Consider the following 56079-nt stretch of genomic DNA (forward strand, 5'->3'; position numbering starts at 1 on the left):
GGACAACACGCTCACGCAGTTTGTTGACGAACAGCTCGCCGTAAGCGAGCGGCCCGAGCTGGGCGGTGCCAGCGTCATCGTGTCCGGCGGGCGCGGTATGGGCAACGGCGAGAATTTCCGGCTGCTGGGCGGCATTGCCGACAAGCTTGACGCCGCCATCGGCGCCTCGCGCGCGGCGGTAGACGCAGGCTTTGTGCCCAACGATATGCAGGTCGGCCAGACGGGCAAAATCGTCGCCCCGGATCTGTATATCGCCGTGGGCATTTCCGGCGCGATACAGCACCTGGCCGGTATGAAAGACTCGCGGGTGATCGTTGCCATTAACAAAGACGAGGAAGCGCCGATTTTCCAAGTGGCTGACTATGGCCTGGTGGGCGATCTCTTTGATGTGCTGCCTGAGCTGGAAAGCAAGCTGTAGCGATACCGGTCCGCCGACGACGGCGGTTGAAATCCTGCGATCAAGGCCGCACCTTATAGGGCGTTGACAAGAGCAACGGTAAAACCATAACGCAAGGAGAGGATGACAAATGGTACATACACTGCCCGAACTACCCTACGCCTACGATGCGCTGGAACCGCACATTGACGCGACCACCATGGAAATCCACCATTCGCGTCACCATCAGACTTACGTCAACAACCTGAACGCCGCGCTTGAAGGCACCGGCCTTGAAGACGTGCCCGGCGAAGAGCTGCTGGCCAACCTGGACCGGGTGCCGGAAGAAAAGCGCCAGGCCGTGATCAACAACGGCGGCGGCGTGGTCAACCACACCATGTTCTGGCAAATGATGTCGCCCAACGGCGGCGGCCAGCCTCACGGCGACGTGGCCAAGGCCATTGATGCCGAGCTTGGCGGCTATGAAGCCTTTCAGGATGCGCTGAAAAAAGCCGCGCTGGGCCGTTTCGGCAGCGGCTGGGCCTGGCTTTGCGTAACGCCGGAGAAAAAGCTGGTGGTAGAAAACACGCTCAACCAGGACAGCCCGATTTCCCACGGCAACACGCCGATTCTGGGGCTTGACGTCTGGGAGCACGCTTACTATCTCAAATACCAGAACAAGCGCCCGGACTACATCGCGGCGTTTTTCAACGTCATCAACTGGGAAGAGGTCGAGCGTCGCTACCAGGCAGCCGTAGCCTGAAGCACAGGCTGACCTGACGCTGCCCCGACGGTAGCGTGACCGACCGCTCGCTGTGGATCAGCGGGCGGTTTTTTTATGCCCGTACGCCCGTATTGTTCTTTGCCCGTTCGTGATTTTTGGCAACGTTTTCTGCCCGTTTTCCCGCCTTCGGCTTGCCCCTAGCATAAAATCCGCCGCCTCGACAGCTTGACATTGCGCCGTTATATCTTTCGCAGAAAATAACTATATATAGTGCAAAATATGCCTTGAAGTGCGCGATATATACTATATATTGTGCCCGTCGGGCAGGGCGCACCTGCGCGCCCGGGCGCGTTTATCCCTGTTAATGATCCAACGTATTTACAGTGAGGAGCTCAACAATGGCGATTACGGTGTATAGCGCGGCGTCGTGCGTGCAGTGCACGGCAACCTACCGGGAAATGGAAAAGCTGGGCCTTTCTTATACCGTTATCAATGTAGACGAAACGCCCAAAGCCCGCGACAAGCTGGTGCAGCTGGGTCATCGTCAGCTGCCGGTCGTTATCGCCGGCGAGGCGCACTGGTCAGGCTTTCGTCCGGATCGCATCCGCGAACTCACCGCCGCCACGGCATGAGCACCGCACCGCAGCTGGTGTATTTTTCCACCAAGTCGGGAAATACACGTCGCTTTATCGAAAAGCTCGACCTGCCCGCCGAGCGCATTCCCTTTGAAAAAGATGTGCCGCCGCTAAAGGTCGAGTCGCCCTATATTCTGGTTGTGCCCAGCTACGGCGGCGGCAGCGTCGCCGGGGCCGTGCCCAAACCCGTGATTCATTTTTTAAACGATGCGCACAACCGGCGCTTCATTCGCGGCGTGATCGCGGCGGGCAATACCAATTTCGGCGCCGCCTACGGCATTGCCGGGCGCATCGTCGCAAAAAAGTGCGGCGTGCCGCTTTTATATCGCTTTGAGCTGTTTGGCACGCCGCAAGACGTCGCCAACGTTCGTCAGGGAGTTACCTCGTTTTGGCCACCACATCAGTAGCACCGGCGCCTTCCCAGCAGGCCGCAAAAACGCTGGATTACCACGCGCTTAACGCCATGCTCAACCTGTACGGCGCCGACGGCCGCCTGCAGCTGGACAAGGACCGCGAAGCGGCGCGCCAATATTTTTTGCAGCACGTCAACCAAAACACGGTGTTTTTCCACTCGCTGGAAGAAAAGCTCGACTACCTCGTCGAGCAGGGCTACTACGAAGCCGAGATGCTCGCACAGTACGATGCGGCCTTTATCAAGGCGCTGTTTGAGCAGGCCTACGCCTACAAGTTTCGCTTTTCCAGCTTTCTCGGCGCGTTCAAGTACTACACCAGCTATACGCTGAAAACCTTTGACGGCAAGCGCTACCTGGAACGCTTTGAAGATCGCGTCTGCACGGTCGCGCTGACCCTGGCCCGCGGCGACGAGGCCCTGGCAAAAGCGCTGGTGGACGAGATGATCAACGGCCGCTTTCAGCCGGCCACGCCGACGTTTCTCAACTGCGGCAAGCGCCAGCGCGGCGAGCTGGTGTCGTGTTTTCTGCTGCGCATTGAAGACAACATGGAATCCATCGGCCGGGCGATCAACTCCGCGCTGCAGCTGTCCAAGCGCGGCGGCGGGGTGGCGTTTTTGCTCAGCAACATCCGCGAGCAGGGCGCGCCGATCAAACGCATTGAGAACCAGTCGTCGGGGATTATCCCGATTATGAAGCTTTTGGAAGACGCGTTTTCCTACGCCAACCAGCTGGGCGCACGCCAGGGCGCCGGGGCGGTGTATCTCAACGCCCACCATCCGGATATTCTTCACTTTCTGGATACCAAGCGCGAAAACGCCGACGAAAAAATCCGCATCAAGACGCTGTCGCTGGGCGTGACCATTCCCGACATCACCTTCGAGCTTGCCAAGCACAACGAAGATATGTATCTGTTCTCGCCCTACGACGTAGAGCGGGTCTACGGCGTGGCGTTCGGCGACATCAGCGTGACCGAAAAATACCGTGAGATGGTCGCCGACAAGCGTATTCACAAAAGCAAGATCAACGCTCGGACATTTTTTCAGACCCTGGCCGAGCTGCAGTTTGAGTCCGGTTACCCCTACGTCTTGTTTGAAGACAGCGCCAACCGCGACAACCCCGTCACCGGGCGCATCAACATGAGCAACCTGTGCTCGGAGATTCTGCAGGTCAATACGCCCAGCCGCTACGATGAAGATCTGGGCTATGCGCAGGTGGGCGAGGATATTTCCTGCAATCTGGGCTCGCTCAACATCGCCCGGGTGATGGACAGCGGGGATATCGGTTCCAGCGTGGAAACCGCCGTGCGCGGGCTTACCGCTGTATCCGAGATCAGCAACCTGTCGTCGGTGCCGTCGGTGGCCAACGGCAACGCCCGGTCCCGGGCGATTGGCCTGGGGCAGATGAACCTGCACGGTTTTCTTGCCCGGGAACATATCCACTACGGCTCGGACGAGGGGCTGGATTTCACCAACCTGTACTTCTATACCGTGGCCTACCACGCCCTGCGCGCTTCCAATCGCCTGGCCATCGAAAACGGCGATACCTTCAAGGGCTTTGCCGAATCGCGCTACGCCGACGGCCGCTTTTTCGATAAATATACCGATCAGGTCTGGGCGCCGCGCACCGACAAGGTCAAGGATCTGTTTGCGCGTTCGGGCATTCACCTGCCAAACCAAAACGACTGGCGCGAGCTGAAAGCCTCCGTTATGGCCCACGGGCTTTACAACCGTAATCTCCAGGCGATTCCGCCTACCGGCTCCATTTCGTATATCAACCACGCCACCTCAAGTATTCATCCGGTGGCCGCCAAGATCGAAATTCGCAAGGAAGGCAAGCTCGGCCGCGCCTACTATCCGGCGCCGTATCTCAACGATGAGAACATGGCGTACTTTCAGGACGCCTACGAGATCGGCGCGGAAAAGATCATCGACACCTACGCCGAGGCCACCCAGCACGTGGATCAGGGGCTGTCGCTTACGCTGTTTTTCCCCGATACCGCGACCACGCGGGATATCAACCGCACCCAGATCTACGCCTGGCGCAAGGGCATCAAGACGCTTTATTACATTCGCCTGCGCCAGGCTGCGCTTGCCGGCACCGAAGTGGAAGGCTGCGTGTCCTGCACGCTGTAAAGGAGAAGAACATGACTGCGATGCAAACGCCCGCCGCGCCGCGGGTTTCCCGAGTGGATGCAATCAACTGGAACCGCCTTCAGGACGACAAGGACCTGGAGGTGTGGAACCGTTTGACCAGCAACTTCTGGCTGCCCGAAAAAGTCCCGCTGTCCAACGATATCCCGTCGTGGAAGACGCTGACCGCCGAAGAGCAGCGGCTGACCATCCGCGTGTTTACCGGGCTGACGCTTTTGGACACCATCCAGAGCAGCGTCGGGGCGCCTGCGCTGATGCCCGATGCGCGCACGCCCCACGAAGAGGCGGTCTACGCCAACATCGCCTTCATGGAGGCGGTGCACGCGCGCTCCTACAGCTCGATTTTCTCCACGCTGTGCGCGACAAGCGACGTTGACGACGCCTTTCGCTGGAGCGAGGAAAACCCCACGCTGCAGGCGAAATCCACGCTGATTCTGGAGCGCTACTATTCGGAAGACCCGCTGATGCGCAAGGTGGCCAGCGTGTTTCTCGAATCGTTTCTGTTCTACTCGGGCTTTTTTCTGCCCATGTACTGGTCAAGCCACGCCAAGCTGACCAACACCGCGGATTTGATTCGGCTGATCATTCGCGACGAAGCCGTACACGGCTACTACATCGGCTACAAGTTTCAGCTGGCCTATGAAGAAGCCACGCCTGAGCGTCAGGCCGAGGTGAAAAACTACGCCTATGAGCTGCTGATGGCGCTGTATGACAACGAAATCAAATACACCGAGTCGCTGTACGACGGCGTGGGCCTTACCGAGGACGTCAAGAAATTCCTCCACTACAACGCCAACAAGGCGCTGATGAATCTGGGGTTTGAAGCGCTGTTTCCGGAAAGCGTGACCGACGTGGACCCCACCATCATGGCGGCATTGGCGCCCAACGCCGACGAAAACCACGACTTTTTCTCGGGTTCCGGCTCGTCCTACGTGATCGGCCGCGCTGAGGCCACCGAAGACGACGACTGGGCGTTTTAACCGGCGCCGCTCGGTGCGCCCGGCACATCACAAACGCTTCCGGCACGCCCGGAAGCGTTTTTTTATAGCCGGAATCGCCGGAGAGGCCGCGCGCGGCGCTAAATTAAATGATAAGTATTGCCATTCAATAAAGAAGTGCTAGGCTGTGCGTACAAACGCAAACCGTTCTTATCCCTTGGCCATTCTCAACGATCGAGCCGCCGGCGGATAAGCACGCTGACCCATGTGGCGGAGATGCTCTTGACTAACACCATTCGCGCAGCGGCGTATTGTCTGGCAGCGGCCGGTGCGCTGGCCGCGCTGCTGCCTGCAGGCTCGTCATGGGCCGCTGACGAGGCGGCCGCGTCTCGTGCGGCGGTGGACGGGGTAGATGCCCAGCATACCCAGGCGAAGCTGCAAGCACAGATTGATCAGGCCAGTGAAAAAACCCGTACGGCCATTGCAGAGCTTCGCAAGCTTGAACGTGAAACCCGCGCGCTGCGCCATCAAAACCGCAAGCAGCAGCGGCGGCTGGCAGACGAGGCCGAGCGCCAGCAGGCGCTTGGCCGGGCGCTTGATACCCTTGAGCACACCCGCAAGGCGCTGCCGCGCATCGAACAGGACATGGCGCGCCAGCTAAGCGGCTTTATCAAAAACGACATGCCGTTTCTCAAGCAGGAACGCCTGGCGCGGGTGGAAAACGACGAAGCGCTGGCACCCGCTGCGCGTATTCGCCGGCTGCTGGAAGCCTGGCGCGCCGAGCTTGCCTACGGGCGCGACGTGGATCGCTGGCGCGGCCGCGTACAGCTCAGCGACGAAGAAACCAGAGAGGTGGACTTTCTTCGTCTGGGGCGCATCGGCTGGTACTACCTGACGCCGGACGGCCGCAAGGGTGGCGTCTGGCACGCCGAGCGCCGCCAGTGGCAGCCGCTGGACGAGGCCGGCCGGCGCGAAGTGCGCCACGGCCTGCTGGTGGCCGAGGCGCAGCGTGCCCCTGAGCTGTTGACCATGCCGCTGTCGGTCACAGTCGCCGCACCGCCGAGCGATGATACAAAAGATGCCCAAGGGGATGACGCATGAGCCGATTTCGATGGAGGGTCCTGCTGGTCGCTGCCGGTGCGCTGCTGCTGGCTGGCGCCGGCCAGGCGCAGACAGAGCCCGATGTAGCGTCTCTGCGCGAGGCGCGCCAGGCCGCAGAAATGCGCGATCGCCAGCGGCTGCTGGAGCTGGTCGACGATCAGCAGGCGCGGCAAAGCGCGCTAGCGGCGGCCCGTAAAGCCCATGCTCAGGCACGCCGCAAAGCCGCTGCGCTGTCGATTCGGCAAACCGCCCAAACGTTCAGCGCAGCCCGGTTGGAAACCCGTCAAAGCGAGCAGGGCGAACGCCTTGCCGGGCTGCTGTCAGCGCTTGCCCGCCACAGCTCCGAGGTGCGCAACGCCCTGGGCGACGACAGCTGGCTCACCCTGGGTGATACGCCGCTGCCGCCGCGCCTGGACGATGCCGAAGTGCTTGAACAGCGCCATCTGGAAGACGTGGTCGACAGCCTCGCCGGGCTTACCCGGGCGACCGGCCGCGCCGAGCGTATCACGCTGCCCGTGGCAGATGCCGGCGGTAACGTCAGCGAGCGCAGCGTGGTGCGCGTGGGGGACTTTGCCGCCTTTACCCCGAACGCGCTGCTCACGCGTCGGGGTGGCGATGAAAGCCCGGCGCTGGAGCCCGACACGCCCAGGGAGGTCAGCCGCTGGCTGGCCGGCTACGCCAGCGGCGAGCGCCGCACCCTGGCGGTGGACCCGACGCGCGGCAGCGTGCTGGAAGCGCTGACGCAGCGCCCGACTCTGTGGCAGCGGTTTCATCAGGGCGGCTACGTCGGCTATGTAGTCGTCGCCCTGGGGGCGGTCGGCCTGCTGGTGGCCGCCGTGCAGTATGCCTACCTGCTGGCGGTAAGTGCCCGAGTGCGCCGCCAGCGCCGAACGCCTGCCACGCTGCGGCCCAACAATCCGCTGGGACGGGTGCTGCTGCGGTTTCAGCGTCTGGACAAGCAGCAAGCCCCCGAAGCGCTGGAAGCCCGGCTGGACGAAGCCGTGCTCGCCGAGCTGCCAAGGCTTGAGCGCGGCCAGCCGCTGGTCAAGCTGCTCGCAGCCGTGGCGCCGCTGCTGGGGCTTTTGGGTACCGTGACCGGCATGATCGTGACGTTTCAGGCGATTACCGTGTTTGGCACCGGCGATCCCCAGCTGATGGCCGGCGGCATCAGCCAGGCGCTGGTGACCACGGTGCTGGGGCTGATCACGGCGGTGCCGCTGCTGTTTGCCCAGACCGCGCTTTCCAGCCGCAGCCGGGCGCTGGCGCAGATCGTAGAAGGCCAGGCCAGCGCAGCGCTGGCCACGCATCTGGAACACCACCCCGCAACAGCACACACGGAGCCGACGCATGAGCGTGCCTCAACCGTGGCTTGAGCCCGTTGCCCGGCTGATGGACGCCGGCGGCGGCGTGCTGGTGATACTGGCCGGCGTGGCGGTGCTGGTGTTTACCCTGGGTGTGGAGCGCTTCTGGTTTTATCAGCTCAGCTGGCGGCCGGCGCGCCAGGATCTGGTGCGCCGCTGGGCCGCCCGCCGGGAGCATCACAGCTGGAGCGCACGCACGCTGCGCCACGTTCGCGCGCAGACGCTGATGGCCCGGCTTGCCAAGCCGCTGCCCTGGCTCAAGCTGCTGGTGGCGCTGTGTCCGCTGCTGGGGCTTTTGGGTACCGTGACCGGCATGATCAGCGTGTTTGACAGCCTCGCGCTCAACGATACCGGTCAGGCGCGCGCCATGGCCGACGGCGTGGCCCGGGCCACGCTGCCCACGCTCACCGGCATGGCCATTGCCGTGGTGGGGCTTTTGTTTATCAGCCGCCTTGAGCACGTCATCCGCCGGGAAGACCAGCGATTGCACGACCGTCTGACCCGGGCACTGGAACATCGCTCACGGGAGAACAACGATGCGTAGACGCCATTCGCTGGCCGCGGACGCCGACAGCAGTGAAGTCAACCTGACGCCGATGCTGGACGTGGTGTTTATCATGCTGATCTTTTTTATCGTCACCACCAGCTTTGTCAAGGAAAGCGGGGTCGACATCGAACGGCCGGAGTCCAGCGCCGCTACCTCCCGGGCCGACGCCCAGGTGCTGGTAGCGCTCACCGCCGAAGGGGCCGTGTGGGTTGACGGCAGCCCCGTGGATACCCACCGCGTGGGCAAGCAGGTAGCCGGAATGATCAGCGATGACGGCAGCGTGGTGATTCAGGCCGACCGCCGCGCGGAAACCGGGCTGCTCATTGAAGTCATGGATCGGCTCAAGCAGGCAGGCGTCGAAAAGATGGCCGTGGCCGCTAGCCGCAGCGGCTCATGAGGTGGGCCATGCTGCGTAACGGCCTTTCCTGGCTTTGCGGCGGCGGGCTTGCGCTGACGCTTTTCTGGCTGCTGGCGCTTTTGGTGATGCCGCCAAGCGCCGATCATCAAAAGCCCGAGCAGATGACGCTGGCGATTACCCAAGCAGCGCCTCCGCCGCCGGCGCCGGCCCAGACAAAGCCCCAGACGGTGGCGCAAACGCCGCCGCCCGCGCCGGCCCCGGCACCGGTGGCAAGCAGTGCTATCGCACTGCCTGACGCTACGCTGCCGGACGTGCCGGCCGAAACCGTAGCGCTGGACAGCCGGCTGCCGGAGCTGACCGAGGCCAAGCCGGAACCCAGGCCACAGCCCGAGCCTCAGCCGCAGCCTGAGCCCGAACCCGGCCCGAGCCCCGCGCCGGCAGCCCAGGCGGCGGCCGCGACGCCGTCCACCGACCGCCAGGCACGCCCCAGCCCCGAGCCGAGCCCGGCATCCAACGAGCCGGTGGATGTAGGGCAGGTCGCGCCGACTCGCCGGGTTAGCCCCCAGTATCCGTCCCGGGCGCAGCGCCGCGGTATGGAAGGATTTGTCGAGATGCGCTTTGTCATTCGCCGCGACGGCCGGGTAGAGAAAGACTCGATTCGCGTGATTCAGGCCAAGCCCCGCCGAGTTTTCGAGCCGGCCGCGCGCAAGGCCATTGCCCAGTGGCAGTTTGAGCCGGGCAGCCAGCGCCGCCGGGCCACGCAGCGTATTCGGTTCCAGCTGAGGTAGTTTATATGCCCCGTTATTTTGCCCGCCTGCTGTGCGCTGCGCTGCTAGGGCTATCAAGCGTCGCGGCGTGGGGTGCGCCCTCGCTTGCCGGCGATGTGATTCGTGATTTGCAAGCGCTCGAGGCGTCTTTTGAGCAGGGCAAACTGGAGCGCGCGGTGCGTCACGGCAAGCGCCAGGCCGAGCGCTTTGCCTCGGGCAACGCCGCCGACCGCTACGCAAGCGCGCTGTATCGTCAGCTGGTGGCAAGCGCTTTGGCCGAGCAAAAACGTTACGGCGCTGCCGCCGGCCAGCTTGCCCGGGCGCGTCAGGCGCTGGGGCCGAAAAGCGAGCTGAGCCGGCGCTGGCTGCGCGAGCAGGCCGAACTTTACCGGGCCGGCGGAGACAACGACCGGGCCGTTGCCCGGCTGAGCGAGTGGCTGGATAGCGCCCCGGCCGGCGCCGAGCGCCGCGACGCGCGCTGGCGCCTGATCGGCTGGCTGGCCCAGGAAAAGCGCTGGGAAGACGCCGCCAGGGCGCTGGAGGCGGCCGGTGAAGTGGCAACCGAGCGCCGGCGTCGGCTGGCGCTGGCCGTCAACCTCAACGCCGGGCGCATGGACAAGGCGCTGGACGAACTCACCGCCGAGCTTGGGCCAGACAGCAGTGCCGATGCGTGGCGTCAGGCCGCCGGGGTCGCCCAGCGCGCCGGCCGGCCGGGGGTGGCCGCCGGGCTTTGGGACACCGCCTGGCGGTTGGGCCGGCTTGAGCGCCCGGCAGACTACTGGCAGCTGATTGACCTGCATATAAGCGGCGGTACGCCGGCGCGAGCGGCTGAACTGCTGGACGCCGGGCTTGCCGCGGGGCGGGTGGTGCGCAGCGCGCTGACGCTGAGCCTGCGCGCCACGGCCTGGCAGCAGGCCCGGGACGTGTCGCACGCGCTCAAGGCCCGGCGGGCGCTGGCGCTGCATACCCAAAGCGCCGAGCAGTGGCGCATGCTGGGCCGGCTGGCCTATGCCCGGGGGCAGGATGCCCAAGCCAGAGCGGCCTTTGAGCGCGCCGTGGCCCTGGGTGACGAGCAGGCAAAGCCGTGGCTGGCAGCGCTGAAAGCCGGGTCAGGCCAGTGACAGATCAAACTCGGTCCATACCGGCGCGTGGTCCGAGGGCTTTTCCATGCCGCGCAGCGCATAGTCGATGCCCGATTCCCGGACGCGCCGGGCAAGGGGCGAGCTGACCAGAATATAGTCGATGCGCAGCCCGCGCCGCGGGTCGCGGTCAAAACCTTTGGAGCGGTAGTCAAACCAGCTGAAAAGATCGTCACGCGCCGGGTGGCAGATCCGATAGCTGTCGGCAAGCCCCCAGGCCTTGATGCCGCCGAGCCACTCACGCTCCACGGGCTGAAAGCTTGTTTTGCCCTCGCGCAGCCAGCGCTTGCGGTTGGCCTCGCCGATGCCGATATCACGATCTTCGGGGGATACGTTGAAATCGCCCATCACCGCGACGTGGTCGTCGGGCGAGTGCCGGTCGTGCAGCAGCTGCAAGAGCTGGGCGTAAAACCGCGCCTTGTGGGGATACTTGGTAGGGTGATGGATGCTTTCTCCCTGGGGGAAGTAGCCGTTCCATACCGTAACCGCCTCGCCTTCGGCGCCGCGCAGGCGCACGCCGATCATGCGCCGCTGGGCGTTTTCTTCATCGTCGGGAAAGCCGTAAAACACCGCTTCGGGTGCCTGGCGGCACATCAGTGCTACGCCGTAATGGCCTTTCTGGCCGTGGTACACCACGTGATAGCCCAGCGCCTCCACGCTTTCCCGCGGGAACTCGCTGTCTTGTACCTTGGTTTCCTGCAGGCCGATGACGTCCGGCCGATGGCTCTCGACCAGTGCTTTTAGCTGATGGGGGCGTGCCCGAATGCCGTTGACGTTAAACGAGACCAGCCGCATCAGTGCTTCTCCCCGCCGTTATCGGAGGGGTGAATGGCAATGTTCGGCGCGCTTTGCTGGCGCTGCAGACGTTTTTGCGCCTGCTGCTGGCGCTGCTTTTGTTTTTTGGCGGCAAAGCGCTTTGATGGCCCCGTCTGGTCAGGGTTGGCGTGGCGCCACTGTTTGTAGTCCTTACGTCGACCGGTACGAATCGATACCTTGTCGGCAAGCGAGCGGGTCTTTTTGCGACGCGTCATGTAAGCGCTCCGGGGTAACCTATAGCCTGATGGAAGCGTTCATTCTAACAGGCACCGGCGCCTGGCATACAGCAACGCTGCGCCTCTGGGGCCAAGCCCTGTTACACTATGGCGCCGGTGTGCGCGCCTTGGCGGGTACACCGCGTCACCTGTGATGCCACTCATCCACCGTAACGGATAGATAGAAAGCCTATGAGCGAGTCGGAAAAGACCACACAGCAGGCCGCGGCGCGCAAACCCAAGCGCCGCCGTCGCAAGCCGCGCCGTCGCCAGTCGGGCTGGGATCTTCGCCAGTTCAAGGTACCGGCCGTTGCCGGCAAGTGGCGCTTTCATGATTTTGACCTGCCGCTGCCTTTGATGCGTGCCATTCAGGCACACGGCTTTGAATACTGCACGCCGATCCAGGCGGAGACGCTGCGCCACACGCTGCTGGGCGGCGATATGCTGGGCAAAGCCCCCACCAGCACGGGCAAGACGACGGCTTTTTTGATTTCGATTCTGGCCTATTTTCTGGAAGAAAAAGCCCCCGACGGGCAGCAGCATCGCGCGCCTCGGGCGCTGGTGGTCGCGCCCACCCGGGAGCTTGCCCTGCAGATCGCCAAGGATGCCCAGGGACTTGCCCGCTACACCCAGCTAAACGTGGCCAGCGCGGTGGGCGGTATCGACTACCAGCAGCAGTGCGAACAGCTGGATAAAAAGGTCGATTTGCTGGTTGCCACGCCCGGGCGCCTGCTGGATTTTCAGCAGAAAGGCGAGCTGGATCTGGCCCAGACCGAGGTGCTGGTGCTCGATGAGGTCGATCGCATGCTCTCCATGGGCTTTAGCCCCGATATCAAGCGCATCGTGGCGCAGACGCCGGCGCGCGATAAGCGCCAGACCTGGCTGTTTTCGGCGACGCTAAGCGATGACGTTACGGCGTTTGCCGAGCAGTGGGCCCGGTCGCCGGCGAAGGTAGAAATCACCGCAAACGCCGACCGCCAGGCGGATGTTGACCAGCGCGTCTATCGGGTTGCAGACGCCGACAAACCGCGTTTGCTGATCACGCTTTTACAGCAGGAAAACGGCGAGCGGGTTCTTGTCTTTGTCAACCGCCGGGATCTTGTGCGCGAGCTGGAAGGCGAACTTGCGCGTGCCGGCATCAGCGCGGCAATGCTTTCAGGGGATGTGCCCCAGGCCGAGCGGGGAGCGACGCTTGAGCAGTTTCGCGAAGGCAAGCTTCAGGTGCTGGTGGCAACCGACGTGGCCGGGCGCGGCATTCACATCGACGACGTCAGCCACGTGATCAACTACACCCTGCCGGAAGATCCCGCCGACTACGTTCACCGCATCGGGCGTGCCGGACGCGCCGGTACCCCGGGGGTATCGATCAGCTTTGTCGGCGAAGAAGACGCCTTCGCGCTGCCGGAAATCGAACGCTACACCGGCGATGCGCTGATGTGTGAGCCGCCGCCGGAAGGCCTGCGCTAGCCGCCATGCTCGACGACGCGCTCAAAGGAGACATCCAGGCCGCCTACCGGCGTATGGTGGAAGCGCTCTCGCTGACGCCGCGCTACGGCCAGCGGCTGATGATTGCCGAAATTGCCCGCACGCTTGGCGGCATTGACGTTGACGAGGCCGGCAAGCGCCAGAGTGACACCCACGTCTGCGTGCTTGAAGCCGGCACCGGCACCGGCAAGACGCTGGCGTACCTGGTGGCTGCGCTGCCGGTGGCCAAGGCCCGGGGCAAGCGGCTGGTGGTGTCGACCGCGACCGTGGCGCTGCAGGAGCAGGTGCTGCAGCACGACCTGCCGTCCCTTGCCGCGCATAGCGGCCTGGGGTTTCGCTACGCGCTGGCCAAGGGGCGCGGGCGCTATGTCTGCGTGGCCCGTCTGGACGAGGCCATGGGCGACAGTGCGCCCAACCCCACCGAGTCGCTGTTCGACCAGGATGTGATCGCCAAAAGCGACGACGTTACTCGCCTGGCCGGCGACATGGCCGAGGCCTACGGCCGCGGCGACTGGGAAGGCGATCGCGACAGCTGGCCGGAGACCGTAAGCGATGCGGCCTGGCGGCGGCTGACGGTGGATCATCGCCAGTGTACCGGCCGGCGCTGCGGGCACTTTGCTGCCTGCGCGTTTTTCCGTTCCCGCCGGGAGCTGGACAGCGCCGACGTGATCGTTGCCAACCATGACCTGGTGCTGGCCGATCTGGCGCTGGGCGGCGGGACGATTCTGCCCGACCCGGAAGAGTGCATTTTCGTCTTTGACGAAGGCCATCACCTGCCGGACAAGGCGCTGTCGCACTTTGCCCATCGCTTTGCCGTGCACGGCTGTCTGCGCTGGCTGAATACCCTGCGCACAAGCCTGACTGAACTCCACCAGGCGCTGGGTGCCGAGCCTGCCGTCGCGCGGCTTTTGGCCGGGCTTCCGCAAACCCTGCAGGCCGTGGAGCCGGCGTTAAAGGACGTCTTTACCCTGGGCCATCAGCTGGCCGAGCGGCCCCGTGGGCTGGGTGATAGTGAAACCGGCCATCAGCAGCGCTTTGCCAACGGTGCTGTGCCTGGGCCGCTGCGCGAGCAGGCCGAGCAGCTGCTGGCGATGTTTGCCGAGCTTGCGCGCACCCTGGAGCGTCTCTGCGAGATCCTGCGGGAAAGCCTTGACCCGGACAAGCAGACCGGCCTTGAGCGTGAGCAGGCCGAAACCTGGCGGCCGCTTTTGGCGCTGCTGCACGGCCGAGTGCTTGAAGCCTGCGGGCTGTGGCAGGCGTTTGCCGCCGAGGACCCGGCGGGGAAACCGCCCCAGGCGCGGTGGCTGACGCTTTCACGCGCGGGCGGCGAGGCGGAAATCGAGTTTTCCGCAAGCCCTGTGTCAGCGGCACATACGCTGGCGAAAAATCTCTGGGGGCGCTGCCACGGCGCGGTCATCACATCGGCGACGCTGACCGCGCTGGGGCGTTTTGAGCGCATCCAGGAGCGGGCGGGTCTTGCCGAGCGCTATCGCTATCAGGCACTGCCAAGCCCTTTTGACTACGCCAGCGCCGTGCTCAGCGTACCCGCCGAGGCGGCCGATCCCGGCGATCGTGAGGGCCACGAGCAGGCGATCATCGCGTTTCTTCGCCGGCTGGATGCGCACGAGGCCACGCTGGTGCTGTTTTCATCGCGCGCGCAGCTGCGCGCCGTGCGCAAGGCGCTGCCGAGCGATGTGGAAAAGCGCCTTTTGGCCCAGGACGCCATGCCCAAGGCCGAGCTGTTAAAGCGCCACCGCGCCGCGGTAGACAGCGGCGAAGGCAGCATGATTTTCGGTTTGGCAAGCTTTGCCGAAGGCATTGATCTGCCCGGCGACTATCTCACCCATGTGGTGATCACCCGGCTGCCGTTTGCCGTGCCCGATGACCCGGTAGAGGCGACGCTTGCCGAATGGATCGAAAGCCAGGGCGGCAACCCTTTTATGCGCATCAGCGTGCCGGACGCCTCGATCAAGCTGGTGCAGGCCTGCGGGCGGCTGATTCGCAAGGAAAGCGATACCGGGCGCATTACGCTGCTGGACCGCCGGGTGCTTACGCGGCGCTACGGCCGTGCGCTGCTGGATTCGCTGCCGCCGTTCACCCGAGAGATGGCCTGAGCGGGCGCTCGGAAACAAAACGCCCCGGCAGGTGCCGGGGCGTAAGCGAGGTCGCCGGGCCGATCAGGCGGCGCTGCGTTTGGCCAGGGCAGCGGCCAGCTGCTCGTTCATGCGGACAAAGGATTCGACGGTGGTGTCCCAGTCGATGCAGGCGTCGGTGATCGACACGCCGTATTCCAGCCGGCTGATATCCTCGGGCACCTTTTGATTGCCCCAGCCGATGTTGGATTCCACCATCAGCCCGATGATTGAAGTGTTGCCGTCGAGAATCTGGTTGGTGACGTTTTCCAGCACCAGCGGCTGCAGCCCCGCGTCCTTGTTGGAGTTGGCATGCGAGCAGTCGATCATGATGTTGGCCGACAAGCCCGCCCCGGCGAGTTCCTGCTCGGCCAAGGCGACGCTTACGCTGTCGTAGTTGGGCTTGCCGTTGCCGCCGCGCAGCACCACATGGCCGTAGGCGTTGCCGCGGGTGCGAATAATGGCCACCCGGCCTTCGTGGTTGATGCCCAGAAAGTTATGCGGGCTGGCGACGGACTTCAGCGCGTTGATCGCCACGTCCAGGCTGCCGTCGGTGCCGTTTTTAAAGCCTACCGGCCCGGATAGGCCCGAGGCCATTTCGCGATGGGTCTGGGACTCGGTGGTGCGCGCGCCCACGGCGGACCAGCTGATGCAGTCCTGGATGTACTGGGGCGAAATCGGGTCCAGCGCCTCGGTTGCCAGCGGCAGGCCGATTTCGGAAAGCTCCACCAGCAGCCGGCGGGCTTTGTGCAGGCCTTCTTCGATTTCAAACGAGCCGTTCAAGTGCGGGTCGTTGATCAGGCCTTTCCAGCCCACGGTGGTGCGCGGCTTTTCAAAGTAGACGCGCATGACCAGATACAGGCTGTCGCTGACCTGGTCGGCCAGCTTGCGCAGGCGTTTGGCGTAATCGATGGCGGCGTCAACGTCGTGAATGGAACACGGGCCGACCACGACCAGCAGGCGCGGATCGCGGCCGTCCAGAATGTTTTGAATGGTTTGACGACCGCTGATGACCGTGCGTTCGGCCTCGTCGGTCAGCGGAACCGCTTGCTTGAGGTCGTCCGGGTTGATGAGAACATCCTGAGCGAGGACGTTGAGGTTGTTGACCTGTTGTTCGGGCATGTTGCTACCTGTGAATGCGCTGTATAAAAACGGGGTTAACGACGTGAGGCAAAAGCGTGGTGAAAAAGCAGTGAAGACAGCCGTGAAAAAGCGGCGAACACAGCCGTGAGTAAAACGGTGAAAAACGCCGCGGCGTTTTGGGATATGCGTCTACTATCGCTTGCCGGGACAGTAAAAATCAATTGTTTCGCGGTGATCGGCGCGCGCCGGCGCTTGCCGGTACGGCAAGTGCTTGATGCGCGCGGTGTAACGCGCAACACTGGCCCGCCTTTGCCGGTGCCGGCGGCTGCAAAGGGCGTATACGTCGCCGTTGGATAGCCGGCCGCGCTGTTGTCGAGGCGTACAAGCGATACTATCAAGGCGTACAAGGGAACATTTAAGGCCTACAAGGGAACATTGAAATGACCATTGCCCAAGGGACACTATGCGTTTTGCCGTAAAGGCTACCCATATCAGGGGGCTTGAAACACTAGGTCGCCACGCCGGTTGTGCGGGCGTGAGGAGCGTGTGAATGGGCACTCGGGAAACAGATCAGCAGCTGGTAGAGCGTGCCCGTAACGGCGATACCCGCGCGTTTGACCTGCTGGTAAAAAAATATCAGCACAAGATCATTGGTTTGATCAGCCGCTACGTGCACGACCACGCTGAAGTGCACGATGTGGCCCAAGAGGCCTTTATCAAGGCCTATCGGGCGCTTGGCAGCTTTCGCGCCGAAAGCGCTTTTTATACCTGGATGTATCGCATTGCGATCAACACGGCCAAAAACCATCTGGTATCTCGGGGCCGCCGCCCGCCGGGAAGCGATGTCGATATCGTCGATGCCGAGGTGGTCGACCACAGCGGCCGTCTGGCCGACGATGAATCCCCCGAAGCGGCCACCGCCCGTGACCAGCTGGAAGCGGCAGTGTTTGCCGCTATTGAAAAACTGCCGGAAGACCTGCGCACGGCGATCACCCTGCGCGAGTTTGATGGCCTGGCCTATGAAGATATCGCCCAGATCATGCAGTGTCCGGTGGGCACCGTGCGCTCGCGCATCTTTCGCGCCCGCGAAGCCGTGGACGAACACATCCGGCCGCTGATTGCCACGGCACGCAACAGCCGCGACGGCTAGTGGCGCCAGCGGGGGAGGGCGCTGATCAACAATGCGTTACCGTTTTTCCCCGATTTCTGAACTGTTTTCGCTCGCCCGCGTCATACAGGCAGGCCAGTGCCGCCAAAAGCGCCGGTAACGCCACAGTAAAGGCCGGACTGGCGTCGGCTTTTTCCAATCAGTGTGAGGGTGTGAAGCATGAGTCAAAACACACGAGAGTCCCTTTCGGCATTAATGGACGGCGAAAGCGACGAACTGGAACTGCGTCGGGTATTGAAAACGCTGCCTGACGAAGCCGACGCGGCCGACACCTGGCATCGCTATCATCTGGCGCGCAGCATGATGCAGCGCGAACGCGGGCTTGACGTCAGCGCCGATCTCTCCGCCGGCATCATGGCCCGGCTGGCCGCTGAGCCGGCGCCGACGGCCGGTGCCGCCCCGGCCACCGGCGAGCGGGCTGGCCGCGCCTCGTCCGGACTTTCGCTGATGCGCGGGGCCGGCGTGGCCGCGGCGGTGTCGCTGATGGTGATCAGCGGCGTGCAGTACTTCAGCGCCAACAGCGGCGGCGAGCGTGTTGAGGTGCCGGAGCTTGCGCTGGATGCGCCGGCCGGCGGCGCTGCGGCCGGCCCGCAGCCGGCGAGTTTGGCAAGCTCCGCGCCGGCCAACAACGTTCCCATGTTTGAACCCACGCCGTTTCAGCTAAGACAGGAAAGCCGCCGCCAGGGCTTGATGACGGTCAACGACGGCGGCATGAACGTGCCGGCAGGGCAGGCGCTATCCCGTTCGGCCGCCCCGGTAGGCGACGCCCAGATTCAGCTGCTGCAGTCCTATCTGCAAGAGCACGCCCACGGCGCGGCCTACAGCAATAGCGACAGCTGGCTGCCGCTTTCGCGCTCTTCTGCCATGACCGACGCGCTGGGGCGCTAACCGCCGATGCGTCGCACTGCCTGCAAACGACTCGCACCGGCACTGTTCTCCGCCGCGGGGGGCGGCGCCTTGGCGCTGCTGGCCGCGTCCGTTTTTGCCGCACCCGAGGGGCCGGCCGCCTCGCCAAGCGATCGCAATGGCCCGGGTGCAACGACGCTTGCGTGCAGCACGCTCGGCGGCGAGGCGCCACAAACGCCGGTGGGCTGGCTGACGGAAAGCCTCAAGGCAAGCCACTGCTATCGCTTTCAGGCCCGAGCCGTGGCGATCGATGCGCTCAACGTGCGCACCCTGGCGCTGTCCCACCGCATTCAGGACGGCGTTCGCCAGCAGGTGATCCAGCACCTTGACGGGCCTTCCGTCAACGTTGAGCGCCACGCCCGAGCCGGGCTCTGGGGCTGGCCAAGTGCCCAGCCCGGGCAAAGCGAAAGCGCCGCGCCCATGCCCCGGCGCTGGGCCGAACACGTAGCCTCGGTGTACGACATTGCCCTGGCCAGAGACGAGCGCGTCGCCGGCCGCGAGGCGGTACGGCTGACGTTTACCCCGCAAAGCGGCAATCGCTATCGCCATCAGTGGTGGCTTGACCAGCAAACCGGACTGCTGCTCAAGCACGTGCTGCGCGACGACAGCGACGTCATTCTGGAAACCTTCCAGATCACGCGGCTGCAAACGCCCACGCGCTATGCCCGCGACGTGAGCGTCACCCCGCCTGAGCAAAAGGCCGGGCCGAACTGGCAGGTCGGCTGGCTGCCCGGCGGGATGGTCGAACAGCCCAATACCCTCCGGAATGCGCGGGCGAATCGCACCAGCCGGCTCTACAGCGACGGGCTGGCCACCGTTAGCGTGTTCGTTGAATCGCCGGCGGCTGCGACGCTTGCAACCGGCGTACACCGGCTGGGCGCGTCGGCCATCGCCGTTGAACGCCATGCCGGCGATCATCCCTGGCAGGTGATCGCCATCGGCGAAGTGCCGCCTGAGCTGCTGGGGCGCATAGCGCGCTCGGTGACGCGTAGCGATGCCCCATCGCCCGATGCGGCCGGCAACCCCTGAACCGGGTGACTGGCAGCCTCCCGGCGCTGCCAGCTCGGAACCCCGGCCGTTTTTGCCTGTCCATTACCCGTTGGCTGCGGCCGACAGCCCCGTTTTGATACGTCACCCAAGGAGCTCTTGCATGAAGCGCTTGACTCTTCCGGCCACGCTGTGGCTTTGCTTATTGTTGCTGTTAACCGCTGGCAGCGCCGCCCAGGCGCGCGAGCTGCCGGACTTCACTCGGCTGGTCAAGGACGCCGCCCCGGGCGTGGTCAACATTGCCACCAGCCGCACCGTAGCGCCGCGGGATGGCTCGCCGCTGCGCGGGTTTAGCGGTCAGGACATTCCGGATATATTCCGCCATTTTTTCGGTGATCGGCTGCCGGCCCCGCCGGGGCACGGCGGGCGCAGCCGGGAGCGCCAGTCGCTGGGCTCCGGGTTTGTGATCGATGAGGACGGCTACATCCTGACCAATGCCCACGTGGTCAAGGAGGCCGATGAAATCCTGGTGCGCTTCAACGACCGCCGTGAAATGCAGGCAGAAGTGGTGGGGAGCGACCCCAAGACCGACATCGCGCTGCTGCGCGTCGACGCCGATGACCTGCCTACCCTGGAACTGGGCGACTCTGACGAAGTGCAAGTCGGGGCCTGGGTGGCGGCTATCGGCTCGCCTTTCGGCTTTGACCATTCGGTAACGTCGGGCATCATCAGCGCGACAAACCGGACCCTGCCGCGGGACGCCTACGTGCCGTTTATCCAGACGGACGTGGCGATTAACCCGGGGAACTCGGGCGGGCCGCTGTTCAATCTGGACGGCGAGGTGATTGGCATCAACTCGCAGATTTTTACCCGCAGCGGCGGCTTTATGGGGCTTTCGTTTGCCATTCCCATCAATGTGGCCATGGACGTGGCCGAGCAGCTGCGTGACGCCGGCCGCGTTGACCGCGGCTGGCTTGGCGTGATGATTCAGCCGGTGTCCCGGGATCTGGCCGAGTCCTTCGGCATGGACAAGCCCGCCGGTGCGCTGGTGGCCGATTTGCCCCCCGACGGTCCGGCGGCCCGCGGCGGCCTTGAGGCCGGCGATATCATTTTGGAAGTGAACGGCAAAGACGTGGATCGCTCCAGTGCGCTGCCGCGGCTGATCGGCCGGCTGGCACCGGACGAGACGGTGGAGCTGTCGCTTTTGCGCGACGGTCGTACTCTGACCGAGCGTATTACGCTTGGCAGCTGGCCTGAAAACGCCCGCCGGGGCGTGCGCTCTCAGGCAGGCGAAACCGCCGGCCAGACGCGTCTGGGCGTTGAGGTCAGCGCGCTGGACGCCGAGCTGCGCGAGCGTCTCAACATCGACGGCGGCGTCAAGGTGCGCGACGTCAAGCCGGGCAGCGTCGCCGCCCGCGCGGGGATTCGTCCGGGAGACGTGCTGGTCAGCATTGATCATCAAAGCGTGTCGTCGCCTGCCGCGCTTGGCGAGCAGGTGGCCGCGCTGCCCGACGATCGCGCCATCCCCGTGCGGCTCTACCGTGAGGGGCGCTCGCTGTTTGTGGCGCTGCGCCTGGAATAAGCGCTCTTGCACTCTTGTTTGCCCGGCCGTCGCGCCGGGCTTTTTATTGCGCTTGCCGGTCCCGGCCTGCCATAGCACGGCGCACCCGGGAACGGTACAATGGCCGCTATTATTTACGCACGCTGCGCTGAAAATCGCCGAGGGCGTGTACATAAATCGGATTGTGGCACCTGATGACAGATAAAAATCGAAGCATTATCAATAATATACGCAACTTTTCCATTATTGCGCACATCGACCACGGCAAATCTACGCTGTCGGATCGGCTGATCCAGGTGTGCGGCGGGCTCACCGACCGCGAGCTGAAAGAACAGGTGCTGGACTCCATGGATATCGAGCGCGAGCGCGGTATCACCATCAAGGCGCAGTCGGTCACGCTGGACTATCACGCCGCCGACGGCGAAATCTACCAGCTCAACTTTATCGATACCCCGGGGCACGTGGATTTTTCCTACGAGGTATCGCGCTCGCTGTATGCCTGTGAAGGCGCGCTGCTGGTAGTGGATGCCGCCCAGGGGGTCGAGGCGCAGTCGGTTGCCAACTGCTACACGGCGGTAGAGCAGAACCTGGAAGTGCTGGCAGTGCTCAACAAAATTGATCTGCCCCAGGCCGATCCGGACAGCGTATCCCAGGAAATCGAAGAAATTATCGGCATTGACGCCACCGATGCCTGCCAGGTATCCGCCAAGAGCGGGCTGGGTATCGAGGCGCTGCTTGAGCGTTTGGTACGCGACGTGCCGCCGCCCCGGGGCGATCCCAACGCGCCGCTGCAGGCGCTGATCATTGATTCCTGGTTTGATAACTACCTGGGCGTGGTTTCGCTGGTACGCCTGTTTGACGGCACGCTGCGCAAGGGCGACAAGGTGCGTATTTCGTCCACCGGCGGCGACTGGGTGTCCACCGAAGTGGGCATCTTTACGCCGCTGCGCAAGCAAACCGACGTGCTGCGCGCCGGTGAAGTGGGCTTTCTGGTGGCCGGTATCAAGGATATCCAGGGCGCGCCGGTGGGGGACACCGTCACCCACAGCAAAACGCCCGATGTGCCCCGGCTGCCGGGTTTTCAGCAGGTCAAGCCGCAGGTCTATGCCGGTATGTTCCCGGTCAGCGCCGAGGACTACGAGGGGTTTCGCGACGCGCTGGAAAAACTCTCGCTCAACGATGCCTCGCTGGCCTATGAGCCGGAAAACTCGGACGCCATGGGCTTTGGCTTTCGCGTAGGCTTTCTCGGCACGCTGCACATGGAGATCGTCCAGGAGCGCCTGGAGCGCGAGTATGACCTTGATCTGCTGACCACGGCACCTACGGTGGTCTACGAGCTGATGATGGAAAACGGCGACGTGCACTATGTGTCCAATCCGTCGAAGCTGCCCGACATGGCCGACATTGCGGAAATGCGCGAGCCCATCGTGCGCGCCAGTATTCTGGTGCCTCAGGAATACGTGGGTAACGTCATCGCCGAGTGCGAGCAGCGCCGGGGCACCCAGCTGGACATGCTGTTTTTGGGCAACCAGATTCAGCTGACCTACGAGCTGCCCATGTCCGAGGTCGTCATGGACTTCTTCGACCGGCTCAAGTCGCTGTCCAAGGGGTATGCGTCGCTGGAGTACAACTTTGAGCGCTTCCAGGCAGCGAAGCTTGTGCGCCTGGATGTGCTGATCAACGGTGACAAGGTGGACGCCCTGGCAATCATTATCCACCGGGACCATGCGCATCCGCGCGGCCGTGCGCTGGTGGAAAAGATGAAAGAGCTGATCCCCCGGCAGATGTTTGACGTGGCGATTCAGGCGGCCATCGGCGGCCAGGTGGTGGCGCGCTCCACGGTCAAGGCGCTGCGCAAAAACGTCACCGCCAAGTGCTACGGCGGCGACATGTCGCGTAAAAAGAAGCTGCTGGAAAAGCAGAAAGCCGGCAAAAAGCGCATGAAACAGGTAGGGCGCGTGGAAATTCCCCAGGATGCCTTCCTCGCCGTGCTCAAGGTCAACGACGACTAGGACATCCGCCATGAACTTTTCACTTCTGCTGGTTATTGCCGTGGCGCTGTCCGGTTTGCTCTGCCTGTTGGATATGCTTGTTTGGCGGCCGCGCCGCCGTGCCCGGCTGGCCGGCGCCGAGGCGGCAAGCGGGGGCGAGCTGGGGAGCGCCGAGCGCGAAAAGCTCGTAAAAGAGCCCTGGCCGATCGACTACGCGCGGTCGTTTTTTCCCGTGCTGCTGGTGGTGCTGGTGGTGCGCAGCTTTATCATCGAGCCGTTTCAGATTCCGTCGGGCTCCATGCGTCCCACGCTCAAGGTGGGAGACTTTATCCTGGTCAACAAATACGCCTATGGCCTGCGTCTGCCGGTGATCAACACCAAGTTTCTCGACGTGGCCGACCCCGAGCGCGGCGACGTCATGGTGTTTCGCTACCCCCAGGAGCCGTCGGTCAACTTCATCAAGCGCGTGGTAGGCCTGCCCGGCGATCAGGTTCGCTATCAGGGCAAGCAGCTCTACGTCAACGGCGAAGCGGTGACCAAAACGCTGGTGGAAAAAGGCCCCGAGGCCTCGCCGCGCCAGCTTTTGCTAAGCGAAACGCTAAGGGACGACCCGCATGCCATCTATAACAATCCGCTGGATCCGGGCCCGCAGATGCGCCGCGTCACGGTGCCCGAGGGCCACTATTTCGTCATGGGTGACAACCGCGACCACTCCAACGACAGCCGCTACTGGGGCTTTGTGCCGGAGGGCAATATCGTCGGCCGCGCCTTTGCCGTGTGGATGCACTGGGACGGCGGTCTGCCAAGCTTTACCAGCGTCAGGTCTATTGAGTGACCGCGCCGAACGTGGCGTAGGCACTGCGGGTAGTGCGGTGAACAACACTGCCGATAAACATTTACGTAGAAACGTCTATGACGTGGGAGTCTTGTGAGTCAGTCCCTGAACGCTTTTAGCCAACGTATCGGCTATGATTTCAACGATACGACGCTGCTGGAGCTTGCCATGACGCATCGCAGTTACGGCGGCCGCAACAACGAGCGCCTGGAGTTTCTGGGCGACTCGATCGTCAACTTCGTGATCGCCCAGGCGCTTTTTGAGCGCTTCCCCCAGGCCCGAGAAGGCCAGCTTTCCCGGCTGCGGGCGCGACTGGTAAAGGGGCAGACCCTGGCCGAACTGGCCCGGGAGATGCGCTTTGGCGAATGTTTGCGCCTGGGTTCGGGAGAAATGAAAAGCGGCGGCCACCGGCGCGACTCGATCCTTGCCGACGCTGTGGAAGCGGTGATCGGTGCGATCTATCTGGATGCCGGCATGGCCGCGGTCAGCGAGCGTATTCGCGCCTGGTTCAGCGAGCGGCTGGAAAAGATTTCGCTGCAGGATACCCAGAAAGACCCGAAAACCCGGCTGCAGGAATTTCTGCAGTCGCGCCAGGCCGCGCTGCCGTACTACGATGTAGTGTCGGTCAACGGCGAGGCCCACGCCCAGACCTTTACCGTTGAATGTCACGTTGAGCTGCTTGAGCAGCATACCGTGGGCAAGGGCGCCAGCCGCCGGCACGCCGAGCAGCAGGCGGCGAGCCACGCCCTTGGCTATCTGGAAAAACGGCCGGGAGACAACGCATGAGCCAAACCTGTGGATTCGTGGCGATCGTTGGGCGCCCCAACGTCGGCAAATCGACGCTGATGAACCGTATTCTGGGGCAAAAGGTGTCGATTACCTCGCGCCGGCCCCAGACAACGCGCCATCAGGTCATGGGCATCAAAACCCAGGGCGAGGCGCAGTGCGTGTACGTTGACACGCCCGGCATGCACATCATGGCCAAGGATCGCAACAAGGCCATCAACCGCTTTATGAACCAGGCGGCAAGCCAGGCCCTGCGCGACGTTGACTGCGTGGTGTTCATCATTGATCGCACCCGCTGGAGCGAAGAAGACCAGACCGTGCTCAAGCGTCTGGAAAACGTCACCGCGCCGGTGATTGTAGCGGTCAACAAGGTCGACCGCCTCAAGGACAAGCGCGAGCTGTTGCCCTGGCTGGAATCCGTGGGGGCAAGGCGCGAGTTTGCCGCGGTGATACCGATTTCCGCCAAGCACGGCACCCAGGTAGACGCGCTGGAAAACGAAGTCATGTCGCACCTGCCCGAAAGCGTGCACTATTTCCCTGACGATCAGATCACCGACAAGAGCCTGCGCTTTATGGCCGCCGAGCTGGTGCGGGAAAAAATCATGCGCCAGCTCGGCGATGAGCTGCCGTACCAGATAACCGTGGAGATCGAAGAGTTCCGCGAGGCAGGCCATGTTACCCACATCAGCGCGCTGATTCTGGTGGAGCGCCAGGGGCAGAAAGTCATCCTGATCGGCGATCGCGGCGAGCGGATCAAAAGCATCGGCCGCGAAGCCCGGCTGGATATCGAGCGCGTGCTGGACGGCAAGGTAATGCTCAATCTCTGGGTCAAGGTCAAACGCGGCTGGTCCGACGACAGCCGCGCGCTCAAAAGCCTTGGCTACCACCTGGACTGAGGCGTCCGTGCCCCGGCCGATGTCCCCCGAGCCCGCCTTTCTGCTGCACCGCCGTGCCTACCGCGAAACCAGCGCGCTGGTCGAGCTTTTAACCCTCAATCGCGGCCGCATACGCGCCGTGGCTCGGGGCGTGCAGCGCCCCGGGGCCAAATCACGCCAGCGCCTGCAGCCGTTTGCGCCGCTGTTTGTGACCTGGCAAGGCGAGCGTGAGCTCAAACGCTTGAAGCTCATGGAAACCCGCGGGCCGGTGGCGCTTTTGGCCGGCGAAGGGCTTCTATGCGGGCTTTACGCCAACGAGCTGGCCACCCGGCTGCTGGCCCCGGAGATGCCGGCCGCCGATGTCTTTGCGTTTTACACCGCACTGCTAAAGGCGCTGCCGCGCCCGGCCGAGCGCATGCTGGCGCTGCGCCGCTATGAATGGTCGCTGCTCGAAGCGCTGGGTGCCACGCCGCGTTTCGCCACCTCGAACGGCGCGGCGCTGGACGGGCAGACGCGCTATCGCTTTGACCCGGCAAGCGGCGGTTTCATGCCCGCAACTGAAGGCATCGAAGGGCGCGTGCTGCGCTATCTGGCGCAGGGCGGGTGGCACCAGCCGGGGGTTGCCGGCGCGCTAAAAGCGCTGATGCGCCAGGCGCTGGCCCCGCATCTGGGCCACGCTGAGCTGCGTTCGCGCCGTCTGATGCAGGATCTGATTCACCGCCGCCGTGCCCGCGCTACCGGCTAGGGTGCGGCGTCTCGCCCGTTTATTGGAGGTTTTATGCATCCCCCGCGTATTCTGTTAGGGGTCAACATTGACCACATCGCGACTCTGCGCCAGGCGCGCGGCACGCGCTATCCCGATCCGGTACAGGCCGCGCTGCTCGCCGAGCAGGCCGGCGCCGACGGCATTACCGTCCACCCGCGCGAAGACCGCCGCCATATTCAGCCCCGGGACGTGCGCTTGATAGCCCAGGTGCTCAACACGCGGATGAACCTGGAAATGGCGATGACCGAAGAAATGCTGGCGCTGGCCGAAGAGGTCAAACCGGCGAACGTCTGCCTGGTGCCGGAAAAGCGCGAAGAGCTGACCACCGAAGGCGGGCTTGACGTGGCCGGCGGCTTTGACGCCTGTGCGGCGGCCTGCGCGCGCCTGGCCCGGGCCGGGTGCGACGTTTCCTTGTTCATCGACCCGGATATCGCCCAGATTGACGCCGCCGTGGCCGCCGGTGCCGCCACCGTTGAGCTGCACACCGGCGGCTTTGCCGAGGCCGCACCGGGCAGCGTTGCCGCCAACGCCGAATACCAGCGCCTCACTGCCGCCGCCGTGCACGCAAGCGAGCAGGGGCTTATCGTCAACGCCGGCCACGGTTTGCACTATCATAACGCCGAGGCCGCAGCGGCGCTGCCCGGCCTCAACGAGCTCAATATCGGCCATGCGATTATCGCCCGGGCGCTGTTTGTCGGGCTTTCCGAAGCGGTCCGCGAGATGAAGCATTTGATCATTGCCGGCCAGGAAGCCGGGCTTATGGCCGCGCTGGACGCGCACGACCACCACCATGAGCACAGCGGCGGGCACTGAGCCGTGATCATCGGCATCGGCTCGGATATTGCCCGGGTGGCGCGCTTCGAGGCGGCGCGGGTGCGCCACGGCGAGCGCTTCGCGCACCGTCTGCTGGGCACCGACGAGCAGGCCTTGTTTCAGCGTCACGCCCACCCGGCGGCGTTTCTGGCCAAGCGTTTTGCCGGCAAGGAAGCTTTTGTCAAAGCGCTGGGCACCGGTTTTCGCCACGGCATGGAATGGCGCGATATTCAGGTGCTCAACGATGCCCAGGGCAAGCCGACGCTGGCCCTGGGCGGCCGGGCCGCGGCGCTGGCGCAAGCGGCCGGCGTGCAGCATAGCCACATTACGCTAAGCGACGAGGCCGACTACGCCCTGGCCTTCGTTGTGCTGGAGCGCTAGCCGCGCCTGTTTCGTCTGTATCCGCCGCGATACACTATCGTAAAACGCAGCCGCACAACGGCGACAACAAGGAGCGCACCATGGACTACCCCACCCTGGAAGATACCGTTGGCAACACCCCGCTGGTGCGTCTGACGCGCATCAACGCCGGGCGCAATAACACCCTGCTGGCCAAGCTTGAAGGGAACAATCCGGCAGGCTCGGTCAAGGATCGTCCGGCCATGATGATGCTGGCCGAAGCCCAGCGGCGCGGCGATATTGCCCCCGGCGATACCCTGATCGAAGCCACTTCGGGCAACACCGGCATTGCGCTGGCCATGGCGGCGGCGATCATGGGCTATCGCATGGTGCTGATCATGCCGGAAAACGCCTCCCAGGAGCGCAAGCACGCCATGGCGGCCTACGGCGCGACGCTGATCGAGGCCAGCAAAGAGGGCGGCATGGAACAGGCCCGAGACATCGCCAATGCGATGATCGCCCGAGGCGAGGGCAAGCCGCTCGATCAGTTCGCCAACCCGGATAACGCGCTTTCCCACTATCGGACCACCGGTGCGGAAGTCTGGCAACAAACCGGCGGGACGGTGACGCACTTTGTCAGTTCCATGGGCACCACCGGCACCATCATGGGCGTGTCGCGCTACCTCAAAGAGCAAAATCCGGACGTGGAAATTATCGGCCTGCAGCCTGAAGACGGCGCCAGCATTGCCGGTATTCGCCGCTGGCCCGAGGCCTATCTGCCGTCGATTTTCGACGCTTCACGGGTGGATACCACGCTGGATATCGGCCAGGCCGAAGCCGAAGAGCACATGCGCCGGCTGGCCCGGGAAGAGGGCATTCTGGCCGGGGTATCGTCCGGCGGAAGCCTTGCCGGGGCGCTGCGCATCGCCGAGCAGGTGGAAAACGCGGTGATTGTGTTTATCGTCTGCGACCGCGGCGATCGCTACCTGTCCACCGGCCTTTACGCCCCGGAGGTATAGATGGCCATGCTGGGCAAAAAGCGCCCGCCGCGCCGGGCATCCGGCGTTTCGGGGCTTTCGCGGGCGCCGCACGACGCGACGCACTCGCGCGACCGGCAAACGCCGAACGCGCAGGACGACGCGGCGGCGCAGCGGATCACCGTGGAACGGCTGGCCCACGACGGGCGCGGGGTGGCGCGCTTGCCTTCGGGCAAGACCGTGTTTGTTGAGCGCGCGCTGCCCGGCGAGCCGGTTGAAATCGCGGTGCACCGCACTCGCAAGCGCTTTGACGAGGCGCACGTCAGGCAGCGTCTGAGCGACTCGCCGCTGCGCCAAACCCCGCCCTGCGCGTATTTTGGCCGCTGCGGCGGCTGCGATTTGCAGCATATGACGCTTGCCGCCCAGCGCATGCATAAAATAGCGGCAGTGCGTGAACTGCTGGCCCGCCAGGGCCTTGAACTTCCCGACGACATCGCCCTGCTTGCCACGCCGGCAGAGGACTACCGCCGCCGGGCGCGGCTGGGCGTCAACGTCGACGGCCAGGGGCGCGTTTTGGTGGGCTTTCGCGCCGCGGGCAGCCAGCGGCTGGTGGATATCGAACGCTGCCACGTGCTGGTGCCCGAACTTGCCGCGCTGCTGGCCCCGCTGCGCGAGGTGATACACACGCTCGACGCACCGCGCCACGTTGGCCACGTCGAGCTGGTGGCCACCGACGGCGGCTGCGCGGTCACGGTGCGCCAGCTCAAGCCCCACGCCGGTGATACCGCGCGCTGGCAGGCCTTCGCCGAGCGGCTGGCGGCAGAGCCCTCGGGCGGCGTGGCGCTGGGCCTGCTGCAAGGTCGGGATACGCCGCGGCTTGACTGGCTGAGCGCGCCGCCGGCGCTGGCGGAAACGCTGGCATTGCCCGGCAGCGCACCGCTGACGCTGGGCGTGGCGCCGGGGGATTTTCTCCAGGCCAACGCTGCCGTCAACGCGCAGATGGTGGCCCGCGTAATGGCCTGGCTGACCCCGGCGAACGGCGAGCGGCTGCTGGATCTGTTTGCCGGCATCGGCAACTTTACGCTGCCCGCAGCGGCCGCCGGCGCCGACGTTACCGCGGTCGAAGGCCACCCGGCCATGGTTGAGCGCCTGGCCGACAACGCACGCCGCAACGGCCTTGACGTGCACGCCGTTCAGGCCGACCTTAACGCGGCCGGCGCCGTGGAGGCGCTGCTGGAAACGGCCGCCCCCGAGGCACTGATTCTCGACCCGCCCCGGGCTGGTGCCGAGACCGCCTGCCGGGCGCTGGCCGCCGCGCCCCGGCGCCCGGCACGGATTGCCTATGTTTCCTGTGATCCGGCAACGCTTGCCCGCGACGCCGCGCAGCTCGTGGCCGGCGGCTATCGCCTGCAACGAGTGGCCGTCGCCGACATGTTTGTGCACACTGCTCACATGGAAACGCTGCTACTGCTTCAGGATGAGTGAACCCCATGGTCAAAGTGCGTGAAGATCAGCCGCTGACGCCAGACGGTCAGGTAGATATCGCCCGATGGCTTACGCGTGTGCAGGATGACGTTTGCCTGGCCGACCCCGAGCGCCTGCGCGAAGCCTGCGAGCTTGCCCGGCGCTGCGACCAGCAAGCGCCCGATGTGCGCCCCGGCTGGCTGCCGCCGGGCTCAAGCTTTCGCATGGGGCTGGAAATGGCAGACATTCTCGGCGAGCTGAAACTTGACCAGCCGGCGCTGGAAGCGGCGGTGCTGTACCGCGCCGTGCGGGAGAAGCAGCTGACGTCGCAGGCCGTGGTCAAGCGCTTCGGCGCCGAAGTAGCGCGGCTGATTGACGGCGTACTGCAAATGGCGGCCATCAGCGACCCGCTTGCCCTCCACCAGGGGCCAAGCCAGCACAATCAGCAGGAAAATCTGCGCAGAATGCTGGTCAACATGGTCGACGACGTGCGCGTGGCGCTGATCAAGATCGCCGAGCGCACCTGCGCGCTGCGCCAGGTGCGCGATGCGCCGCGGGAAAAGTCGCTGGAAGTCGCCAACGAGGTGGCGGATATTTACGCCCCGCTCGCCCACCGGCTGGGCATCGGTCAGATCAAATGGGAGCTTGAGGACCTGGCGTTTCGCTACCAGCATGAAAGCGAGTACAAGGCCATTGCCTGCCAGCTGGCGGAAAAGCGCCTGGATCGTACGCGCTATATCCGCGACGTGGTGGAAACGCTGAAACGCCTGATGGAAGCTCAGGGCATCGGCGACTACGACGTCAGCGGCCGGGCCAAGCATATCTATTCCATCTGGCGCAAAATGAAGCGCAAGGGCATCGATTTTTCCCAGGTCAACGACGTTCGCGCGGTGCGCATTCTGGTGCCCGAGGTGGCCGATTGCTATACCGTGCTGGGCATTGTCCATTCGCGCTGGCACCACGTTCCCGACGAGTTTGACGACTATATCGCCAACCCCAAGCAAAACGGCTACCAGTCGCTGCATACCGCGGTGCTGGGACCTGAAAACAAGGTGCTGGAAATCCAGATCCGCACCTTTGCCATGCACGATGAAGCCGAGCTTGGCGTTTGTGCCCACTGGCGCTACAAGGGCCACGATACCCAGGGAAAAAGCCGCGGCTACGAAGAAAAGATTGCCTGGCTGCGCCACGTGCTTGAATGGCAGGACGAAGTGGGCAGTTTTGGCGATCTGCGCGAAGGTTTGGCAAGCGATATTGCGCCTGACCGCATCTACGTTTTTACCCCGGAAGGGCACGTCATTGATCTGCCTTGTGTCTCCACGCCCATTGATTTTGCCTACCGCGTGCACACCGAGGTCGGCCACCGCTGCCGGGGTGCCAAGGTGGACGGGCGTATCGTGCCGCTGACCTATACGCTCAAGACCGGCCAGCAGGTGGAAATTCTTACCGCAAGCAAGGGCGGGCCCAGCCGCGACTGGCTCAACCCCAGCCTGGGCTACGTGCGCACCTCCAGAGCCCGGGCCAAGATTCAGGCCTGGTTTAAACATCAGGCGCGGGACAAGAACCTGGAAGACGGTCGCGCGCTGTTCGAGCGCGAAATGCAGCGCCTGGCCGTGGAAGGGCTGGACCTGCCCCGGCTTGCCGCAGCCGTTAACTATGTAAGCCCCGAGGATATGTATGCCGCGCTGGGCGCCGGCGATCTGCGCATCGGCCAGGTGCTCAACCAGGCCCAGCAGCTGTTCGGGGAAAACGACGATGAGGAAAAGCTCAACCGGCTGTTGGCCAAACCTCGGCGCCAGTCCAGCCGCAGCGCCAAAAGCGATATTACCGTGCTGGGCGTAGGCAATCTGAAAACCGCCATGGCCAACTGCTGCCGCCCGGTGCCCGGCGAGCCCATTGCCGGCTTTATCACCCAGGGGCGCGGGGTGACCGTTCACCGCCAGGACTGTCGCAATCTTTTGCAGCTGCGCGCCGAAGAGCCCCAGCGCATTATCGAGGCCGAATGGGGCGAGCGTGAACAGACCCGCTACCCGGTTACCGTCGAGATCCAGGCCTGGGACCGTTCCGGGCTGCTGCGCGATGTGACCCATTTGCTGGGCCAGGAAAAGGTCAACGTGCTGGCGGTCAACACCGATACCGACGACAGCACCGCTCGGCTGCGCATCACCCTGGAAGTGGACGGGCTGGAAACCCTTGGACGGCTCTTTTCGCGCATCCAGCAGCTGCAAAACGTCATTGAAGTGCGCCGGCTGCGCAACGCCACGCCAAACGCCACCGCCAGGAGAGCTTAGCGGATGCGCTACACTGTTGATGACCTGCTAACGCTGATGGCGGTACTGCGCGACCCGCAACAGGGCTGCCCGTGGGATCTCCGCCAGCACTGGGACAGCATAGTGCCGCACACGCTGGAAGAGGCCTATGAAGTCGCCGACGCCATCGAGCGGCGCGCCTTCGACGAGCTGCCCGCCGAGCTCGGCGATCTGCTGTTTCAGGTGGTGTATTACGCCCGCTTTGGTGAAGAAGAAGGCCGCTTTGACTTCGCCGACGTAGTACACACGCTGACGGCCAAGATGCTCAACCGCCATCCGCACGTGTTTCCCGACGGCACGCTGGCGTCACGCCGCCCGCCGGGTGTAGCCCCAAAAGCGCTGGAGCAGCGCGACGTCAAGCAGAGCTGGGAGGCGCTGAAAGCCAGCGAACGCGAGCTGCGCGCCCAGGCGCCGGTGTCAGCGCTGGACGACGTACCGCGCGCCCTGCCGGCGCTTTCCCGCGCCGCCAAGCTGGGCAAGCGAGCGGCCAACGCCGGATGGGACTGTGCCGATACTCGCGAGGTGCTGGCCGGCCTGCGCGCGGCGCTGGACGACGTGGAAAACGCGCTGGCCGCCGATAGCGACCGGGCCGGGGAACGAGCCGGAGAAGCAATAGGCGAGCTGCTGTTTGCCGCCACCGGCCTTGCCCGCCGGCTCAAGGTTGACCCGGAACAGGCCCTGCGCGCCGCCAATACCCGGTTTGAAAGCCGCTTTCGCCACGTTGAGCCGCGCCTGAAAGACCGCGGACAGCACATGCCGCAGGCGTCGGCCGATACGCAAGCGCCGCCGCGCCGATGACCTTTATTCGCGCACCGCTTCGCCGGTCGCGCCCCTGTCAGGAGGCCATACCATGAGTCACGACCTGCACGAATCCCTGCGCGACAACGTCCGTATTCTGGGGGATAGCCTTGGGCACACCATTGCCGACGATCTGGGGCAGGGCTTTGTTGACAAAATCGAAACCATTCGTTCTCTGGCCAAGCAGGGCCGCCGCCAGGATACCCTCGAACAGCGCGAGCTGATCGACTATCTGCGCAATCTACCCGATGAGGACCTGCTGCCCGTTACCCGGGCGTTCAACCAGTTTCTCAACCTTTCCAACATTGCCGAGCAGCACTACCGCGCGCGGTTTCGCTACGTGGAAGATTACAAGCCCGGCACACAGCCTTCCCTGGATGAGCTGCTGGCGCGCGCTCAGGCATCGGGCCGCTCGCCCCGAGAGCTGGTCAAGACCCTGGCCGACATGCGCGTGGAGCTGGTGCTTACCGCCCACCCCACAGAGATCATTCGCCGCACCCTGATCCAGAAATACGACGCCGTTGACGACTGCCTGGCCGCCATCGAGGGCGCAGACGACAGCGCAGAGCGCGCCACCCGAGCCCGCGGCCGGCTCGATGAGCTGATCAGCCAGGCCTGGCACACCGACGAGATTCGCCACGAGCGCCCAACCCCGGTCGACGAGGCCAAGTGGGGCTTTGCGGTCATCGAGAATTCTTTGTGGCAGGCCGTGCCGGATTTTCACCGCGATCTGGACAACCTGCTGCTGCATACCGCCGGCGAGCGCCTGCCGCTGGACGCCGCGCCCATTCGCTACGCCTCCTGGATGGGCGGCGACCGCGACGGCAATCCCAACGTCACCGCCAGCGTCACCCGGGAGGTGCTGCTGCTGGGCCGCTGGATGGCCGCTGATCTGTACCTGCGCGACCTGGAGCAGTTGAAAAACGAGCTGTCCATGTGGAAGGCCAACAGCGCCCTGAAAGCCGAAGTGGGCGAGGTGGCCGAGCCGTACCGTGAGCTGCTCAAACGCATTATTACGCGCATGCAGGCCACCCGAGACTGGGCCGAGGCCGGACTGTCCGGCCGCAGCTTCGACGGCGGGCCGATTATCAGCACCCGGGACCAGCTCTACGCGCCGCTGCTGTCGTGCTACCGCTCGCTGTGCGATTCCGGGCTGGACGCCATCGCCAACGGTGCCTTGCTGGACACCCTGCGCCGGGTGGCGGTGTTCGGCGTCACGCTGACCAAGCTTGACCTGCGCCAGGACGCCAGCCGCCATGCCCAGGTGCTGGAAGAAATCACCGACGAGCTGGGCCTTGGCCGCTATCAGGACTGGAGCGAAGACGAGCGCCAGGCCTTTTTGCTCGACGAGCTCAAGTCCAGCCGGCCGCTGATTCCGCTGCGCTGGCAGTGCTCGGCGGAAACCCGAGAAGTGCTGGAAACCTTTCGCGTGGTGGCCGGCGAGCATCCCGAGGCGCTGGGCAGCTATGTGATTTCCATGGCCTCGGCCCCGTCGGATGTGCTGACCGTCGCACTTTTGCTACAGGAAGTGGGCGGCCAAACGACAATGCCCATCGCGCCGCTGTTTGAAACGCTCAACGACCTGGACCGTGCCGGCGACGTCATGGACCGGTTGCTGGCGCTGCCGGAGTATCGCGCGCGGATGCCCGGCCATCAGGAAGTGATGATCGGCTATTCGGATTCGGCCAAGGATGCCGGCCAGCTGGCCGCCGCCTGGGCGCAGTATCGCGCCCAGGAAGCGCTGGTGGATGTGTGCCATCGCCACGAGGTGGCGCTGACGCTGTTTCACGGCCGCGGCGGTGCGGTGGGCCGCGGCGGCGGCCCGGCTCACGCCGCGATTCTCTCCCAGCCGCCGGGCTCGGTAGACGGCAGTTTACGCGTCACCGAGCAGGGCGAAATGATCCGCTTTAAGTTCGGCCAGCCGGATATCGCCCTGCGCTCCATGGAAATCTACGCCTGTGCGGTGCTGGAAGCGACCCTGCTGCCGCCGCCGGCGCCCAAGGCGCATTGGCGCGAAGAAATGGATCGGCTGGCTGAGGTGTCTCACCAGATCTACGTTGACGTGGTGCGCGACGACCCGGATTTTGTGCCGTATTTCCGCGCGGTAACGCCGGAGAGCGTGCTTGGCCGGCTGCCGCTGGGCTCGCGGCCCACCAAGCGCCGCCAGGACGGCGGCGTGGAAACCCTGCGGGCCATTCCGTGGATCTTTGCCTGGACCCAGACGCGGCTGATGCTGCCTGCTTGGCTGGGCAGCGAGCAGGCCTTCAGCGGACGTCTGGAAGAGCCCGGCGGGCTTGCGGTGCTCAAGGAAATGCGCGATCGCTGGCCGTTTTTCGGCACCTATCTCGATATGCTGGAAATGCTGCTGGCCAAGGCCGACGTGGGCATTGCCGCCTATTACGAGCACCGCCTGGTGGACGAGCCGGCGCTCAAGGCGCTGGGGCACAGGCTGCGCGAGCGCTTCGAACGCCTGGAAAAAAGCGTATTGACGCTTTTAGAGCAGGACCAGCTGCTGGAAAAAACGCCGCTGATCTGCCAGGCCATCTCCGTGCGCAACCCTTATATCGACCCGCTGCACGGGCTTCAGGCCGAACTTTTGCAGCGCAACCGCGACGCTGACGGGGCGATCAGCGCCGATCTCTCCCGGGCGCTGATGGTGACCATGGCGGGCATTTCCGCCGGCTTGCGTAATACCGGCTAGGCGCGGCTGAGCCGACACCATGAGTCATCGGTTTCAAGGAGGCAAAAGCACCATGAACGACGTTTTGTTTATTGAGCATCCCACCCTGGACGGCCACAGCGTCGGCGAGATTCGGCTGGACGCCGAGCGCACGCTCAACGCGTTGACGCTTGACATGATCGAGGCGATGCTGGCCCGCCTTGCGGCCTGGCAAGACGATCCGGACCTGGTGGCCGTGGTGCTCTGCGGCGCCGGCGAAAAGGCCTTTTGCGCAGGCGCCGACGTGGTCGCACTGTACCGGGCGATTACCGCGCCGGAAGAACTATCGGCCGCGGCGCTGCATCAGGCCCCGGACTTTGCCGAGCGCTATTTCGCCCGGGAGTACCGTCTTGACTACGCCCTGCACACCTATGCCAAGCCGGTGATCGTCTGGGGCAGCGGCATCGTCATGGGCGGCGGCATGGGGCTTTTGAGCGGCGGCAGCCACCGCGTGGTGACCGAGACATCAACGCTTGCCATGCCCGAGGTCACCATCGGCCTTTACCCCGACGTTGCCGCCAGCTGGTTTCTCAACCACCTGCCGCGCAGCATGGGCCGCTTTCTGGCCTTGACCGGCAGCCGGCTCAATGCCTGTGACGCCTGCCGGCTGGGATTTGCCGACCGGATGCTGGCAAGCGATACGCGCGATACCATGATTCAGCGGCTGATGGAGGCCGAATGGCGCACGGCGACCCGGGCGCTGGACGCCCACGGCGTGGTTAACGGCGTGCTGCGCGGGCTGGAGCGCGAGGCCGGCCGCGCCGGTCTTTTCGACGCCATGCCGATGCCGGCGGTAGCGCAGGCAGGGCATGTCCGCACGCTGATGGACCACGACACCGTAGAGCAGCAGGTCGCCGCGATTGTTGACGACACCAGCGATGACGCCTGGCTTGTTCGGGCCCGCCAGACCCTGGCCGAAGGCAGTCCGCTGTCGATCAAGCTGATCGCCGCCCAGCTTGAGCGCACGCGCTATATGTCGCTGGCTCAGGTGCTGCGCGCGGAGCTGGCGCTTTCCGTGCAGTGCTGCCGTCAGGGTGATCTCGCCGAAGGGGTGCGCGCGCTGCTGGTGGATAAAGACCGCAATCCGCAGTTTCGCTATGCCCGCCTAAGTGAGGTGGAGCCTGCGTTTGTGGAAGGCATGCTGGTGGATCCGTTCGCCGAGAATCCGCTGGCTGATCTGGTATAGCCGCGTTTTGATATAGCGCGGCTCGGCGTTGACGCTTGGCTAGCGGGCCTCTTTTGCCGCCAGCCGAGCATGGAGGCTGCAAAGCGTAGCGCAGGGCAGGTGGTGGTGCTCGGCGCGCTCGATCAGCGGGGCCAGAATGGCCTTGCGTTCGGTGGGCCGCCCGGCGTCGATGTCCTGCAGCATTGAGGCGCGATTGTTGGCGGTGGCCTGAATGACCTGCATCACGCGCTGTCGCCACCCGCTCGCCCCCTGCCCGCTCGGCGGGGCGATGCCGTTGGCGGCTAGAATCGGCGCGATTTCTTCGACGACAGCGGCCAGTTCGGCGTCAAAGCGCGGCTCGGCAAGCGCGCCGTTGGGCACTTCGTAAAGCGCTGCCAGCGGGTTGATCGCGGCGTTTACCGCCAGCTTGTGCCACAGCCGGGTGGCGATATCGTCCACCGCCGCTGCCTTCAGCCCGGCGTTTTGCAACGTAGCGGCCAGCGTGCGGGCAAGGCCGGTATAGCGGCCGTGCAAATGGCCGATCACACTCTCGCCGCGCCCGGCGTGCACCGCGGTGGCATCGTCGATGACGTAGGCGCCCTCGGTTGTCGAGGCGCAAAGCACAGGCCCGGGCCAGCGCGCGGTCAGACGCGGCTGTACGCCAAAGCCGTTTTGCCAAAGCACCAGCGGCGTGCCGGGGACGGTGCCGAGCAGGGCCGCCGCTGCGCGCTCGGCGACAAAGGCTTTCGTGGTCAGATGACAAAACGCCGGGGCGTCACGCCCGGCCAGCTCTTCAGGCCGGAGAACAGGCAGCACGCGCGTGATGCTTTCGCCTTCAGGGGTGATCAGCGTTTGCCGGGTGGGAAAAGGGCGGCGGGCGAGCAGCGTGACCGCGCATCGATCGGCCAGCGCGTGCGCCAGCGTGCGCCCCAGTGCGCCGGGGCCAACTACGATATGAGAGGCGCGCGCGTCGAGCTTCATGTGCCGGTGGTGGACGGCTTACTGCGCGTCAACGCGCTGCTTGGCAGCGGTGAAGCCCATCAGCGATACGTCCAGATCCAGGCGCTCGCCGTTGGGATCGATCAGGCTGACCGTGGCGGTGCTGCCGCCCTTGAGCTGAGACAGCAGATCCGGGCGCAGCGGCAGATCGGCTCGGCAGCCCTGGGGCAGACATACCTGGTAGGGCACGCCCACCGGCTCCTGGCGGCCGACCTGCAGCTGCAGGCCGGGGGCCAGGCGCACGCCCAGCGGCGTCAGTACGGTCATGGCGGCGCTGTCCAGCTGCGGCGGATTACCCACAACGACCTGCACGACCGGCTCGCCGCTGGCGTCTTCGACGGTCTGGGACATGGTGCAGCCGCCTTGGGGTGCGCCGGCCGGGCAGCTGACCTCCCAGGCCTGAAAGGTTTCGGTGTCCATGGCCGGGGCTGAACGCTGGGCGTGCGCCGTCGGCGATAGGGCCATCAGGCCTGACAGTCCGGCGGTGAGAAGCGGGAGCGCGATCTGTTTTATCATCAAGCGAGAACTCCTTGTTATCAAGAGAAACGCCGTGCCGCTATGTGCGCAGGCCGCCGGTTTGACAGCGCTGGCGAGCAGGCGTGAGCGATAGGCGCAGAGTGGCCGCCAGAATGCCCGAGCGGCGCTGCACAATGCAAGCGTTGCTCCTGGCTAGCGCCGGCGTGCAGCGCGTCGCGCCGTTTTTTTGCCCGGCGTTGTGCCCCGAGCGCCGGCGCCGGGGCGTGCCGTTACGGCCTCTCCCTGCGCGGTTTGCAGGCTTTCGCGCAGCCGTCCGGCGTCGCTTTGGGCCAGCAGGCCGCGCAGATCGTCGATCAGCGCCTGCTGAAAGGTGCCGGCGTCTTCTCGGCCCTCGGCAATAGCGCCCAGGCGCTGCTCCCAAAGCGCGGTGCGTGCAGGAGCGGCCACGGCCTCGGGCAGCGCGCCGATCAGCGCTGCGCCCAGGCGGGTGGCGCGCAGGGCTTTTTGCCGGCGTACCAGGTATCCGCGGGTCACCAGGGTTTCGATAATGCCCGCCCGGGTGGCCTCGGTGCCCAGGCCGTCGGTGTCGCGCAGGGTGCGCTTGACCGCCGAGTCGTCGACGTAGCGGCCAATGTTCATCATCGCTTTGATCAGGCTGGCGTCGGTAAACGGCTCCGGCGGGCGGGTCTCGCGCGTTTCAACGCCGGCGGCGGTGGCCCGGCACGTTTCTCCCTCCTTGAGCGGCGGCAGCGGCGGGGCTTCTTCCCGGGTGGTAAACAGCGGCTTCCAGCCCGGGGTCAGCACCTGCTGGCCGCCGGCGCGGAAGGTTTCATCGGCGATGGACAGCTCGGCCCTGGTCTCGAAGGTGACAAGCGGCGGGTAGAACTGGGCCAGCAGGTTGCGCGCAATCAGCCGAAACACCTTACTCTCAGCGGCGGACAGCTGATCAAAGTTCGGCGCCTTGCCGCTGGGCGCCAGGGCGTGGTGAGCGCCAACCTTGCTATCGTTCCAGGCTTTCGAGCGCAGGCTGAAGTCGGCGCCGTCGAACCATTCCTTGAGCGTGGCGTCCGTCCGGCAGGCGCCGGCAAGCGTTTGCCGGGCCTCAGCCAGATGCGCCCGGGGCAGGTAGCGGCAGTCCGAGCGCGGGTAGGTGATCAGCCGGTGACGCTCGTAAAGCGCTTGGCAGGTGTCCAGCACCGCCTTGGCGGAAAGGCCGTAGCGCCGGGCAGCGTCCACCTGCAGCGCCGACAGCGAGTAGGGCAGCGGCGGCGCCTGGCGCTTTTTCTGCTGGCTGAGCGCCGCCACCCGGCCTTCGCGGCCGGGCAGCGCGTCGGCCAGGGCATCCGCCGGGGCGCGCTCCAGCAGCCGGCCCCTGTCGTCCAGCCGGTGGGTATTTTGGGGCACCCACCAGGCGCGCAGCTCGCCGCCGGCAACGCGCGCATCGACCCACAGCGGATAGAACGGGTAGGGCACAAACGCGCGAATGGCGGCGTCCCGGCGCACGATCAGCCCCAGCACCGGGGTTTGCACCCGGCCTACGGAAAGCACGCCGCTGTGGCCGGCCTGGCGGCCGGTGAGCGTCCAGGCCCGGGTCAGGTTGATGCCGTACAGCCAGTCTGCCTGGGAGCGCGTGCGGGCAGCGCGGTACAGCGGGGCAAACTCGGCGTTATCGTGCAGCTGTCCCAGCGCTTTTTTGACCGCCGGGCGGTTCAAGTCGTTGACCAAAAGGCGCTTGACCGGCCCGCGATAGCCCAGGTATTCGATCACTTCCTGCACCAGCAGCTGGCCTTCGCGGTCCGGGTCGCCGGCGTGAACCACCGTATCGGCCTTTTTCAGCAGCCTGCGGATCACCGCGAGCTGGCCACGGGCCTTGGGCCTGGGCACGTGCTGGAACGCCGCCGGCACAATGGGCAAGCGATCGAGGCGCCACTGCTTGTCGGCGCTGTGGTAGGTTTCGGGCGGGGCCTGTTCCAGCAGATGGCCCAGACACCAGGTCACCGCGGTGTCGCCGGCGTACAGCGCGCCGTCTTCCTTCCGTGCGCGGTCGGGCAGCGCATCGGCAATGGCGCGGGCAAGGCTGGGTTTTTCGGCAATGATCAAACGCATCGCACGCACTCGGGCAGAAAAAGAGGACAGCGCGGCATCATAGCAGAGTCGGGCGGCTCCGGCCGTGCAGACAGCGGTCGACGGGGCTTTGCTTTTGCGCGCTTATCGTATAGCTTTTGTACGATATGCTCCATTGAGGAAGAAACCATGCGTGAACGCGGCAGAACGCGGCGGCTATTCGGGCTCGGCGCGCGCACCGGCGGCGCGGTGTTGAAAAACCGCATGGCCGGCAGCGCCGACTGGAACGCGCTGGGCGAGGCGCTGTTTGACGGGCTTTCCGAACTGCGCGGCCCGGCCATGAAGCTCGCACAGATCGTGGCCCAGTGGGACGACGTGCTGCCGCCGGAGCTGGCCGAGCAGCTGGCGCGCCTGCAGCGCCAGGCCGAGCCCATGCCCTGGCCGCGCATCCGCGAGACGCTGGTCGCCGAGTACGGTGATCTCGACGCCTGCTTTCGTCATATCGAACCGCAGCCTTTCGCCAGCGCCTCCATGGGGCAGGTGCACAAGGCCGTGACCCGAAACGGCGAAACTCTGGTGCTCAAGGTGCAGTACCCGGGCCTGGCCGACGCTCTGGAAGGGGATCTGCGCCAGGTCAAGCGGATAATGCGGCTGGGCCGCTGGCTCAAGGTATCGGCGTCGCGGCTGGACGCGCTGTTCGAGGAGCTGGCCGCGGGGTTGCGCGACGAGCTGGACTACCGCGCCGAGGCGCAAACCCTTGCCCGCTACCGCGAACGCTACCGTCACGAGCCGCGGCTTTGCATTCCCGAGCCGGTCGAGGCGCTTTGCGGCGAACGCGTGCTGGCCATGCGCTACCTGCCCGGCACGCCTCTGGATGAAGTCGCCGGCGATAAGGCGCGCCAGCAGGCGGCCACGACCCTGGCCGACTGGCTGACCGAGGAGCTTTTCACCTACGGCGAGCTCCACGCCGACCCCCATGCCGGCAACTTCGCCGTGGACGACGACTCGCGGCTGATTATCTACGATTTTGGCGCCGTAATCCCGGTGCCCGAGGCGGTAGCCCCGCTGTTTGCGCCGGGCGAGCAGGACTTTGCCGACGTGCGCGTGCACCGCCGCCTGCGCGCGCTCTCGCCCCGGGTATGGGCGGCCATGGACCGCCTGCAGCCGCCGGCGGATACGCTGCTGCTGTCCCGGGCGCTTAACGGCCACTACTGGAACATGGTGCGCCTGGGCGCCAGGCTCGACATGCAAAGGCGCTGCCAGCCGCTGCTGCGCTGGGCGCGCGCCTATTCTTGATGCCTGGTTCACGGCCCTTGATCCCCCTTCACGATCCGCTTCTCACCCCTGCGTAGCGGCGCGCGGTCATGCTAGACTACGGCGCTTTATACGCGGCCTTTTGCGCCGGTCAAAGACGATGGAGACGGCAATGCTGGCGGTATGGGTCGATCAGCTGCTGAATTTTGCCTCGGCGGCGCTTGCGGCCATCAGGCAAAAGGAGCACTACCCGGATTTCATGATCTGGGTGCGCGCCGAAGGGGGAGACTATTTCAACGGCGACGCCGCCACGCCGCAGGCGCTGGCGCCGGTGCTCTGGTCGCAGACGCCGCTGGTGCGGCTGGGTTTTGCCAGCGAGCCGCTGGCTGAGCCCGGCCGCCACGAGCCGTGCTGGTGCGATTCCGGACGCCCATACAAGCACTGCTGCTACCGGGTGGATTTTCCCACGGAAATTCCCGCGCAGATGATGTGGATGCTGTCGCTGCGCGAGTGGAAGGGGGCCACGCTCAAGGCCGCCCTCGACAGCGGCGAGGCCCCGGCTCAGGCGCTGCTGGAAGCCGGGCTGGTCGCCGCGGAAAGCGGCCAGACCGGCCGTGCCATGCAGATACTGGAATCGCTTTTCGACCGCCGCGACTGGTCGCGCCTGCCGGAGCAGGCCGAGCCGGCGTTCGAGATTTTGCTCGATCTGTTCCAGGAACGCGGTTTTACCCGCAAGCGCCGCGAGCTTTTGGACGAAGTGCTCAAGCGCGGGCCGCTGTTCTTGCGCGGCGTGGCCCTGGAACGGTTGTGCCTGGCGCATCTGGACAACGACGACCTCGACAGCGCCCGGACGGCCTTTGTGCGTGCCCAGCAGGCGCTGCCGGACTCGCCTACGCTTGCCTACATCGAAGCGATGCTGCTGCTCCACGAAGGCCACGAAGAAGAAGCCCGGGAGCGGGCGGATTTCTGGTATCGCCGGCTTTTGCGTCAGGGCGAGCTGGACGAAGACCAGCTCGACTTTCTTGCCGCGCTGGCCGACAACCCCGGCGCCACTCTGGCCGATCAGCTGCTCAGCGCCGAGGAAGATCTCGCCACGCCGCTGATCAGCCTGCAGTCGCTGCTGGCGGCGCTGCCCGTCGCGCCCAAGCTTGATCTGCGCGCTGACGTCGACCGTCAGCGTATCGAATACCGCGAAAGCGCCCGTGAAGGCACGCTGTTTGCTGCCTGGCACGAGGTTTTTCAGGTGATGGTTGACGAAGACATGGCGCTGGGATTTCGCGATGACCCCTGGGGCAACGCCGTGGAATGGATGTCGGCGCTTTGCGCCAACCCCGAATGGCTGGACTCGCCCCAGGTGGTGCAGGACGTAACGCTTGCGCTGACCAGCCGCTTTGGCAGCCTGCCGTGGATGGCGCCAAGCCTTTTGGAGCCGCTGGCGCGAAGGCTTTCGCGCTGGCTGGAACAGGCCCGTGCCGAGGGCGCGGGCAGCCTGTGCTGGGACGACGGCGACAATGCCTTTTTGCTGCGCACCGGGCTGGCGCTGGTGGTGGGGATGGAGCGCGGCGCCCGCGAGCACTCGCGAAGGCTCGCCGAGCAGCTGCTGGCCATCAACCGCGAAGACCGCCTGGGGCTGCGCGAGCTGGTGCTCGACCAGCTGCTGCGCGACGCGCGCAACCGGGAGGCGCTGGCGCTGGCCGACAGCGCCGAAGACGACGGCTCGCTGTGGCTTACGATTCTCATGGGGCGCACCCTGGCGCTGTATCGCCTGGAGCGCTGGGAGCAGGCCGAGGCCGCGCTGGCCGAGGTCAAGCGCTACAGCCGCTACGCGCTTTCGATGCTGTGTGCTGAAAGCCCGCGCCCGGTGCTGCCGGACAAGGCCGGGCGCATCGACCCCGGGACCAAGGCCGAGGCCTGGCAGTACCGCACGCTGATGCGCGATCAGTGGCGCACCACCCCCGGCGCGCTTGCCTGGCTTAGCGCGCGCCGCTAGCCGGTGACGCGGCGAACAGATCGCGGCTGACCCAGATCGCCAGCAGCACGGCAGGGATGCCCAGCAGCGAGGCCAGGGTAAAAAAGCCGGCGTAGCCCTGGGCGCCTACCACCAGCCCGCCGAAGCCGCTCAAAAACTTGCCCGGCAGCGTCATCAGCGAGGAGAAAAGCGCGTACTGGGTGGCGGTGTAGGCCCGGGACGTCAGGCTCGATAAAAAAGCGATAAACACCGCGCTTGCCAGCCCGTTGGCCAGGTTGTCGCCGATAATCGTCATCACCAGCATCGGCAGTCGGTCGCCGGCAAGCGCCAGGGCGACGAACAAAAGGTTGGTCAGCATGGTGAGCAAGGCCCCCACTACCAGCATTCGCCCGATGCCGTAGCGCACCACCAAAAGCCCGCCGAGCACGCCGCCGCCGATGCTCATCACAATGCCGAAAACGTTGGTAACGTTGGCAATGGTTGCCAAAGAAAAGCCCAGATCGATATACAGCGGGTTGGCCATGGACGCCATGGCCAGATCGCTTACGCGAAACACCGCGACAAACGCCAGCAGCGCCAGCGCTTTGACGCCGTGGCGCACGAAAAAGTCGGTGAACGGGCACACCAGCGCGCCGATCACCCAGGCGCCGAGGTGACGCCAAAGCCGGGGCCGATGGCGGGTTTTACGCAGAAACGCGCGTACCCGAGGCTCCAGCACGGGCCTGTCGCCGGCGGCCAGGCGCCGGGGCTCGGGGCGTACCAGCACCGCCACCATGCCCACGCCCACCAGTGCCGCCATGGTCAGGTAGGCGGCGTGCCAGGAGAGCGCCGAGGCCACGTACAGCGCGCCGGCGCCGGCGGCCAAAAGCCCGCCGCGATAGCCGATGATGTAGGTCGAGGCCATGGCCGCTTGATTATCGTCGGCGGCGGATTCGATGCGAAAGGCGTCGATGGCGATGTCCTGGGTGGCTGAGCCGAACGCCACCAGCAGGGCAAAGCCCGCTACCCAGCCAAGGTTGCCCAGCGGCGGCGTGGCGGCAAGGCCGACAAGGCCGGCGGCGATGATGGCCTGGGCGAGCAGCATCCAGCTGCGCCGCTGGCCCAGTAGCCGCGTCAGCAGCGGCAGTTTGACGCGATCCACCACCGGCGCCCAGAAGAACTTGATGGAATAGAGCATGCCGACCCAGGCAAAAAAACCGATGGCCGCGACTTCCACCCCGGCACTTCTCAGCCAGGCGGAAAGCGTGGAGAACACCAGCAAAAACGGCAGGCCGGCGGAAAAGCCCAGAAACAGCATGGTGATCACCGGCGCGCGGGCGTAAACGGCTAGGGATTCGCGCCAGCTGCGCCGGGCCTGAAGAACGGGCATGGAAATAGAAGCTCCTCGACGGGAAAACAACAAAACGAGCGCAGGTCGCGTCAGTGTTACACTGCCACGGCTGAAACCGCCGACAGCTTACCGGAGAGGAGTTTTTCATGTCGATTGCCGCCCACCGCGTCGTCAGCCTGCACTACATACTCGAACAGTTAGCGACCCCGGAGGCCGACCCCGCCCGGGTGCTTGACGACTCCGCTGCGCGAGGGCAGCCGCTATACTATTTGCACGGCCACGACAACATCCTGCCGGGCCTTGAGCACGCCCTTGCCGGCTACCGGCCGGGGGATGAGGCGCGTATAACGCTGGCTCCCGCCGACGCCTACGGCGAGCGTGACGAGGCGCTGGTTCGTCAGGTCGGGCGCGAGGCGTTTGGCACCGCTGAGCCGGTGCCGGGCCGCCGCTTTCAGACCGAAGGCGAGGCCGGCCCCCAGGTTGTGACCGTTTTGGCCGTCGACGGCGATCAGATCACGGTGGATACCAACCATCCGCTGGCCGGGCAGACGCTGCGCTACGACGTGCGCATCCTGGAGGTGCGCGATGCTACCCGGGCGGAGCTGGCCAAAGGCCACCCGCTCGCCCCGGAAATCGAAGCGTCAAGCGTTGAGGATCGCAAAGTGCTCTAGCGAGGTTGCCCCCGGCGCGATTAACGTAGCCCGCTAAGCGCAAAGTTGATGTGGATCAAGCCGCCGTGCGGCGTGCGCCCGGGCAAAGGCAAGAGTTGATCCACGTCAGGTTTTGGTGGCTGCCTCCTGCCTACCATGGCGTCAACACATCGCGGCAGGAGAAGGCTATGTATTGGGATGATGCCGTTATTTTCGGTTTGGTCACTGTCGGTATGATGATTACGTTCATGGGCGGATGGATTGCCTTTATCGTGCGCGATCATCGCCGTAAAGGTAAGCGCTGAGCAAGCGCGCCGTGCCGGCACAGGTAAACAGGCACAGGTAAACAGGCACAGGCACAGGCAAGCCTGCCGTGCGGGGTAGCACGGCAGGCCAGGAGCAGTAGGGGGTAAAAAAAAGCGTTACTGGTAATCACCAGTCGTCAGGGAGAAAGCCAAGGGACATGCCGAGGCTTTCAGTCGCCGGCTCTTCGGAGCCGGCTTTTTTGTGCTGAAAAACCGTGTAATGCGCGCTTGAGGCAGGCCTGCCCGCGCTCGGTGACGATCAGCCGAGCGCGGGCGAAGCCGGTACTTTCTATTCTTTGTACGCCCTTACGCCGTTTTTTGTTTGAGAAAATCGACGATGTGCTCTGCCGGGGTCATGGTGACGTCGCTGTCCCGGCGGCCCTTGTATTCAAGCTCGCCGCTGTCCAGCCCGCGATCGCCGATGACGATGCGGTGGGGAATACCCATCAGCTCCAGGTCGGCAAACTTGACTCCGGGGCGGGTGTCGCGGTCGTCGAGCAGCACATCGAAGCCGGCACTTTTCAGCGACTCATAGAGCTTCTCGGCCTCTTCGCGCACGCGCTGGGACTTGTGCGCGTTCATCGGCACCAGTGCGACCTGAAACGGCGCGATGGCGTCGGGCCAGATGATGCCCGCGGCGTCGTGATTCTGCTCGATGGCGGCGGCCACCACCCGGGTCACGCCGATGCCGTAGCAGCCCATCCACGGATGCAGGGTTTTGCCGCTGTCGCCGAGCACCGTGGCGTTCATGGCCTCGGAGTATTTCTGCCCCAGCTGGAAAACGTGGCCCACCTCGATGCCGCGTTTGATGGCAAGGGTGCCGTGGCCGTCCGGCGAGGGGTCGCCTTCCACCACGTTGCGCAGGTCGGCCGTCTCGGGCAGGGCGGCGTCGCGCTCCCAGTTGATGCCGAAGTAGTGCTTGCCTTCGACGTTGGCACCGGCGGCAAAGTCGCTCATCAGTGCGACGCTGCGGTCGATAACGATCGGCATGGCAAGCTCAACCGGGCCAAGCGAGCCCGGCCCTGCGCCCACCGCCGCGCGGATTTCCTCTTCGCTTGCCATGACAAGCGGCGCGGCCACCTGGGGCAGGTTTTCTGCCTTGACGTCGTTGAGCGTGTGGTCGCCGCGGATAATCAGCGCCACCAGGCCGCCTTCGGCTGCGTGTACCATCAGGGTCTTGACGGTTTTTTCGATGGGCAGGTCAAACTGCTCGACCAGCGCGGCGATGGTTTTGGCGTCCGGGGTATCCACCAGGCGCAGTTCTTCGGCAGGTGCCGCGCGCTCGGCGTCGCTGCCCCTGGGCGCGGGCAGCGCTTCGGCCTTTTCCATGTTGGCGGCGTAGTCGGAGCCGGTAGAAAAGACGATGGCGTCCTCGCCGGAATCCGCCAGCACGTGAAACTCGTGGGAGCCGGTGCCGCCGATGGAGCCGTTGTCGGCAATTACCGGGCGAAACGCCAACCCCAGCCGGGTGAAAATGCGCGTGTAGGCGTCGTACATGGCCTGATAGGTGTCTTTGAGCGACGCTTCGTCCACGTGGAAAGAGTAGGCGTCCTTCATGACAAACTCGCGTGAGCGCATGACCCCGAAGCGCGGGCGGATCTCATCGCGGAACTTGGTCTGAATCTGGTAGAAGTTCATCGGCAGCTGCTTATAGCTGGCGATTTCCTTGCGCACCAGATCGGTAATGACTTCTTCGTGGGTGGGGCCGACGCAGTAGTCGCGCGCGTGGCGGTCTTTCAGCCGCAGAAGCTCAGGGCCGTATTCGTCCCAGCGGCCGGACTCTTCCCACAGCTCGGCAGGCTGCACCGCGGGCATCAGCACTTCCTGGGCGCCGGCGCGATCCATTTCTTCATGCACCACGGCTTCAACCTTGCGCAGGGTTTTCAGCCCCAGCGGCAGCCAGGTGTAAAGGCCCGAGGTCAGCCGGCGGATCATGCCCGCGCGCAGCATCAGCTGGTGGCTGGTGACTTCGGCATCCGCCGGGGTTTCTTTGAGGGTGGCAATCAACAGTTGGCTGGCGCGCATGGGAACAGGGAATCCTTAAGACTGGCAGACAGTAAGCGTAGAGCACGAAAACGCCGCGACCGGCAGGGCGGCATGGAATGCAGGCCATTGTACGGTGGAAAACCAAGACGGTGAAGCGCCGGGCGGTAACGGCGTGCCGCGCTGTTACCCGGCCGGCAGAAACGCTGCCGGGTCATCGCTGATGACGCTGGCCGCGCCCCACGCCCGGTATCGGGCAAACGCCGCCGGCTCGTTGACGGTATAGCAGACAGCGGCGTAGCCCGCCCGACGAATCGCTACGAGCTGAGCGCGCGTGGCGTAGCGCCAGTCCAGATGCACGCTGAAGGCGTCGATGGCCTCACAGCGGCGGCGCCAGTCAACGGGAAGCCGCTTATACAGCGTGCCCAGCGCCAGCCGGCGGGGCGGGGCGATGTTCCGGGCGGCGGCCAGCGCGCGGGCGCTGAACGATGACACGATCAAACGCTCCGGCGGCAGGCGGCGCATGGCCTCGGGTACCGCCCGGTGCGCCAGCACTGCCGGGTCGTGGCCGCGATTGACCTTGAGCTCCAGGTTCAGCCCCATGTCAAGCTCATCCAGCAGGGCCAGCATTTCGTCGAGGGTGGCCATGGGTTCGCCGGCAAACGCGTTGCCAAACCAGCGCCCGGCGTCCAGCCGGGCGGCGTCTTCCCGGGTCAAGTCGATGAGTCGCCTGCGGCCGTTTGAGCAGCGGCCGACGTCGCGGTCGTGCCAGATCACCGGCGTGGCGTCGCCCAGCAGCTGCGCGTCAAGCTCTACCCAGCGCACCCCGGCGCGGCGGGTCTCAATCACCGCAGACAGCGTGTTCTCCGGCGCCCGGGCGCTGTAGCCCCGGTGGCCAATCACCGGCGGCAGGGCAACGGCCGGGTGCGCCGGGTTCATTCGACGTAGGCCCCAAGGGTGCGCATGCGCTGCTCGAAACGGCTGACGTTGTCCACCATGTTTTCCGGCCCCTGGGCTACGCACTCGGCCAGCACGGCTTCGATCAGCGTAATCGCCGCCACAATCGAGGGGAAAAAATGCGGCGTTTCGGTGGCCAGATTGAACGCCAGGTTGGCTGGGGGCACCAGCGGCGACGCCAGCGTATCGGTCACCACGATAAGCCGGCAGCCCGCCCGGTGCAGCACATCCAGCGCGCGCAGGGTCTCGGCGCAGTAGGGCGCAAAGCCGAAAACCACGGCGATATCCTGCTCGGCGAACGTTGCAAGCTCGGTCAGCAGGCCGCCTTCCTGACCGCGCACCAGCTCGACGTTGGGCATGGCAATGCGCCCGACGTAGGCAAAGTGATAGGCGCAGGCAAAGGTATCGCGAAAGCCGATAGCGGCAATGCGCCGGGCGCTGAGCAGCTGCGCGGCCGCCGCTTCGATGCGGGCGCGGTTATCGTCGGTGAGCAGCGCGCCGATGTTGGTCAGCGCCGTTTCGCCGATATCACCGAAGACGCTGTTGGGGCGCGTCTGGGTGTGGTGGTTGAGCCGGCTGGCGCGGCCGCCCAGCTCGCCGGCGCCGGCCTGAAGCGCAGCCTGAAAGACGTGGCGGAAGGGTTCATAGCCGTCAAAGCCGAGCTTTCGTGCCAGGCGCACCAGCGTTGATGGGGTAACGCTGGCCGCCGCGGCCGAGCCGCGCACCGACTGGAAAGCCACATCGCCCGGATGGTCAAGCACGTAGCCGGCTGCCTGGCGCAGCTGGGGGCTCAGCGTCGGGCTTATGTCCGCTAGGCGGCGCGATACGTCGGTGAGGCGCTGTTCGGCAGAGGTTGCGGTATCGGGCATGGGCGTTATCGGCTAGTGGGTAAGGGTCTGGCACGAATGTACCTGAAAAATGCGCCGTGACACAGCCGTATTGACGCGTTGAGGGTGCGCGGCTATGCTCGCTGTTGTGAAACGATTGTTTCTTTTTAGAATAAAGAGAAACGATCGTACCTTTTTGCAACCGGAAACCGACCATGACTGATTCGCTGCCCGCCTACGACACCCTGCGCCTTGCCTGGCTAACGGCCGAGGCCGACAGCCGCGTGCTGGAAATCCGCCTGAACCGCCCCCACCGGCTGAACGCCGTGGTGGAAACCCTCTACGACGAGCTGCTTGATGCCCTGGCCTTTGCCCGGCGGGAGAGCCGGGTCCGCGCGCTGGTGCTGACCGGCGAAGGGCGGGCGTTTTGCGTCGGGGCGGACATGAAAGAACACGGCGGCGCCGAGCGTACACTGTACCAGCGGCGTGCCTATCTGCAGCGCGGCAACGACGTGTGCGAGGCGCTTTACCGCCTGCCCAAGCCGGTGATCGCCGCGGTCAACGGCTACGCTCTGGGGGCCGGGGCGGAAATGGCCGTGGCCTGCGACTTCATCCTCATGGCCGAAGACGCCCGCATCGGCTTTCCCGAAACCAGTATCGGCACCTGTGTCGGCGGCGGGGTCTCCAAGATTTTGCCGCAGCTGGTGGGGCTGGCCCAGGCGCGGCGGCTTTTGTACACCGGCGAGAAAATCGACGGCATCGAAGCGGCCCGGCTGCAGCTGGCGCTGGCGGCGTATCCCGGCGATGAGCTGGGCGAGCAGGCGGCGGCGCTGGGCGAGCGGCTGGCCGCTCAGGCGCCGGTTTCCATGGCCATGCTCAAGCGGCTGGTCAACCTCGGCGCGGCCGAGACGCTGGACGGCCATCTGCAGCAGGAGCTGGACGCGGTGTTTACCTGCTCGACCACCGCCGACTGGCAGGAGGGCGTGGACGCCTTCGCCCACAAGCGCGCCCCGCGTTTTCAGGGGCGCTGAGCGCGACATGCCCTTCACTTTGCCTACGAACGTACCCGACAGGACCACTACCGCATGAAACCCTTTGACGATGCCTGCCTCGAAGAAAGCCCGCTGCACGCGCTGCTGGCCCCTGCCAGTATCGCCGTGATTGGCGCGTCGAATGACCCGACCAAGCGCGGCTACAAAGCCATGCTGGGACTGATACAGGGCGGCTATTCGGGCGCTGTCTATCCGGTCAACCCCAAGGCCGATACGATTCTTGGCGTTCGCGCCTGGCCGGACATCAAGGCCGTACCCAAGGCGCCGGCGCTGGCGCTGATCTGCACGCCGGCGGCCACGGTGCCGGCGCTTATCGAGGCGTGCGGCCGGCGCGGGGTCAAAGGCGCAATTATTCTGGCCAGCGGCTTTGGCGAAACCGGTGCGGCAGGTGCGCGCCTGGAGCGCGATATGCTCAGCCGCGCCCGGGCCGGCGGCGTACGGCTGATCGGCCCTAACACTTCAGGGGTGTTTAACCTGCATTATCGGTTTAACTTGCTGGCGCTGGATCATCTGCGCGCCGGAGATATCGGCGTGGTTTCCCAGTCCGGCAACATGCTGCTGTCGCTTGCGCTTGAGGCCGAGCACCACGGTCAGGTGGGCTTTAGCACCTACGTCGGCCCGGGCAACCAGAGCGATTTGGGCTTTGATGACTACCTGCGCTATCTGGGGGAAGACCCGCACACTCGGGTGGCAACGCTCTACGTTGAAGGGTTTCGCGACGGCCGGGCGTTTCTTGACGCCGCGCGCAAGGTCAGCGCGGCCAAACCGGTGGTGGTGTACAAATCCGGCGCCACAGCTCAGGGGCAGCAGTCGGCCAGCTCGCACACCGGCGCACTGGCCGGCAGCTATCCGATGACCGTGGATCTGCTGCGCCAGGCAGGCGTCAACGTGGTGCCGTACTCCGACGATATCCTGCCCGTGGCCGAAGGGCTGGGGCAGCTGCAGCGGTCGCCGGGGCGGCGCGTGGCGGTGATCGCCGACGGCGGCGGCCAGGCCACCATCGCCGCTGATCGCCTGGCCGAGGCCGGCCTTGAGCTGGCCACGCTGACCGCTGACTGCCAAGCGCGGCTGAGCGCTGCGCTCTCCGCTCAGGCCTCCACCGTCAACCCGGTGGACGTGGCCGGCGCCACCGATGCGCATCCGGCGCTGCTGGCCACCTGTATGGCGATCGTCGCGGCGGATCCCGGCGTGGACGCCGTACTGCTGGTGGGCATGTTCGGCGGCTACGCCCGGCGTTTCGATGAATCCCTTGCCGATGATGAAATGCGCGGCGCTGAGACCATGGTCGAACTGGCCGGAACTGCGGTTAAGCCCGTGGTGGTCTACAGCCTTTATGCCCCGGTCAAACCGCCGGCGCTAACGCGGCTGCGTACGGCCGGCGTGCCGGTGTATGCCTCCATCGAAAAAGCGGTGAGCGTGCTGGCTGCGCTGAGCGAGCGCGGCGCGTATCTGGACCGCCCCGTTCCCCCGGCGCTGCCGCCCGCCGTGCCCGGCAGCCGGGGGCAGGCGCTGGTGGCCGGCGCCCGGGCAAAGGGGCGCAGCCTGCTGGAACCGGAAGCCAAGGCGCTGCTGGCCGAACACGGCATTGGCGTGCTTGACGAGCGCCTGGTGCGTGACGCCGACGAGCTGGCGGATGCGGCCCGAGTCTTTGCCGGCACGCCGGTGGCGATGAAGGTGGTCAGCCCGGATATCATTCATAAATCCGACGCCGGCGGCGTGGCGCTGAACCTGGAAGGCGAGGCGGCACTGGCCGAGGCCTACGCCGGCATTCTGCGCTCGGCCCGGGAATATGATTCTCACGCGCGGATCGACGGCGTGCTCGTCACCCCCATGGCGCCCAAGGGCGTGGAGGTAATCGTGGGGCTGATGCGCGATGACACCTTCGGCCCGGTGGTCATGTTTGGCCTGGGCGGGGTGCTTGTCGAAGTGCTGGAAGACGTGGCGTTTCGCGCCGCGCCGCTCAGCCGCGAGGACGCCGCGGGCATGCTGGAGCAGCTCAAGGCCCGGCGCGTGCTGGACGGCGTGCGCGGCGCGCCCGGAGTCGACAAGGATGCGCTGATCGACCTGCTGGTGAGCGTCTCCCGGCTGATGGAGGCCTACCCCGATATTACCGAGCTGGATTTGAATCCGGTGATCGCCTACCCCGACGGCTATGCCGTGGTGGATGCGCGTATTCTCTTGGCCACCGATGAGGAGTCTGCACCATGACCAACGCACACGCTGAAACGCAAAATATACCGTTACCCAAACTGACCGATGCGACGCTTGAACAAGAAGGGCGCATCGCCATCCTGACCCTTGACCGCCACGACGTGCGCAACGCCCTGACCGGCACCGCGCTGATCGACGATATTGTCGCCGTGGCCGAGTGGGTCAACCGCTGCGAGGATGTCTCGGTGCTAGTGATAACCGGCGCCGGCTCAACGTTTTCTGCCGGCGGCAACGTCAAGGACATGGCCGAGCGCCGGGGCGATTTTGCCGGCGACGTCGCCGAGGTGGCCGAGCGCTACCGCCGGGGCATCCAGCGCATTCCGCTGGCGCTGGCCGAGGTGGAAGTGCCGATGATTGCCGCAGTCAACGGCGCGGCCATCGGCGCCGGCTTCGATCTGGCCAACATGGCCGACATGCGCATTGCCTCCAGCCGGGCCAAATTCGGCGAGACGTTTTTGAACCTGGGGATTATCCCCGGCGACGGCGGCGCCTTTTTCATGCAGCGCCTGATCGGCTACCAGCGGGCCTTTGAGCTGACGCTTTCCGGCCGGATAATCACCGCTGACGAGGCCAAAGAATACGGCATCGTGCTGGAGGTGACCGAGCCCGAGGCGCTCATGGATACCGTCATGGCCCACGCCCGGCGCATTGCCGCGCAGCCGCCCCGAGCCACCCGGCTGACCAAGCGGCTGATGAAAGAGGGCGGCGACGCCGAGCTCAAGCCGTTTCTGGAGAAGTGCGCGGTGTTTCAGGGCATGTGCCACAACGAGCCTGAACATCTGGAGGCGGTCAACGCCATGCTGGAAAAGATGGCCAAGCGCTAGGCCGGTTTATACCCGGCCGGCTTAGGGGTATCATCGGCGGCGATATCCCGCCGGCGCGAACGCCGGCACTGACCTGATCAAGGAGCGCACAATGGAAGGGGTAAAGCACATGATTGCCGTTGCCTCGGGCAAGGGCGGCGTGGGTAAATCCACGGTTACGGCCAATCTGGCGCTGGCGCTTTCTGCCCAGGGCTACCGGGTCGGCGTGCTCGACGCCGACATTTACGGCCCCAGCCAAGCGCAGATGCTCGGCGTAAAAGAGGGCGAGCGGCCTGCTACCAAAGATGACCAGGCGTTCTACCCCATGATGGCCCACGGCATCCAGGCCATGTCCATCGCGTTTTTGATTGACAACAAAGAGCCCATGGTATGGCGCGGGCCCATGGTCGTGGGCGCTTTTCAGCAGCTGCTCAACCAGACGCTTTGGGACAACCTCGATTTTCTGCTCATCGACATGCCGCCGGGCACCGGTGACATTCAGCTGACGCTTTCTCAGAAGGTGCCGGTCTCCGGCGCAGTGATCGTCACCACGCCCCAGGACATCGCGCTTTTGGACGCGCGCAAGGGCATCGAGATGTTTCGCAAGGTCAACGTGCCGGTGCTTGGCGTGGTGGAAAACATGAGCCTTTACCACTGCGAAAACTGCGGCCACGAAGCGCCTATCTTCGGCGAGGGCGGCGGCGACAGCATTGCCCAGGAGTACGACACCCAGGTGCTGGGACGTTTGCCGCTGAGTCTTTCGATCCGCGAGTTTGCCGATTCCGGCCGGCCGTCGGTCGTGGCCGAGCCGGACAGCAGCGTCAGCCGCACGTTTGCCGAGATGGCGCGCCAGGTCGCCGCCTCCATGGATCAGGCGCCGGGCGAGGGTCCGAGCATTTCGTTCAGCGAGTAATCCCGCCCACCTTCCGGGCGGGAAAGTCCGGGCCTGTTGAGACCCCTTTATGAGTATAAAATCAGATCGATGGATCCGCCGCATGGCCCAGCGCGAGGCGATGATCGAGCCGTTTGAGGCCGAGCAGGTGCGCTACGTGAACGGCCGGCGGGTGATTTCCTACGGCACTTCAAGCTACGGCTATGACGTGCGCTGCGCCGACGAGTTCAAGGTGTTTACCAACATCCATTCGGCGGTGGTGGACCCCAAGGGTTTTGACGAAAAAAGCTTTGTGGATGTGAAAGGCGAGGTCTGCGTGATTCCGCCCAACTCCTTTGCGCTGGCGCGCACGGTGGAGTATTTCCGCATTCCGCGCAGCGTGCTGACGATATGTCTGGGCAAGTCGACCTACGCGCGCTGCGGCATCATCGTCAACGTCACCCCGCTGGAGCCGGAGTGGGAAGGCCATGTGACGCTGGAATTTTCCAACACCACCAACCTGCCGGCGCGCATCTACGCCAACGAAGGCGTGGCGCAGATGCTGTTTCTTGAATCCGACGAAATCTGCGAGACCTCCTACAAGGATCGTGGCGGCAAGTACATGGGCCAGCGCGGCGTGACCCTGCCACGCACCTGAGCCGTTTCAAAAGGCGGGAAAGCGTAACAGGGCAGGCACGCAGCGGCGCACGGCCAATCACCGTGCGCCGCCGTCTGTGCGGGAGGGCGCTACTCTTCGGCGCCGGCCTCGTCGGACAGGTCCTCGTCCAGCTCTTCGGCGGCGTCTTCGTGGCTTAAGCGCATGCCGCGCGCGGGCAGGGCTACGCCGTCCATGGTGGCGTGGCTGCCGTCAAAGCGCAGCCGGCCTTGCAAGAACCAGCTCACCGCAATGGGCAGAATCAAATGCTCTCGGGCGTGAACCTTGTCCTTTAGCGTGGCGGGTGAGTCATCGGCGGTGACGTTGAGCGCGGCCTGCAGGGCTACCGGCCCGCCGTCGAGCTCTTCGGTGACGAAGTGCACGCTGCAGCCGTGCTCGGCAACGCCGTCGGCGAGCACCCGGGCGTGGGTATTCAGGCCTTGGTAGGCTGGCAGCAGCGACGGGTGGATGTTGAGCACCCGGCCGATAAAGCGCTGGACAAAGCGCGGCGTAAGGATGCGCATAAAGCCGGCGAGCACGATCAAGTCGGGCTCGTGGCGCTCGATGACCTTGATCAGCGCGCCGTCGTAGGCCTCGCGGCTTTCGTACTCCCGGTGGGGCAGTGCCACAGCGTCGATGCCGGCATCCCGGGCGCGCTTGAGGCCGTAGGCGTCGGCCACGTTGGCGATCACGGCGGCAATCTCGCCGCCGCCCAGCCGGTCGTGTTCCTGGGCGTCAATCAGTGCTTGCAGGTTGCTGCCGCTGCCCGAGATCAGCACCACGATGCGCGGCGGCGTCACCGCATCGGCGGCGAAGTCGTTTAGCGTATCGCTCTCGTGTTCGCTCATGCCGGCGTGCTCCCGTCTGCCAGGTTTTCCAGGACGACGCCGGGCGCGTCGTTTTGGCGATGCACCACCGTACCGATGCGATAGACCGTTTCGCCCCGGGCTTCCAGGTGGGCGCGGGCCTGTTC

52 protein-coding genes (2 of these 52 running past the window's edge) are annotated in these 56079 nt (G+C 65.0%); 40 read left to right on the plus strand and 12 right to left on the minus strand.

The window, feature by feature from the left end; all coding sequences use genetic code 11:
* The 12 genes from ACZ415_RS09780 to ACZ415_RS09835 all read left to right on the plus strand — a co-directional run.
* Nucleotides 1–418, plus strand: the end of a protein-coding gene (locus tag ACZ415_RS09780) for an electron transfer flavoprotein subunit alpha/FixB family protein (protein WP_344703879.1). 512 nt of this gene lie to the left of the window's left edge; 418 of the gene's 930 nt are visible here — the last part of the coding sequence; the start codon falls outside the window, past its left edge; its stop codon occupies nt 416–418.
* Between the two features lie 109 nt (nt 419–527).
* On the plus strand, nt 528–1139 hold the full coding sequence (locus ACZ415_RS09785) for a superoxide dismutase (protein WP_344703881.1): 612 nt from the start codon (nt 528–530) through the stop codon (nt 1137–1139).
* Nucleotides 1140–1498: 359 nt separating this feature from the next.
* Nucleotides 1499–1732, plus strand: coding sequence for a glutaredoxin-like protein NrdH (nrdH, locus tag ACZ415_RS09790; RefSeq protein WP_344703883.1), 234 nt, complete (start codon nt 1499–1501; stop codon nt 1730–1732).
* Complete coding sequence (gene nrdI / locus ACZ415_RS09795) at nt 1729–2142, plus strand: class Ib ribonucleoside-diphosphate reductase assembly flavoprotein NrdI (protein WP_344703885.1); 414 nt, start codon at nt 1729–1731, stop codon at nt 2140–2142. The genes nrdH and nrdI overlap by 4 nt, the downstream gene beginning before the upstream one ends.
* A complete protein-coding gene (gene nrdE, locus ACZ415_RS09800) occupies nt 2124–4280 on the plus strand; it encodes a class 1b ribonucleoside-diphosphate reductase subunit alpha (protein WP_344703887.1) in 2157 nt (718 codons plus the stop codon). Before nrdI ends, nrdE begins: the two co-directional genes overlap by 19 nt.
* A gap of 11 nt (nt 4281–4291) precedes the next feature.
* The gene (gene nrdF, locus ACZ415_RS09805; protein WP_344703889.1) at nt 4292–5278 is read left to right on the plus strand and encodes a class 1b ribonucleoside-diphosphate reductase subunit beta; all 987 of its coding nucleotides are present in this window, start codon (nt 4292–4294) and stop codon (nt 5276–5278) included.
* A 240-nt stretch (nt 5279–5518) separates the two neighbouring features.
* Complete coding sequence (locus ACZ415_RS09810; protein WP_344703891.1) at nt 5519–6337, plus strand: DUF3450 domain-containing protein; 819 nt, start codon at nt 5519–5521, stop codon at nt 6335–6337.
* Nucleotides 6334–7710, plus strand: coding sequence for a MotA/TolQ/ExbB proton channel family protein (locus ACZ415_RS09815; RefSeq protein WP_344703893.1), 1377 nt, complete (start codon nt 6334–6336; stop codon nt 7708–7710). Before ACZ415_RS09810 ends, ACZ415_RS09815 begins: the two co-directional genes overlap by 4 nt.
* A complete protein-coding gene (locus ACZ415_RS09820; protein ID WP_344703895.1) occupies nt 7685–8242 on the plus strand; it encodes a MotA/TolQ/ExbB proton channel family protein in 558 nt (185 codons plus the stop codon). Before ACZ415_RS09815 ends, ACZ415_RS09820 begins: the two co-directional genes overlap by 26 nt.
* Nucleotides 8235–8642, plus strand: coding sequence for an ExbD/TolR family protein (locus ACZ415_RS09825; protein WP_344703897.1), 408 nt, complete (start codon nt 8235–8237; stop codon nt 8640–8642). The genes ACZ415_RS09820 and ACZ415_RS09825 overlap by 8 nt, the downstream gene beginning before the upstream one ends.
* 8 nt (nt 8643–8650) lie before the next feature.
* A complete protein-coding gene (locus ACZ415_RS09830; RefSeq protein ID WP_344703899.1) occupies nt 8651–9391 on the plus strand; it encodes an energy transducer TonB in 741 nt (246 codons plus the stop codon).
* A 5-nt stretch (nt 9392–9396) separates the two neighbouring features.
* Nucleotides 9397–10491: a tetratricopeptide repeat protein gene (locus ACZ415_RS09835; RefSeq protein ID WP_344703901.1), complete on the plus strand. Its 1095-nt coding sequence runs from the start codon at nt 9397–9399 to the stop codon at nt 10489–10491.
* On the opposite strand, the gene xthA is transcribed toward ACZ415_RS09835, so the two are convergent.
* Nucleotides 10480–11304 (minus strand): exodeoxyribonuclease III, encoded by an 825-nt coding sequence (gene xthA / locus ACZ415_RS09840; protein WP_344703903.1) that lies wholly within the window; start codon nt 11302–11304, stop codon nt 10480–10482. The genes ACZ415_RS09835 and xthA overlap by 12 nt on opposite strands.
* Entirely contained in the window at nt 11304–11540 is a 237-nt protein-coding gene (locus tag ACZ415_RS09845; RefSeq protein WP_344703905.1) for a hypothetical protein, read from the minus strand. The genes xthA and ACZ415_RS09845 overlap by 1 nt, the downstream gene beginning before the upstream one ends.
* Before the next feature lie 192 nt (nt 11541–11732).
* Between ACZ415_RS09845 and ACZ415_RS09850 the strand changes: the two genes are divergently transcribed.
* Nucleotides 11733–13007 carry a DEAD/DEAH box helicase gene (locus ACZ415_RS09850; protein WP_464387725.1) on the plus strand — a complete coding sequence of 425 codons (1275 nt, stop codon included), beginning with the start codon at nt 11733–11735 and terminating at the stop codon, nt 13005–13007.
* 5 nt (nt 13008–13012) lie between these two features.
* Nucleotides 13013–15139 (plus strand): ATP-dependent DNA helicase DinG, encoded by a 2127-nt coding sequence (gene dinG, locus ACZ415_RS09855; RefSeq protein ID WP_344701399.1) that lies wholly within the window; start codon nt 13013–13015, stop codon nt 15137–15139.
* Between the two features lie 63 nt (nt 15140–15202).
* Here the strand turns inward: dinG and ACZ415_RS09860 are convergent, their stop codons facing one another.
* Nucleotides 15203–16279, minus strand: coding sequence for a 3-deoxy-7-phosphoheptulonate synthase (locus tag ACZ415_RS09860; protein ID WP_344701397.1), 1077 nt, complete (start codon nt 16277–16279; stop codon nt 15203–15205).
* A gap of 511 nt (nt 16280–16790) precedes the next feature.
* Between ACZ415_RS09860 and rpoE the strand changes: the two genes are divergently transcribed.
* From rpoE to ACZ415_RS09945, 17 genes are all read left to right on the plus strand, one after another.
* Nucleotides 16791–17390: an RNA polymerase sigma factor RpoE gene (gene rpoE, locus ACZ415_RS09865; protein ID WP_344701395.1), complete on the plus strand. Its 600-nt coding sequence runs from the start codon at nt 16791–16793 to the stop codon at nt 17388–17390.
* A gap of 177 nt (nt 17391–17567) precedes the next feature.
* Nucleotides 17568–18296, plus strand: coding sequence for a sigma-E factor negative regulatory protein (locus ACZ415_RS09870; RefSeq protein WP_344701393.1), 729 nt, complete (start codon nt 17568–17570; stop codon nt 18294–18296).
* A gap of 6 nt (nt 18297–18302) precedes the next feature.
* Nucleotides 18303–19343, plus strand: coding sequence for a MucB/RseB C-terminal domain-containing protein (locus ACZ415_RS09875; RefSeq protein WP_344701391.1), 1041 nt, complete (start codon nt 18303–18305; stop codon nt 19341–19343).
* A gap of 121 nt (nt 19344–19464) precedes the next feature.
* Nucleotides 19465–20883, plus strand: coding sequence for a DegQ family serine endoprotease (locus ACZ415_RS09880; RefSeq protein ID WP_344701389.1), 1419 nt, complete (start codon nt 19465–19467; stop codon nt 20881–20883).
* 173 nt (nt 20884–21056) lie between these two features.
* Complete coding sequence (gene lepA, locus ACZ415_RS09885) at nt 21057–22874, plus strand: translation elongation factor 4 (protein ID WP_344701387.1); 1818 nt, start codon at nt 21057–21059, stop codon at nt 22872–22874.
* Nucleotides 22875–22884: 10 nt separating this feature from the next.
* A complete protein-coding gene (lepB, locus tag ACZ415_RS09890) occupies nt 22885–23688 on the plus strand; it encodes a signal peptidase I (RefSeq protein WP_344701385.1) in 804 nt (267 codons plus the stop codon).
* Between the two features lie 93 nt (nt 23689–23781).
* On the plus strand, nt 23782–24474 hold the full coding sequence (rnc, locus tag ACZ415_RS09895; RefSeq protein ID WP_344701383.1) for a ribonuclease III: 693 nt from the start codon (nt 23782–23784) through the stop codon (nt 24472–24474).
* Nucleotides 24471–25370 carry a GTPase Era gene (gene era / locus ACZ415_RS09900; RefSeq protein ID WP_344701381.1) on the plus strand — a complete coding sequence of 300 codons (900 nt, stop codon included), beginning with the start codon at nt 24471–24473 and terminating at the stop codon, nt 25368–25370. The genes rnc and era overlap by 4 nt, the downstream gene beginning before the upstream one ends.
* Nucleotides 25371–25389: 19 nt before the next feature.
* Nucleotides 25390–26094: a DNA repair protein RecO gene (gene recO / locus ACZ415_RS09905; protein ID WP_344701409.1), complete on the plus strand. Its 705-nt coding sequence runs from the start codon at nt 25390–25392 to the stop codon at nt 26092–26094.
* A 33-nt stretch (nt 26095–26127) separates the two neighbouring features.
* A complete protein-coding gene (gene pdxJ, locus ACZ415_RS09910; RefSeq protein WP_344701379.1) occupies nt 26128–26928 on the plus strand; it encodes a pyridoxine 5'-phosphate synthase in 801 nt (266 codons plus the stop codon).
* 3 nt (nt 26929–26931) lie between these two features.
* On the plus strand, nt 26932–27309 hold the full coding sequence (acpS, locus tag ACZ415_RS09915; protein ID WP_344701377.1) for a holo-ACP synthase: 378 nt from the start codon (nt 26932–26934) through the stop codon (nt 27307–27309).
* A gap of 80 nt (nt 27310–27389) precedes the next feature.
* On the plus strand, nt 27390–28286 hold the full coding sequence (gene cysM, locus ACZ415_RS09920) for a cysteine synthase CysM (RefSeq protein ID WP_344701375.1): 897 nt from the start codon (nt 27390–27392) through the stop codon (nt 28284–28286).
* Nucleotides 28287–29729 (plus strand): TRAM domain-containing protein, encoded by a 1443-nt coding sequence (locus tag ACZ415_RS09925; RefSeq protein ID WP_344701373.1) that lies wholly within the window; start codon nt 28287–28289, stop codon nt 29727–29729. It abuts the gene before it with no gap.
* A gap of 5 nt (nt 29730–29734) precedes the next feature.
* Nucleotides 29735–31999 (plus strand): GTP diphosphokinase, encoded by a 2265-nt coding sequence (gene relA, locus ACZ415_RS09930; protein ID WP_344701371.1) that lies wholly within the window; start codon nt 29735–29737, stop codon nt 31997–31999.
* A gap of 3 nt (nt 32000–32002) precedes the next feature.
* A complete protein-coding gene (mazG, locus tag ACZ415_RS09935; protein ID WP_344701369.1) occupies nt 32003–32815 on the plus strand; it encodes a nucleoside triphosphate pyrophosphohydrolase in 813 nt (270 codons plus the stop codon).
* Nucleotides 32816–32867: 52 nt separating this feature from the next.
* The gene (gene ppc / locus ACZ415_RS09940; RefSeq protein WP_344701367.1) at nt 32868–35516 is read left to right on the plus strand and encodes a phosphoenolpyruvate carboxylase; all 2649 of its coding nucleotides are present in this window, start codon (nt 32868–32870) and stop codon (nt 35514–35516) included.
* 52 nt (nt 35517–35568) lie between these two features.
* On the plus strand, nt 35569–36720 hold the full coding sequence (locus tag ACZ415_RS09945) for an enoyl-CoA hydratase/isomerase family protein (RefSeq protein WP_344701365.1): 1152 nt from the start codon (nt 35569–35571) through the stop codon (nt 36718–36720).
* Nucleotides 36721–36759: 39 nt separating this feature from the next.
* On the opposite strand, the gene ACZ415_RS09950 is transcribed toward ACZ415_RS09945, so the two are convergent.
* The 3 genes from ACZ415_RS09950 to ACZ415_RS09960 all read right to left on the minus strand — a co-directional run bounded on the left by ACZ415_RS09950 (nt 36760) and on the right by ACZ415_RS09960 (nt 40281).
* Nucleotides 36760–37680, minus strand: coding sequence for a ketopantoate reductase family protein (locus tag ACZ415_RS09950; protein WP_344701363.1), 921 nt, complete (start codon nt 37678–37680; stop codon nt 36760–36762).
* An 18-nt stretch (nt 37681–37698) separates the two neighbouring features.
* Nucleotides 37699–38214: an invasion associated locus B family protein gene (locus ACZ415_RS09955; protein ID WP_344701361.1), complete on the minus strand. Its 516-nt coding sequence runs from the start codon at nt 38212–38214 to the stop codon at nt 37699–37701.
* Between the two features lie 153 nt (nt 38215–38367).
* On the minus strand, nt 38368–40281 hold the full coding sequence (locus tag ACZ415_RS09960) for a DNA topoisomerase III (protein WP_344701359.1): 1914 nt from the start codon (nt 40279–40281) through the stop codon (nt 38368–38370).
* Nucleotides 40282–40428: 147 nt separating this feature from the next.
* Between ACZ415_RS09960 and ACZ415_RS09965 the strand changes: the two genes are divergently transcribed.
* Nucleotides 40429–41535, plus strand: coding sequence for an ABC1 kinase family protein (locus ACZ415_RS09965; RefSeq protein ID WP_344701357.1), 1107 nt, complete (start codon nt 40429–40431; stop codon nt 41533–41535).
* Nucleotides 41536–41665: 130 nt separating this feature from the next.
* Nucleotides 41666–43483 (plus strand): SEC-C metal-binding domain-containing protein, encoded by a 1818-nt coding sequence (locus ACZ415_RS09970; protein WP_344701355.1) that lies wholly within the window; start codon nt 41666–41668, stop codon nt 43481–43483.
* Here the strand turns inward: ACZ415_RS09970 and ACZ415_RS09975 are convergent.
* On the minus strand, nt 43467–44831 hold the full coding sequence (locus ACZ415_RS09975; RefSeq protein ID WP_344701353.1) for an AmpG family muropeptide MFS transporter: 1365 nt from the start codon (nt 44829–44831) through the stop codon (nt 43467–43469). The genes ACZ415_RS09970 and ACZ415_RS09975 overlap by 17 nt on opposite strands.
* A gap of 107 nt (nt 44832–44938) precedes the next feature.
* Here ACZ415_RS09975 and ACZ415_RS09980 point away from each other — a divergent pair, with 107 nt between their 5' ends.
* Both ACZ415_RS09980 and ccoM read left to right on the plus strand, forming a co-directional pair.
* Complete coding sequence (locus tag ACZ415_RS09980; RefSeq protein ID WP_344701351.1) at nt 44939–45463, plus strand: FKBP-type peptidyl-prolyl cis-trans isomerase; 525 nt, start codon at nt 44939–44941, stop codon at nt 45461–45463.
* Nucleotides 45464–45630: 167 nt separating this feature from the next.
* Entirely contained in the window at nt 45631–45747 is a 117-nt protein-coding gene (gene ccoM / locus ACZ415_RS09985) for a cytochrome c oxidase subunit CcoM (RefSeq protein WP_344701349.1), read from the plus strand.
* Between the two features lie 306 nt (nt 45748–46053).
* On the opposite strand, the gene ACZ415_RS09990 is transcribed toward ccoM, so the two are convergent.
* From ACZ415_RS09990 to ACZ415_RS10000, 3 genes are all read right to left on the minus strand, one after another.
* Nucleotides 46054–47772, minus strand: coding sequence for a proline--tRNA ligase (locus tag ACZ415_RS09990; protein WP_344701347.1), 1719 nt, complete (start codon nt 47770–47772; stop codon nt 46054–46056).
* A gap of 144 nt (nt 47773–47916) precedes the next feature.
* Nucleotides 47917–48669: a glycerophosphodiester phosphodiesterase family protein gene (locus ACZ415_RS09995; protein ID WP_344701345.1), complete on the minus strand. Its 753-nt coding sequence runs from the start codon at nt 48667–48669 to the stop codon at nt 47917–47919.
* Entirely contained in the window at nt 48666–49556 is an 891-nt protein-coding gene (locus tag ACZ415_RS10000) for a MurR/RpiR family transcriptional regulator (protein ID WP_344701343.1), read from the minus strand. Before ACZ415_RS10000 ends, ACZ415_RS09995 begins: the two co-directional genes overlap by 4 nt.
* A gap of 173 nt (nt 49557–49729) precedes the next feature.
* Between ACZ415_RS10000 and ACZ415_RS10005 the strand changes: the two genes are divergently transcribed.
* The 5 genes from ACZ415_RS10005 (at nt 49730) to dcd (ending at nt 55109) form a co-directional block, all read left to right on the plus strand.
* A complete protein-coding gene (locus ACZ415_RS10005) occupies nt 49730–50545 on the plus strand; it encodes an enoyl-CoA hydratase/isomerase family protein (protein ID WP_344701341.1) in 816 nt (271 codons plus the stop codon).
* Nucleotides 50546–50599: 54 nt separating this feature from the next.
* Nucleotides 50600–52774, plus strand: coding sequence for an acetate--CoA ligase family protein (locus ACZ415_RS10010; protein ID WP_344701339.1), 2175 nt, complete (start codon nt 50600–50602; stop codon nt 52772–52774).
* Complete coding sequence (locus tag ACZ415_RS10015) at nt 52771–53601, plus strand: enoyl-CoA hydratase-related protein (protein ID WP_344701337.1); 831 nt, start codon at nt 52771–52773, stop codon at nt 53599–53601. Before ACZ415_RS10010 ends, ACZ415_RS10015 begins: the two co-directional genes overlap by 4 nt.
* A 91-nt stretch (nt 53602–53692) precedes the next feature.
* Nucleotides 53693–54493, plus strand: a complete 801-nt coding sequence (apbC, locus tag ACZ415_RS10020) for an iron-sulfur cluster carrier protein ApbC (protein ID WP_344701335.1) — start codon at nt 53693–53695, stop codon at nt 54491–54493.
* 49 nt (nt 54494–54542) lie between these two features.
* A complete protein-coding gene (dcd, locus tag ACZ415_RS10025; protein WP_344701333.1) occupies nt 54543–55109 on the plus strand; it encodes a dCTP deaminase in 567 nt (188 codons plus the stop codon).
* An 89-nt stretch (nt 55110–55198) separates the two neighbouring features.
* Here the strand turns inward: dcd and purN are convergent, their stop codons facing one another.
* Together purN and purM are read right to left on the minus strand one after the other, a co-directional pair.
* The gene (purN, locus tag ACZ415_RS10030; protein WP_344701331.1) at nt 55199–55954 is read right to left on the minus strand and encodes a phosphoribosylglycinamide formyltransferase; all 756 of its coding nucleotides are present in this window, start codon (nt 55952–55954) and stop codon (nt 55199–55201) included.
* On the minus strand, nt 55951–56079 hold the 3' portion of the coding sequence (purM, locus tag ACZ415_RS10035) for a phosphoribosylformylglycinamidine cyclo-ligase (protein WP_344701329.1). It continues 963 nt past the right edge of the window; 129 of the gene's 1092 nt are visible here — the last part of the coding sequence; the start codon falls outside the window, past its right edge — the gene reads right to left on this strand; its stop codon occupies nt 55951–55953. Before purM ends, purN begins: the two co-directional genes overlap by 4 nt.

The sequence above is a fragment of the Halomonas cibimaris genome (genome assembly GCF_055379665.1).

What these genes read in the sequence shown, in the direction of transcription:
- ACZ415_RS09925 (WP_344701373.1), top strand. Translation starts at nt 28,287, where the DNA reads ATGGCCATGCTGGGCAAAAAGCGCCCGCCGCGCCGGGCATCCGGCGTT.
- nrdI (WP_344703885.1), top strand. Translation starts at nt 1,729, where the DNA reads ATGAGCACCGCACCGCAGCTGGTGTATTTTTCCACCAAGTCGGGAAAT.
- mazG (WP_344701369.1), top strand. Translation starts at nt 32,003, where the DNA reads ATGCGCTACACTGTTGATGACCTGCTAACGCTGATGGCGGTACTGCGC.
- ACZ415_RS10000 (WP_344701343.1), bottom strand. Translation starts at nt 49,556, where the DNA reads ATGCCCGATACCGCAACCTCTGCCGAACAGCGCCTCACCGACGTATCG.
- era (WP_344701381.1), top strand. Translation starts at nt 24,471, where the DNA reads ATGAGCCAAACCTGTGGATTCGTGGCGATCGTTGGGCGCCCCAACGTC.
- ACZ415_RS09955 (WP_344701361.1), bottom strand. Translation starts at nt 38,214, where the DNA reads ATGATAAAACAGATCGCGCTCCCGCTTCTCACCGCCGGACTGTCAGGC.
- ACZ415_RS09950 (WP_344701363.1), bottom strand. Translation starts at nt 37,680, where the DNA reads ATGAAGCTCGACGCGCGCGCCTCTCATATCGTAGTTGGCCCCGGCGCA.
- ACZ415_RS09990 (WP_344701347.1), bottom strand. Translation starts at nt 47,772, where the DNA reads ATGCGCGCCAGCCAACTGTTGATTGCCACCCTCAAAGAAACCCCGGCG.
- recO (WP_344701409.1), top strand. Translation starts at nt 25,390, where the DNA reads ATGTCCCCCGAGCCCGCCTTTCTGCTGCACCGCCGTGCCTACCGCGAA.
- lepA (WP_344701387.1), top strand. Translation starts at nt 21,057, where the DNA reads ATGACAGATAAAAATCGAAGCATTATCAATAATATACGCAACTTTTCC.
- ACZ415_RS09870 (WP_344701393.1), top strand. Translation starts at nt 17,568, where the DNA reads ATGAGTCAAAACACACGAGAGTCCCTTTCGGCATTAATGGACGGCGAA.
- relA (WP_344701371.1), top strand. Translation starts at nt 29,735, where the DNA reads ATGGTCAAAGTGCGTGAAGATCAGCCGCTGACGCCAGACGGTCAGGTA.
- ACZ415_RS10010 (WP_344701339.1), top strand. Translation starts at nt 50,600, where the DNA reads ATGAAACCCTTTGACGATGCCTGCCTCGAAGAAAGCCCGCTGCACGCG.
- ACZ415_RS09820 (WP_344703895.1), top strand. Translation starts at nt 7,685, where the DNA reads ATGAGCGTGCCTCAACCGTGGCTTGAGCCCGTTGCCCGGCTGATGGAC.
- ACZ415_RS09830 (WP_344703899.1), top strand. Translation starts at nt 8,651, where the DNA reads ATGCTGCGTAACGGCCTTTCCTGGCTTTGCGGCGGCGGGCTTGCGCTG.
- pdxJ (WP_344701379.1), top strand. Translation starts at nt 26,128, where the DNA reads ATGCATCCCCCGCGTATTCTGTTAGGGGTCAACATTGACCACATCGCG.
- ACZ415_RS09835 (WP_344703901.1), top strand. Translation starts at nt 9,397, where the DNA reads ATGCCCCGTTATTTTGCCCGCCTGCTGTGCGCTGCGCTGCTAGGGCTA.
- ACZ415_RS10005 (WP_344701341.1), top strand. Translation starts at nt 49,730, where the DNA reads ATGACTGATTCGCTGCCCGCCTACGACACCCTGCGCCTTGCCTGGCTA.
- nrdF (WP_344703889.1), top strand. Translation starts at nt 4,292, where the DNA reads ATGACTGCGATGCAAACGCCCGCCGCGCCGCGGGTTTCCCGAGTGGAT.
- ACZ415_RS09975 (WP_344701353.1), bottom strand. Translation starts at nt 44,831, where the DNA reads ATGCCCGTTCTTCAGGCCCGGCGCAGCTGGCGCGAATCCCTAGCCGTT.
- ACZ415_RS09845 (WP_344703905.1), bottom strand. Translation starts at nt 11,540, where the DNA reads ATGACGCGTCGCAAAAAGACCCGCTCGCTTGCCGACAAGGTATCGATT.
- purN (WP_344701331.1), bottom strand. Translation starts at nt 55,954, where the DNA reads ATGAGCGAACACGAGAGCGATACGCTAAACGACTTCGCCGCCGATGCG.
- ACZ415_RS09980 (WP_344701351.1), top strand. Translation starts at nt 44,939, where the DNA reads ATGTCGATTGCCGCCCACCGCGTCGTCAGCCTGCACTACATACTCGAA.
- dinG (WP_344701399.1), top strand. Translation starts at nt 13,013, where the DNA reads ATGCTCGACGACGCGCTCAAAGGAGACATCCAGGCCGCCTACCGGCGT.
- ACZ415_RS09860 (WP_344701397.1), bottom strand. Translation starts at nt 16,279, where the DNA reads ATGCCCGAACAACAGGTCAACAACCTCAACGTCCTCGCTCAGGATGTT.
- ppc (WP_344701367.1), top strand. Translation starts at nt 32,868, where the DNA reads ATGAGTCACGACCTGCACGAATCCCTGCGCGACAACGTCCGTATTCTG.
- nrdH (WP_344703883.1), top strand. Translation starts at nt 1,499, where the DNA reads ATGGCGATTACGGTGTATAGCGCGGCGTCGTGCGTGCAGTGCACGGCA.
- ACZ415_RS09880 (WP_344701389.1), top strand. Translation starts at nt 19,465, where the DNA reads ATGAAGCGCTTGACTCTTCCGGCCACGCTGTGGCTTTGCTTATTGTTG.
- ACZ415_RS09970 (WP_344701355.1), top strand. Translation starts at nt 41,666, where the DNA reads ATGCTGGCGGTATGGGTCGATCAGCTGCTGAATTTTGCCTCGGCGGCG.
- ACZ415_RS09965 (WP_344701357.1), top strand. Translation starts at nt 40,429, where the DNA reads ATGCGTGAACGCGGCAGAACGCGGCGGCTATTCGGGCTCGGCGCGCGC.
- ACZ415_RS09815 (WP_344703893.1), top strand. Translation starts at nt 6,334, where the DNA reads ATGAGCCGATTTCGATGGAGGGTCCTGCTGGTCGCTGCCGGTGCGCTG.
- ACZ415_RS09995 (WP_344701345.1), bottom strand. Translation starts at nt 48,669, where the DNA reads ATGAACCCGGCGCACCCGGCCGTTGCCCTGCCGCCGGTGATTGGCCAC.
- ccoM (WP_344701349.1), top strand. Translation starts at nt 45,631, where the DNA reads ATGTATTGGGATGATGCCGTTATTTTCGGTTTGGTCACTGTCGGTATG.
- ACZ415_RS09960 (WP_344701359.1), bottom strand. Translation starts at nt 40,281, where the DNA reads ATGCGTTTGATCATTGCCGAAAAACCCAGCCTTGCCCGCGCCATTGCC.
- lepB (WP_344701385.1), top strand. Translation starts at nt 22,885, where the DNA reads ATGAACTTTTCACTTCTGCTGGTTATTGCCGTGGCGCTGTCCGGTTTG.
- dcd (WP_344701333.1), top strand. Translation starts at nt 54,543, where the DNA reads ATGAGTATAAAATCAGATCGATGGATCCGCCGCATGGCCCAGCGCGAG.
- ACZ415_RS09785 (WP_344703881.1), top strand. Translation starts at nt 528, where the DNA reads ATGGTACATACACTGCCCGAACTACCCTACGCCTACGATGCGCTGGAA.
- ACZ415_RS09850 (WP_464387725.1), top strand. Translation starts at nt 11,733, where the DNA reads ATGAGCGAGTCGGAAAAGACCACACAGCAGGCCGCGGCGCGCAAACCC.
- apbC (WP_344701335.1), top strand. Translation starts at nt 53,693, where the DNA reads ATGGAAGGGGTAAAGCACATGATTGCCGTTGCCTCGGGCAAGGGCGGC.
- ACZ415_RS09875 (WP_344701391.1), top strand. Translation starts at nt 18,303, where the DNA reads ATGCGTCGCACTGCCTGCAAACGACTCGCACCGGCACTGTTCTCCGCC.
- xthA (WP_344703903.1), bottom strand. Translation starts at nt 11,304, where the DNA reads ATGCGGCTGGTCTCGTTTAACGTCAACGGCATTCGGGCACGCCCCCAT.
- rpoE (WP_344701395.1), top strand. Translation starts at nt 16,791, where the DNA reads ATGGGCACTCGGGAAACAGATCAGCAGCTGGTAGAGCGTGCCCGTAAC.
- ACZ415_RS09945 (WP_344701365.1), top strand. Translation starts at nt 35,569, where the DNA reads ATGAACGACGTTTTGTTTATTGAGCATCCCACCCTGGACGGCCACAGC.
- ACZ415_RS09825 (WP_344703897.1), top strand. Translation starts at nt 8,235, where the DNA reads ATGCGTAGACGCCATTCGCTGGCCGCGGACGCCGACAGCAGTGAAGTC.
- ACZ415_RS10015 (WP_344701337.1), top strand. Translation starts at nt 52,771, where the DNA reads ATGACCAACGCACACGCTGAAACGCAAAATATACCGTTACCCAAACTG.
- cysM (WP_344701375.1), top strand. Translation starts at nt 27,390, where the DNA reads ATGGACTACCCCACCCTGGAAGATACCGTTGGCAACACCCCGCTGGTG.